The 42,157-nt window shown below is 65.7% G+C and carries 42 protein-coding genes and 1 tRNA gene; 11 read left to right on the top strand and 32 right to left on the bottom strand.

From position 1 onward, the window contains the following. Positions 1 to 350 precede the first annotated feature (350 nt). Together HAV18_RS32085 and HAV18_RS32080 are read right to left on the bottom strand one after the other, a co-directional pair. Positions 351 to 884: a cytochrome b gene (locus HAV18_RS32085; protein ID WP_166964037.1), complete on the bottom strand. Its 534-nt coding sequence runs from the start codon at positions 882 to 884 to the stop codon at positions 351 to 353. Continuing rightward, positions 881 to 1,975 (bottom strand): catalase family peroxidase, encoded by a 1,095-nt coding sequence (locus tag HAV18_RS32080; RefSeq protein ID WP_166964035.1) that lies wholly within the window; start codon positions 1,973 to 1,975, stop codon positions 881 to 883. The genes HAV18_RS32085 and HAV18_RS32080 overlap by 4 nt, the downstream gene beginning before the upstream one ends. A gap of 157 nt (positions 1,976 to 2,132) precedes the next feature. Here HAV18_RS32080 and HAV18_RS32075 point away from each other — a divergent pair, with 157 nt between their 5' ends. Beyond that, positions 2,133 to 2,654 (top strand): sigma-70 family RNA polymerase sigma factor, encoded by a 522-nt coding sequence (locus HAV18_RS32075; protein WP_059667759.1) that lies wholly within the window; start codon positions 2,133 to 2,135, stop codon positions 2,652 to 2,654. Then, positions 2,651 to 3,409 (top strand): anti-sigma factor, encoded by a 759-nt coding sequence (locus tag HAV18_RS32070; RefSeq protein ID WP_166964033.1) that lies wholly within the window; start codon positions 2,651 to 2,653, stop codon positions 3,407 to 3,409. Before HAV18_RS32075 ends, HAV18_RS32070 begins: the two co-directional genes overlap by 4 nt. 811 nt (positions 3,410 to 4,220) lie before the next feature. Here the strand turns inward: HAV18_RS32070 and HAV18_RS32065 are convergent. The 7 genes from HAV18_RS32065 to HAV18_RS32035 all read right to left on the bottom strand — a co-directional run bounded on the left by HAV18_RS32065 (position 4,221) and on the right by HAV18_RS32035 (position 12,322). Next, positions 4,221 to 4,538 carry a hypothetical protein gene (locus HAV18_RS32065; protein ID WP_166964031.1) on the bottom strand — a complete coding sequence of 106 codons (318 nt, stop codon included), beginning with the start codon at positions 4,536 to 4,538 and terminating at the stop codon, positions 4,221 to 4,223. 15 nt (positions 4,539 to 4,553) lie between these two features. Beyond that, positions 4,554 to 5,453, bottom strand: coding sequence for an Imm72 family immunity protein (locus tag HAV18_RS32060; protein WP_166964029.1), 900 nt, complete (start codon positions 5,451 to 5,453; stop codon positions 4,554 to 4,556). An 89-nt stretch (positions 5,454 to 5,542) separates the two neighbouring features. Further along, on the bottom strand, positions 5,543 to 6,616 hold the full coding sequence (locus tag HAV18_RS32055; RefSeq protein ID WP_166964027.1) for an Imm72 family immunity protein: 1,074 nt from the start codon (positions 6,614 to 6,616) through the stop codon (positions 5,543 to 5,545). Then, positions 6,613 to 8,190 carry a hypothetical protein gene (locus HAV18_RS32050; protein ID WP_166964025.1) on the bottom strand — a complete coding sequence of 526 codons (1,578 nt, stop codon included), beginning with the start codon at positions 8,188 to 8,190 and terminating at the stop codon, positions 6,613 to 6,615. Before HAV18_RS32050 ends, HAV18_RS32055 begins: the two co-directional genes overlap by 4 nt. A gap of 2 nt (positions 8,191 to 8,192) precedes the next feature. Next, positions 8,193 to 10,967 carry a type VI secretion system Vgr family protein gene (locus tag HAV18_RS32045; protein WP_166964023.1) on the bottom strand — a complete coding sequence of 925 codons (2,775 nt, stop codon included), beginning with the start codon at positions 10,965 to 10,967 and terminating at the stop codon, positions 8,193 to 8,195. Between the two features lie 179 nt (positions 10,968 to 11,146). Next, positions 11,147 to 11,755 (bottom strand): hypothetical protein, encoded by a 609-nt coding sequence (locus HAV18_RS32040; protein WP_166964021.1) that lies wholly within the window; start codon positions 11,753 to 11,755, stop codon positions 11,147 to 11,149. Between the two features lie 312 nt (positions 11,756 to 12,067). Further along, positions 12,068 to 12,322, bottom strand: a complete 255-nt coding sequence (locus tag HAV18_RS32035; protein WP_166964019.1) for a hypothetical protein — start codon at positions 12,320 to 12,322, stop codon at positions 12,068 to 12,070. A gap of 596 nt (positions 12,323 to 12,918) precedes the next feature. Between HAV18_RS32035 and HAV18_RS32030 the strand changes: the two genes are divergently transcribed. After that, positions 12,919 to 12,995: transfer RNA gene (locus tag HAV18_RS32030), tRNA-Val, on the top strand. 309 nt (positions 12,996 to 13,304) lie between these two features. After that, positions 13,305 to 13,820, top strand: coding sequence for a DUF2628 domain-containing protein (locus HAV18_RS32025; protein ID WP_166964017.1), 516 nt, complete (start codon positions 13,305 to 13,307; stop codon positions 13,818 to 13,820). 93 nt (positions 13,821 to 13,913) lie between these two features. On the opposite strand, the gene HAV18_RS32020 is transcribed toward HAV18_RS32025, so the two are convergent. Further along, positions 13,914 to 14,795: a sigma-70 family RNA polymerase sigma factor gene (locus HAV18_RS32020; protein ID WP_166964015.1), complete on the bottom strand. Its 882-nt coding sequence runs from the start codon at positions 14,793 to 14,795 to the stop codon at positions 13,914 to 13,916. Further along, positions 14,795 to 15,271, bottom strand: a complete 477-nt coding sequence (locus HAV18_RS32015; RefSeq protein WP_166964013.1) for a carboxymuconolactone decarboxylase family protein — start codon at positions 15,269 to 15,271, stop codon at positions 14,795 to 14,797. Before HAV18_RS32015 ends, HAV18_RS32020 begins: the two co-directional genes overlap by 1 nt. Positions 15,272 to 15,832: 561 nt before the next feature. Between HAV18_RS32015 and egtB the strand changes: the two genes are divergently transcribed. The 5 genes from egtB to HAV18_RS31990 all read left to right on the top strand — a co-directional run bounded on the left by egtB (position 15,833) and on the right by HAV18_RS31990 (position 19,513). Then, a complete protein-coding gene (egtB, locus tag HAV18_RS32010) occupies positions 15,833 to 17,056 on the top strand; it encodes an ergothioneine biosynthesis protein EgtB (protein ID WP_166964011.1) in 1,224 nt (407 codons plus the stop codon). Beyond that, entirely contained in the window at positions 17,040 to 18,053 is a 1,014-nt protein-coding gene (egtD, locus tag HAV18_RS32005; protein WP_166964009.1) for an L-histidine N(alpha)-methyltransferase, read from the top strand. The genes egtB and egtD overlap by 17 nt, the downstream gene beginning before the upstream one ends. Before the next feature lie 302 nt (positions 18,054 to 18,355). Beyond that, positions 18,356 to 18,643: a hypothetical protein gene (locus HAV18_RS32000; protein ID WP_166964007.1), complete on the top strand. Its 288-nt coding sequence runs from the start codon at positions 18,356 to 18,358 to the stop codon at positions 18,641 to 18,643. A 37-nt stretch (positions 18,644 to 18,680) separates the two neighbouring features. Continuing rightward, the gene (locus tag HAV18_RS31995) at positions 18,681 to 18,935 is read left to right on the top strand and encodes a hypothetical protein (RefSeq protein WP_166964006.1); all 255 of its coding nucleotides are present in this window, start codon (positions 18,681 to 18,683) and stop codon (positions 18,933 to 18,935) included. A 188-nt stretch (positions 18,936 to 19,123) separates the two neighbouring features. Next, positions 19,124 to 19,513 (top strand): hypothetical protein, encoded by a 390-nt coding sequence (locus tag HAV18_RS31990; protein WP_166964004.1) that lies wholly within the window; start codon positions 19,124 to 19,126, stop codon positions 19,511 to 19,513. A 255-nt stretch (positions 19,514 to 19,768) separates the two neighbouring features. Here the strand turns inward: HAV18_RS31990 and HAV18_RS31985 are convergent, their stop codons facing one another. The 17 genes from HAV18_RS31985 to HAV18_RS31905 all read right to left on the bottom strand — a co-directional run bounded on the left by HAV18_RS31985 (position 19,769) and on the right by HAV18_RS31905 (position 37,596). Then, positions 19,769 to 22,795 (bottom strand): type III restriction-modification system endonuclease, encoded by a 3,027-nt coding sequence (locus HAV18_RS31985; protein WP_166964002.1) that lies wholly within the window; start codon positions 22,793 to 22,795, stop codon positions 19,769 to 19,771. Then, positions 22,795 to 24,813 (bottom strand): site-specific DNA-methyltransferase, encoded by a 2,019-nt coding sequence (locus HAV18_RS31980; protein ID WP_166964000.1) that lies wholly within the window; start codon positions 24,811 to 24,813, stop codon positions 22,795 to 22,797. Before HAV18_RS31980 ends, HAV18_RS31985 begins: the two co-directional genes overlap by 1 nt. A 335-nt stretch (positions 24,814 to 25,148) precedes the next feature. After that, positions 25,149 to 26,279 (bottom strand): porin, encoded by a 1,131-nt coding sequence (locus tag HAV18_RS31975; protein ID WP_166963999.1) that lies wholly within the window; start codon positions 26,277 to 26,279, stop codon positions 25,149 to 25,151. Between the two features lie 286 nt (positions 26,280 to 26,565). Beyond that, the gene (locus tag HAV18_RS31970) at positions 26,566 to 27,243 is read right to left on the bottom strand and encodes a response regulator (protein WP_166963997.1); all 678 of its coding nucleotides are present in this window, start codon (positions 27,241 to 27,243) and stop codon (positions 26,566 to 26,568) included. A 12-nt stretch (positions 27,244 to 27,255) separates the two neighbouring features. Continuing rightward, positions 27,256 to 28,623 carry a sensor histidine kinase gene (locus tag HAV18_RS31965; RefSeq protein WP_166964049.1) on the bottom strand — a complete coding sequence of 456 codons (1,368 nt, stop codon included), beginning with the start codon at positions 28,621 to 28,623 and terminating at the stop codon, positions 27,256 to 27,258. An 88-nt stretch (positions 28,624 to 28,711) separates the two neighbouring features. After that, a complete protein-coding gene (locus HAV18_RS31960; RefSeq protein ID WP_166963995.1) occupies positions 28,712 to 29,569 on the bottom strand; it encodes an ABC transporter permease in 858 nt (285 codons plus the stop codon). Between the two features lie 29 nt (positions 29,570 to 29,598). Then, complete coding sequence (locus tag HAV18_RS31955; RefSeq protein WP_040142661.1) at positions 29,599 to 30,396, bottom strand: ABC transporter ATP-binding protein; 798 nt, start codon at positions 30,394 to 30,396, stop codon at positions 29,599 to 29,601. Between the two features lie 115 nt (positions 30,397 to 30,511). After that, a complete protein-coding gene (locus HAV18_RS31950) occupies positions 30,512 to 31,516 on the bottom strand; it encodes an ABC transporter substrate-binding protein (RefSeq protein ID WP_166963994.1) in 1,005 nt (334 codons plus the stop codon). A 164-nt stretch (positions 31,517 to 31,680) separates the two neighbouring features. After that, positions 31,681 to 32,463, bottom strand: a complete 783-nt coding sequence (gene fliR, locus HAV18_RS31945) for a flagellar biosynthetic protein FliR (protein ID WP_166963992.1) — start codon at positions 32,461 to 32,463, stop codon at positions 31,681 to 31,683. 29 nt (positions 32,464 to 32,492) lie between these two features. Then, complete coding sequence (fliQ, locus tag HAV18_RS31940) at positions 32,493 to 32,765, bottom strand: flagellar biosynthesis protein FliQ (RefSeq protein ID WP_166963991.1); 273 nt, start codon at positions 32,763 to 32,765, stop codon at positions 32,493 to 32,495. A 20-nt stretch (positions 32,766 to 32,785) separates the two neighbouring features. Continuing rightward, positions 32,786 to 33,547 carry a flagellar type III secretion system pore protein FliP gene (gene fliP / locus HAV18_RS31935; protein ID WP_166963989.1) on the bottom strand — a complete coding sequence of 254 codons (762 nt, stop codon included), beginning with the start codon at positions 33,545 to 33,547 and terminating at the stop codon, positions 32,786 to 32,788. A gap of 36 nt (positions 33,548 to 33,583) precedes the next feature. Then, complete coding sequence (gene fliO, locus HAV18_RS31930) at positions 33,584 to 34,141, bottom strand: flagellar biosynthetic protein FliO (RefSeq protein ID WP_166963987.1); 558 nt, start codon at positions 34,139 to 34,141, stop codon at positions 33,584 to 33,586. Then, the gene (gene fliN, locus HAV18_RS31925) at positions 34,138 to 34,629 is read right to left on the bottom strand and encodes a flagellar motor switch protein FliN (protein ID WP_166963986.1); all 492 of its coding nucleotides are present in this window, start codon (positions 34,627 to 34,629) and stop codon (positions 34,138 to 34,140) included. Before fliN ends, fliO begins: the two co-directional genes overlap by 4 nt. Then, positions 34,622 to 35,620: a flagellar motor switch protein FliM gene (gene fliM / locus HAV18_RS31920; RefSeq protein WP_166963984.1), complete on the bottom strand. Its 999-nt coding sequence runs from the start codon at positions 35,618 to 35,620 to the stop codon at positions 34,622 to 34,624. Before fliM ends, fliN begins: the two co-directional genes overlap by 8 nt. A gap of 22 nt (positions 35,621 to 35,642) precedes the next feature. After that, the gene (gene fliL, locus HAV18_RS31915; protein WP_208102196.1) at positions 35,643 to 36,143 is read right to left on the bottom strand and encodes a flagellar basal body-associated protein FliL; all 501 of its coding nucleotides are present in this window, start codon (positions 36,141 to 36,143) and stop codon (positions 35,643 to 35,645) included. A 240-nt stretch (positions 36,144 to 36,383) separates the two neighbouring features. Further along, positions 36,384 to 37,106, bottom strand: a complete 723-nt coding sequence (locus HAV18_RS31910) for an LrgB family protein (RefSeq protein WP_166963981.1) — start codon at positions 37,104 to 37,106, stop codon at positions 36,384 to 36,386. 13 nt (positions 37,107 to 37,119) lie between these two features. Then, positions 37,120 to 37,596, bottom strand: a complete 477-nt coding sequence (locus tag HAV18_RS31905) for a CidA/LrgA family protein (protein WP_166963980.1) — start codon at positions 37,594 to 37,596, stop codon at positions 37,120 to 37,122. Positions 37,597 to 37,734: 138 nt separating this feature from the next. Here HAV18_RS31905 and HAV18_RS31900 point away from each other — a divergent pair, with 138 nt between their 5' ends. Beyond that, complete coding sequence (locus tag HAV18_RS31900) at positions 37,735 to 38,661, top strand: LysR family transcriptional regulator (RefSeq protein ID WP_166963978.1); 927 nt, start codon at positions 37,735 to 37,737, stop codon at positions 38,659 to 38,661. Positions 38,662 to 38,684: 23 nt separating this feature from the next. Here HAV18_RS31900 and HAV18_RS31895 read toward each other — a convergent pair whose 3' ends face one another. From HAV18_RS31895 to HAV18_RS31880, 4 genes are all read right to left on the bottom strand, one after another. Next, positions 38,685 to 39,071, bottom strand: coding sequence for a type II toxin-antitoxin system VapC family toxin (locus HAV18_RS31895; RefSeq protein ID WP_122944031.1), 387 nt, complete (start codon positions 39,069 to 39,071; stop codon positions 38,685 to 38,687). Next, positions 39,068 to 39,316, bottom strand: a complete 249-nt coding sequence (locus HAV18_RS31890; protein ID WP_027788747.1) for a type II toxin-antitoxin system Phd/YefM family antitoxin — start codon at positions 39,314 to 39,316, stop codon at positions 39,068 to 39,070. The genes HAV18_RS31895 and HAV18_RS31890 overlap by 4 nt, the downstream gene beginning before the upstream one ends. Before the next feature lie 111 nt (positions 39,317 to 39,427). Then, positions 39,428 to 40,990 carry a DHA2 family efflux MFS transporter permease subunit gene (locus HAV18_RS31885; protein WP_166963976.1) on the bottom strand — a complete coding sequence of 521 codons (1,563 nt, stop codon included), beginning with the start codon at positions 40,988 to 40,990 and terminating at the stop codon, positions 39,428 to 39,430. 177 nt (positions 40,991 to 41,167) lie between these two features. Beyond that, entirely contained in the window at positions 41,168 to 41,659 is a 492-nt protein-coding gene (locus HAV18_RS31880; RefSeq protein ID WP_166963974.1) for a MarR family winged helix-turn-helix transcriptional regulator, read from the bottom strand. 174 nt (positions 41,660 to 41,833) lie between these two features. Between HAV18_RS31880 and HAV18_RS31875 the strand changes: the two genes are divergently transcribed. After that, entirely contained in the window at positions 41,834 to 42,118 is a 285-nt protein-coding gene (locus HAV18_RS31875) for a multidrug ABC transporter ATPase (protein WP_166963973.1), read from the top strand. The last annotated feature ends 39 nt before the right edge of the window (positions 42,119 to 42,157 follow it).

The following is a 42,157-nucleotide window of genomic DNA, read 5'->3' as shown; positions in this document are numbered from 1 at the left end:
TTTTCAGCAGCAGAGAAGTGAGATTATCAACCGTTTTTTAAAACTCGTCAACAACTTTTTTAACTACTTCGTTGCGACGACTGCGGTTTAATTTCGTGTGCACTGGAATCGATAAAACCGACTTCAACAGCACCGCTTCCCTTCTTTCTCCCGCGCCGCGTTTCCGTTAGCGCGAAAGAGGCGTGATTCTAAGCACCCGCCCTCATCTACGCAAGCCCCTTTGTGAAATATTTTTGACATGCTAAGCCGGGAGCCGCTGAGCCGACCCGGTGGTCATATATAAGCGGCACGGCAAGAGCAGCCTCGGTCGCACGTGAACAGCCCCGCCGCCGCGAACGCAACCTTCCCGGTTACCGCCCCACCATCGCCCTCACCACGCCGTCCCGCCGAATCAGTCCGTGATACAGCGCCGCGGCAAAGTGCGCGAGGAACGTCGCAAAGAACAGATAGGCCAGCACGCGATGCGCGACCCTGAGCCAGGCGAACGTCACCGGATCAGCCGAAACCAGCGCCGGCAACTGCACGCCACCGCCCAGCGTCACCGGGTACCCACCCGCCGACAACATCGCCCACCCGATCAGCGGCATCGCCACCATCAGCGCATACAGCACGAGATGCGACCCGTGCGCGGCCACCTTCTGCCACCACGGCAGGTCCTCGGGCAACGCCGGCGACTTCGACAGCACCCGCACCACGATCCGCACGCACACCAGCACCAGGACGGCCACACCCAGTGGCTTGTGAATCGCCACCAGGATCTCGTGCCGCTCGGAAACCGACGCCACCATCCCCACCCCGATGAACAGCATCGTGAGGATCATCGCCGCCATTACCCAGTGCAGCACCCGCGCCGGCAAGCTAAACGTCGTCGAAGCCTTCATCATCGTCCCTCCCCACTCAATCGCGCCACGCCAGCCACCCCGGCCTCTTCGCTCGTGCGCCGCAGATACGAATCCGCATACGCCGCCGAACGCGCCGCCAGCAACGGATCACCCGACACCTGAATCCCCTGCGGCAACACCGTCGGGTCGTAATTCACGTCGCGGCACGGCCCGCTGTCCTGCGCCTCCACGCGGTCGAGCACCAGCGTGCCCGCGTCGATCGTCGTGCGCTGCGCGGGCCAGACCTTGGTCGCGTCGTCCACCGGATCGCCGGGCTCCGCCAAGGTGACCAGCAGCTTCCACTTCTGCGCACCGGCCGCGATGCGCTGCGTCACGTCCTGCTGTAATACGTTTGGATCCGCCGCCGTCGCGACGCCGCCGGCGCCTGCCGTCTGCTCCGGCACGACGCGCCACCGCACCGCCTGGCGCTTGCCGGCCGTATCGACGAAGTAGAACGCGTTCAATCCGTAATAGCTTTCGGTGACGTAGCTCGCGCTCGGCTTCGCACCCTTCACCCATTCGCGGAACGCGGCCGTCTCCGGGTGCGCGCCGAAAAACGCCTTCACCTTCGCAGGGTCGGGCTTGCCCGTCTGCGGATCGGGCCGGGTCGCCAGCAATTGCGCGTAGAACGCCTGCGGCGTCGCCACCGGAAACACGGGCATCGCGTTCATCCCGGTTCGCCATTGCTCGCCATCGGGCGCCGTGAGCTTCAGCGCGAGGCTGCGGATCGGCACGCTGCTGTCGGGCGCGTACGGATTCCCGCCCGGCAACGCGAAGCGCCCGACCACCGGCGTGCGCACCGCCTTGAAGAACGGCGCGACCGAATACGCGCTCGCGGCGCCGTTGCCTTCGAAGTAACCGGTCACGCACACGCCCTTCGCGTGATTGCGCCGGAAGCCCGGGTGAATGCCGCCGCCGGCCGTCTGCAATGCGTCGACGATCCGGTGCGGGGTCAGACGCGCCGGCGCGAACCACCCGCCGACATACCCGAACGCCACGGCCACGCCGGCCACCGCGCCGCCGATCGCGGCCCAGCGCCACCACCCGCGCCCGGGCTCGCGCTGCGGTGAAGAAGAGGAAGAAGATCGCTCCATGAATGTGCTCCCGACCGTCAGGTCATTGTCGAACCCGCGTAGGACGCCACCCGCGCCGCTTTATTCCACGAAAATTTTTTTCGTATGCTGGAGGGAATAATCGATGCCGGCCGGCGTCCTACGCGGCATCTCGACCCTTTCGGCAACCGGCCCGGCCATGCCCTCCACCGCCCTCGACGACGACGCATTGCGCGAACTCATCCCCAGGCTGCGACGCTTCGCACTCTGGCTGGCGCGCGACGTCCATGCGGCCGACGATCTCGTCCAGTCGACGCTCGAGCGCGCGCTGTCGCGCTGGACGAGCCGTCGCGACGACGCGTCGCTGCGCAGTTGGCTCTTCACGATCCTGTACCGGCAGTTTCTCGACGGGAAACGCAGTGCGAAGCGCTACAACTGGCTGCTTGGCCGGATCCGCGACGACGACGAAGCACACTGGCCATCCGCCGAACGCGAATTCGCAGCGCGCGCGACGCTCGAAGCGTTCGGCCGGCTGTCGGACGAGCAGCGCAGCCTGCTGCTGCTCGTCGCGGTCGAGGGCTTCACCTATCAGGAAGTCGCCGACCTGCTCGAGGTGCCGATCGGCACCGTGATGTCGCGGCTCTCCCGCGCGCGCCAGGCGCTGCGCCAGCTCAGCGACGGCGAGCTCCCCGCTCCTTCTTTGCGATTGATGAAAAAATGAACACCCCTCCGAACGAACACGACCTTCAGGCCTACGTCGACGGCCAGCTCGACGACGATGCGCGCGCCGCGGTCGAGCGCTATCTCGCGCTGCATCCGGAGCGCGCTGAACAGGTGAAGCAATGGCAGCAGGATGCGCAGCGGTTGCGGGCCGCGCTCGAGAGCGTGCGGATGCCGGCGAATAACCCCGCACTGGATCCCGCGGCCATTCGCGGTCGGCGGGCGGAGCGCACACGGATGCGGTTCGCGATCGCGGCTTCGTTCGTGTTCTGCGTCGGGCTGGGGACGTTCGGCGGATGGCAGGCGCGCGGATGGAACGCGGCGCCGCCCATCGCGCCGATGAGCGATGCGGTCAAGGCATACCGGATGATGGTGGTCGATCAGACGGCCAAGGTCGATTACCGGCCGACCGGTGCGGGCGATTTGCAGGGGTGGCTCACCCGGCGCGTCGGGGCATCGGCAAGGCTGCCGGATTTGAGCGCGGCGGGGTTCAGGCCGGTCGGTGGGCGGTTGTTTACGACGGACAGCGGCGCAACGGCTGCGATGGTGCTCTATGAAGACGAGGCCGGGCGGACGCTGAGCTTCTATCTGCGGCCGGCGGAATCGAAACATCGGCTGCTGCCGGCCGGGCAACGCGTGGATGGCGCGTTGCTCGCGCGGTATGGGTCGGTGAACGGACTCAACTATGCGGTGGTCGGGCCGGCCGGCAGCCTCGCGGAGAAAGCGGTCGCGCAGGCGCTCGATCAGCAAACTTGAGTGGTACGATGCGCGCGCTGTCGGTGGGCGGTGGTGGTTGTCGGCGCCCCGAATGATGCGGCTTTGCTGGTTGGGTGCGCTCACGCTCACCACTCGCCTGCACAGCGTTTCGACTGATTTTCCCGGTTGGTTGTCCACATCGGGGCAATGTCGGCACGTTCACCCTTTGAAATCACAGGGTTTTGAGTCATCGCGGAACAGGATATCCACATCGATCATGACGACGCCGCGCGCGGTCATAGTCGATTCGCTCACTCTCAGTCTGCACAGTGTTTCGGGTTGTCTTGGAGCGCGATATCCACAACCCGTGAGATAACGCGAACACCTGCCCGAATTCGATTACCCTTCCTCGCTGGATGCACAGGCCTTCGAGTGCTTTGACATCGCGATATCCACAAGGCATTCAATCACGGCGGATCGCGCGAAAACTAGCCGCATCATCTGCTCTATTCCGGCAAGGCGATGCCAGGCAAGGCATTCGAGCTGATTCGTGTGCTCCAGTGCAAAGCGCTCACCTATTCGATGCACAGGAGTTCGACTGGTTGGGGCGCGGGTTGTCCACATGCGGACCGCCGACAAGCGCACGAAACGCGAGGCGCATTCCACGCGAGCCCACGTCGTAGAGCAGGCGGCCCTCCGTCCAGTCGTGTGCTTACGCAGCCGGGTCGGCGTGTCGCGGCCCGAATTCGCCAGGATCTACGCCGAGATTGCGATCCGCGTGCATGCTCACCTTTTGCCGGCACAGCGTTTCGCGTCGTTTTGTGAGCGGTTATCCACATACGAAGGCTGACCACCTTCACCGCCACCGAAGTCACTTGGTCAGATAAACCTTGAGAATCTCGCCGGTCTCAGGGGAGATGACGTATTCCATCGATGTTCCGAGCGGACTTGCATTGCCGAGCCCGCGCATGCCGGGAGGCATCTTCGCCAGAAACGTCACGCCGATGACGTGGTCGTCCGGTTTCGGATCAACCCTGGCGGCACTTTCGTCCGTGATCCAGATCTCGAAGTTGTGCAGATCCTGCCCGGTCTTTGCAAAATCCTCATAGGCGGCCTTCAGGCCGAGCAGCGTCGCGGTATTGAGCCGGACGGAACATCGATCGACCTTGCCGAAATTCAGCTTGCTCATGGCGTTCTCCGGATATCACGGGTTCAGGCTCGTCTGCGGTACCTGCAGTGGCTCGAGGAAATACTGCGATTCGTCGGGAATGATGCCGTTCACGTAACGCCGGTCTTCCCACAGCAATCGCCAGCACGTCGGGATGAGCAATCCCGGGAGATCATCCGTGAGGTTCGGCGCACGAGCGCCCCGAATGAAATAATTGAAGCAACCTCCGTTACGCAAACTGGGCATGACGAGCGGCACGATGCCCGGCCGCCTCGACCACTTGACGACGACAGGCTCCCAGATGCCGTCGCAAGGCACTTTCCGGCCGGTCCAGATGACCGGGCCCACCGCTTGTGGAACCGCAGGCAGCTCCTCCGGAAACACCGGGTACGGAAGCGTGTGGAAGTTGCGCTTATAGGCATTCGGGGAGAGCAGCAGCCTTGCCGTGTGCAGTTTTGCAACGTCGCCGAATCTTTCCCCCGGATCGAACGGTGCATACTCCAACTGGTACTCCGACGCGTGCAGCAGTTGGGCCAGCGCTTCAATCTTCGGCGGGTACGGCGCAGCCTGCGCGCCGCGATCCCAGTAATCGGGATGAGGGTAGAAATACGCTTCCAGAAAGTCATAGCGCCTGGACGCTTGCTGCAGCGGCCCACCGCGCTGCCAGACTTGCCGGTTCCCTCGGGCCAGCTCGGTCAGCCCTTGATCGTAAGCAGCGAGAATCTCTGCGATGAGTGGAAAGTGCTTGTCATGAATTCCATCAGGATCGTCATCGGGCCAAGTGTTCACCGCATGCTCGTACGCGTTTGCGAATCGTGCAAACGCATCGCGCTTGCGTTTCCAGAGCGAATAACTGGTCAGGCGTTGAAGCAGCCAGAAAATCCTGCGCCGCGTCACATCATCCATCATGTCGTACAGCGTGATCGCATCCGTCATCGCTGACCTCCGCCATTCCTCGCCGATCGAACCCGCTGGAGCCGTTTTGCTGTTGCTCGCCCCGGTCTCGATTTCGTCGCTCGCCCGCACTACGAACGCTTCACCAGGCGCCACGTCACCCAGTGCACCTTGAGCTCGCCGAGATTGTCCCTGACGAGCATGTCGGGCATCGCAGCCCCGGCTTCGACGTGCAGCGTCTTGCCGCCGTATTCGTCCGTCTGCCATTCGCCGGAAACCGGGCAGCGATCGCCGGTCCGGACCTCAGTGACGGTTTCCCGAGCCGGCTGCGGCGCCGGTGGCTCAAGGAAATACTGCGACTCGTCGGGAATGACGCCGTCCGCGTATCGCTTGTCTTCCCACAACAATCGCCAGTGTGTCTTGACGACCGCACCCGTGTCGTCATCGCTGAGGTTCGGCGCGCGGATGTCCCGAATGAAATAATTGAAGCAGCCGTTACTACGCAAACTGCGATTGCCGACCGGCACGATGCCCAACAATTTCGATTGCTCGACCGCAACGGGTTCCCAGATGCCGTCGCAAGGCACCTTCTCGCCTGACTTGATCACCGGGCCGACTGGCTCCGGAACCTCAGGCAAATCCACCGGAAACACCGGATACGGAAGTGTGTAGAAGCTGTGCTCGTACGCATCCGGAGACAGCAGCAAGTCTATCGAGCACAGTTGTGCGAGGTAGTCTTCCAAAGGTGGCGGCTCGAACGGCGCATACTCCACCTGGTATTCCGATGCATGCAGCAGCTGGGCCAGCGCGTCGACCTTCGGCGGATAGGGAGCAAACTGCGCGCCACGGTCCCAGTAATCGTAATGCGGGAAAAAATACGCGTTCAAATGGTTGTACCGATCGATCGCGTATTGCAGCGGCTCACCGCGCTGCCAGACGAACCGGTACCCTCGGGCCAACTCGGTCAGCCCTCGATCATAAGCGGCGAGAATCTCGAAGACCGTCGACAAATTGTCTGCCGGCACCCTCTCCGGATCATCTTCAGGCCAGGTCTTCACCGCGTGCTCGTATTCGTTCGCGAAGAGTGCAAACGCATCGCGCTTGCGCTTCCAGAGCGAATAACTGGTCAGGCGTTGAAGCAGCCAGAAAATCCTGCGCCGCGTCGCGTCATCCGTCATGTCGTCCTGCTTGATCGTATCCGTCATCTCTGACCTTCGTTGTTCGCTGCCGATCGAGTCGCTGCGGTCACTTTGCTGTTGGTCGCCTTGGTCTGGATTTCGTCACCCGCCAGCCGGCGTGTCTCCGTCGCATAGTGGATGTCGTCCTCGTACTTGCTGTAGCCGTACACCTTCTCGACATTCTCCCAGTTCGTCTTGTGGAACTCGATCTTGACGCCGTTGTACTCCCGCTTGACATGCAGATCCGCGTGCCCGGTGAAATTCTCGAAATCCTTCTTGATCTTGTTTCCCTCTGCATGCACAAACGCAGACAGTTCGCCGAAGTCGACGACCAATTGATCTCCGCCGCCTTCGAGATACTGCACGGGCTTATCCGTGCCGTACTGTTCGGCAATCTTTCCAGCCCACGCATTGGCCTTCGGCATCCGCTCGCCGAAATCGTGCGGCAACTGCATGACGACGATGAACCCGTTGCCGTTCCAGGAATCCAGCACGGCGGAGAGCCTGCGCCACTCCTCCGCATTCTTCGGCGGCTCGCCGACACCCCAGAACGCGGGACTTCTGCCGCCCGCCGAGCTGCCACCCTCCCACTTCGCCAGTTCGGACGGGTTACCGAACACGCGGTACACCTTCTTGCCGGCGAGTTCCTTCGCAGTCAGCGCCTTGATCGGGCCGCTGAACGACGCGATGTCGAGAAACACATCCTTATCGCCGAACAGAGGCATCTTGCCTTTCCTGTCGACGATGTTCGGCCAACCGCGGGCAATTTTCTCGCCGTATTTCGCCTTGAGCCGCGCCTCGCCACGCTTGTCAGCCAGGCACTCCTCCGACGGAAACCGCCCCCGACGAATCTCGCGAGCAAACTTGCGCTCCTGCAGATACGCCTCGGCCTCGCGCTTGATCTTCGGTGCCCCGCCCGTCGCGATTTCATGCATCTCGCCGCGATAGACCATGTTCTGCAGCACCTTGAGCTTCGCGTTCAGCTCCTTGATCGCGTCCGGCACGATCTTGTCGGCCATATCCTGAAGCGCGTGAAAACCGCTGCTGACACGCTCGAGCGCGGCGCGATACTTGTCCGGGAGCAACCGGCCGACGCGTGACGAAAGCACTTGGCCAATGGTCACGCGCATACCCGCGCAAAAATCCTTCAGCTTCCCCAGGACCTGCGCCTGGTACTTGCCCAGGTCCAGCGCCTTCAACCACTTCGGCGCGTCGCCGTGCCCCATCCGGTTCAGGAATTGCACGACCGCCTTGAGCAGTTCGGCATCCTTCGCGACATCACCGGTGACCTTCAGCAGCAATCGCCCGAGCCCCTTGATGACCCCGCCCACGACCGGGATCAGCGCGAAGATGAGCACGACCAGCAGCACGCGCTGCATCTTGTCGTCGCGCTTGACCGGATCCTGGCTCATGCCGATGCTGACGGCCAGCAGATCGCGAACGGCGGTTGCGTCACCCACGAGCGGAATCATCCCGATCGCGGCATCGACGATGATCTGGCTGATGGTCTGTTTCTCGTTGAACGCGCCTTCCATCGTTCCCCAGCACCATTGCCCGACTTCCAGCGACGTTGCCTTGAAATCCTCGATCGTCCAGCTCACGCTCACGCTCCCCCGTGCTTGTTGATGATTGCGTCGATGTCGGCTTCGGTGAGGCTTTCTCCCTTGTAGTCGGGATTGGCGGTCTTGTCCTTGCGCGCATACGGCCGCGCGTCCGGCCCGAGTTCGACCTTGATCGCGCCGGCCGGCACGTTCTCCAGATGCATCCGTCCCTGCGAATCCAGCACGCCTTCGCGCGTGGCGCCATCGGACAGCGTCGCGACGTACTTCGCGCCCTGCACCGGCTCGTTGTCGTGATACTGGTATTGCAGCGCGGCCGCGTGTACGGAAGTCGGCAACGCCGGCAGCGGATAAGCCATGCTCGCCGGCCCGGCGAACGTATGCGAAGCGCCCTTGATATCGACCTTGCCCGGCGCATGAACCTCGACGTTTCCACCCTGGATCCGGATGTACGCGCCGCCGCTCGTCAGCAGGATCCCCTGGTCGGCCGCGATCTCGATCCGGTCCGTCGACGACACCACCTTCACCGCCTTCTGCGCGGTCACCTCGATGTTGTCCGCTTGTGCCTGGATCTCCACCTTGCCCTTGCCCGCGAACAGCTTCATCCCCGCGTTCTGCGCGAACAGGCTCAGCTTCTGCCCGATACTCGCCACCAGCGACTTGCCGGTTGCGATATGCACGCTCTGCCCGCTCGCGACGTTCACGTGGTCCTGCGCGGCCACATGCACCGACTGCTGCGTCGCCATCCCGATCCCTGACGGGCTGCCGAACAGCATCACCGGTTCCTTGAATGCGTTCGCGCTACCCGTACCACCGCCGGCCGTGCGTCCGCCTGACGCGCTGCCCGACGCGCTGTCCTGCGTTGCGTCGGCAAACGCGCGCATCGTGTCCTGCGCGTCCTTCAGGCTTTCCGCCTGGTGCTGTTCGCTCACGCTCGACATCGCCTCGACGAGGCTCTCGCCCGTCACGAGCTGCTGCTGCGCTTCCTTCACGTCGAGCGGCTGGCTGTTCGCCGCTTTCGGGTACGTCGTCACGTACAGGCCGCGGCCCGCCCGCACCGCACCGTACGCATCCGAGCGCAGGTCGAAGCCGCTGCCGAGATACGCCCCGCGTGAATTGGCGTTGTGGTCGATGATGTAGCCGAGATGCAGCAGGCTGTTCGCGCTGCTGCTCATCAGCTGCACGCGGTTCTGCCCGGTTGCGTCGTCCATCACGAGCTGGTTGTAGCCGCTGCCCGAATACTCTTTCGACCGATAGCCCGACAGGATCCCGTCGGTATGCCACTGCGGCTGGTTCGCGCCGTTGTACACGCGCCCGACCGCCAGCGGCCGGTCGCAGTCGCCACCGACGTAGTCGATCAGCACTTCCTCGCCAATGCGCGGCACATGCACGCCGCCGTAACCGCCACCGCTATCCGACTGCACGACGCGCACCCAGCACGATGCATTCTCGTTGCCCGGATTCGTCCGGTCCCACACGAACTGCACGCGAATCCGGTTCAGCGCGTCGGTATAGACCTCTTCGCCCTGCGGCCCGACGACGATCGCCGTCTCGAGATGCATCTCGGGCTTGCTGTGTTCGAACGGGCTGCGATACGGCACGCTCACGCGTTGCGCGTCGACCTCAACGAGATAGAAGCCGACCGACCCGTCTCCGTGCGATACCTGAAGGCCGGGGGTGTTTTCGTAACGCGCGCGCACCTGACTGAGCGCACGACCCAGGCTATGCGGGAAATCCGAGTCGGTGCCCGATACGGGCAAGTTGTTCTCGATCCACCAGGAAACACCGATCGCGGCGAACTCGCGCTGATCGGCGGAATCGCGTTCGTGCGCAGGGTGATCGGCCAGCGTGAAGCGCCGGCCCGCATCGATCGCACGCACGCCGCCCGCGCCATGAAAGCGCTTCGCCTGCGACTCCCACTCCTCCATCCGCACCTTGGTCAGATGGTCGCCGCGCGTCTGGTCGAGATACGTATAGGCGCCCGTGTACTCGTAGACCTCGAGCTGATCCGGCAACTCGCCCTGGCCACCCATCGTCGGCAGCGACGTGCCCTTCGGGTTCGCCGACTGCGAAGGATTCTTGTAGTCGAACGTGCGCGTCGTACGCGTCACGCTCTGCAGCGTGCGCGTGCCCGACCATTGCGTGAACGCGTCGGCCTCGCTGCCCACGCCGCCGCTATAGAAGCGCACGGTTTCCGGCGACAGCGGCGCAAACGCCTGCAGGTTGTCGGTGATGACGAGCGTATGCGACTTGCCGTCGTCAGCCTGCTGCCACGCGCCGTACAGCCCCTCGTCCTCCATCAGCCGGTGCACGAAGTTCCAGTCCGTCTCGCTTTGCCGCGTATACGACCGGTTCTCCAAAGGCTGCGACAACGCAAACCGGAACCGGCCGCGCGCCTCCGGATGCACGTCGAGCACATCGGAAATAATGTCCTCTGCGTTCTTGTCGATCCAGATTTTCTCGTCGCGGCGGAACCGCAGGACATGCATCCACGCGTGCAGTTCGAGCTGATAGGTCGTCACCCCGCCATTCGCGCCAAGCCGGCGCGCGGTGTAGATGTAGCCGCTGACGGGCCGGTACGCATTGTTCGCCTGCTGAATCCATAGCGTGGCCGGTTGCGCGATCAGCTTCTTGAGTTCGAGATCGTCATTGCCCGCGACGACATCGAGCGTGAACGAATAGTCTCGTCCGATCCGCGATCGGCCGATCGCGCGCTGTACCGCGAGTACGTTAGCTCCCAGCGGCGTATCCAACTTGAGCAAACGGTCCTGCTGAAGCAATCCACCGCGAAGCGCGGCGCCGACGTCCGGCACGTTCATGATGCAGCCCTTTTTTATTTCAGCACCCTCGGATGGTGTCTGTGACTCAGTCGCGCGAGATTCTACCGTTTAATCAGGGCATTAACGCTAATCGTCGGACCAGGAACAGGGGCATGACCGCAACACGCGCGGCACGATTCGTCATGCGGATTGCGCCGGCCGCCGTCGCATCGTTCGGGTCAGGCTGGCGCGTTGCCATCGCCCAGGCCGCTACGTTTCAACACCTCCCGCAGGCACACCGGACACACGTACTCACCGGCGTCCCACAGCCGCACGAACATGGCCCGATCGTCGATCCGGAACGTTGAATCGACGATGTCGATATCCGGCCCGAGCACCTTGCGCAAAAACGCTTCGTCGAACCAATACGCGGATTCATGCTTCACGCTGCCATTGGTTACTCGCACGACGTGACAATCACGGATCACGTCGATCGTCAGGATCGCCGTTTCGATATCCGGCGATGCCCGCGTCGGCCGGATCAGCCCATGAAGCTCGCATCGCGCGTGATTGCTAGGCCATTTGGCATTCGCCGCGACGATGGACGTGTCGAACGCCTGCTCTTTCGTCGTCGGTTTATACGGCGCTTCGCCGGAGCGCACGAGCAGTTCGTCAAGGCACGCCAAACAGACATACGCGCGCAAGCGCTCCAGCGCCGCGATCTTCGGAAATGCCTTCACGTGCGCGACCTGATCGACCAAGGTCGCGTCGACCTCGTGCTCGTCGAGCTCGGCGCGCATCATCCACATCTCCCAGCTGTATCTCGGCCGGTCGAGCGAGACCTTCACGAGTTCGCCGGGCTCACACTGCCCGCGCAGCCTGATGCGTGCGGCAACGCCTGTCGACGTTGTCGCCGTGGAAGCGTGTCCGTGCCGATGGCAAACGCTCGGTCCCATTACTTGCTCCAGTTGCGAGCACGGCTCGCGTCGCTCTGCTCTTTATTCGGGTTCATCGCGCCGTAGGAGACATCGATCAATCACGCACCGCATCAATGCCCTTCGATGACGTACTGTCCCGGCCCGCGCCATGCAATCGAACCGTACGAGCGCTGCAGCGCAGTCAATGAATCGATCATCTGCCTGTGCTTCTCATCATCCGGTTCACACCGTGACGAGCCATCTGACGATCTCTTCGATGTCTTTGCGGGACAGCTTCCCGACGTGATCGACAAACACCCCGTAGTCGAGATCGAACTTCACGTTGAATCGTTCGCCCTTGTAGCGGCAACACAGGACTTCGGCTTCCGGGATCGACACGCGTTGCTCGAGCAGGATGTCGCCCGCATGTTGCTGCAACCGGTGTACGACGGCATCGATATCGAGTGCGTCGAGCCGGGTCAACGAAGAATCGGTCATGTGCCGTGAGCCTGTGCGCCAGGCCTTCGCATCCTGAATGCCGGCGATTCTACAGATCTACAGATGCGGCGGCTTGCGCATCACCCGATGCGCGTCACAGCTTGCCGTTTCGTTTGTCCGACGGGTGCACGCAGTACATATCCTGCGCGGACCACAGTCGGCGGACTGTGCTTATCCAAAGGTGTTAACAGGGTTCGTATACATACGTAGTGATAGTTAACAAGCCCTGTGCCCCACAGTGGATAACGTCCCTAACGTCCTGAATTTTCTACAGGATGCAGGATGCATAACCATGGGTGTGTCGCGTGAACAGTTCCGCGCAGCACAGAACAACTTTTCGTCGATTCACAGCCGCGGCGACATATCCTCAATCGTTCCACTGTGAATCCAGAGGCTTGCCGGAGGGTTATCCAGAGGGCAATGTGGATAACATCACAGCGCATCGACACGTTTTGCTGTGATGCGAAGCGGTGAAGCCAGCGTCCCTGGCATCGCCATCCAACATCGATCGTCACCCTCCGCGCACCACGATTCAAAAAATTTTCACGAAGGGGCTTGTGCTCCTCAAAAACCCTCTCTATAATTCGCGGCTTCTTAGGCTCGTAGCTCAGTTGGTTAGAGCACCACCTTGACATGGTGGGGGTCGTTGGTTCGAATCCAATCGAGCCTACCAACGAACAAAATGAAGGGGTCTGGCAGCACAACTTGCCTACAGGCAATGCGGCTCGCCAACATACAAACGCCACGCGGCAACTTCGCGTGGCGTTTTTCTTTTTCCGGCCGAAACAACGCGTGTCGCCCCGATGCGTTGTGTGATCCACGGCATCGCATCCTTCCTCACCGACACCTCGATTCGCCATACAACGGCCGCTACGCCGCGCGTAGAATCGTGTGCGCATCGAAGCGGCTGTTCCGGCCGTCGCCCGATTTCCAACGTATCAAAACAACGACGCGCGACCCGCGCGACTGAGAGCACACGACCATGTCCGACGTCACAACCGCCACATCGTCCGCAAGCAACGACGAAATCGCCGCTTACGTCGGCAAGAAAGCCCCCTGGTTCGAGAAGAAATGGACGCTCGCCGCGTCGCGAAAGAACCGGCAGTCGTGGAACTGGGCAGCCTGTTTCCTGGGCCCGGTCTGGATGGCGTATCGATGCATGTACTGGCAGGCGGCGGCCGTCCTTGGCGTGTCGCTCGCGATCACGCTGGTCGAGCTGCTGTTCTTCCCGAAGTACTTCGAATCGAGCACGCTCGACCCGGTCACGATCGGGATCGCGGTGTCGCTCGGCTGGTACGGGAACGGCATCTACAAGGCGCACGTCGAGCGCAAGATCGACAAGCTGCGCCCGAACGCGACGTCCCGCGAATCGTTTCTCGCGCTGCTGGAAGCGCAAGGCGGCACGAACTGGCTCGCGGCGACCGGTTTCGCGGTCGCGACGCCGTTGCTCGGCTTCCTGATGATCGTGATCCGCAACCTGGTGACCGGGACGTATTGATCGCACGAGCACGAACCGGCGGCCGGTAAAGCAGGGCGGCAGGACGGAGCGCAGCGCGGCCGTGCATGCGCACGGCGCGCGATTCCGCCGCCCTCAGTGCAGATGCTTCAACTTGTCGGGATTACGCACGACATAGATCGCGACGATCTTTCCGTCCTCGATCTCGAGCGCCGTGGTCTGCAGCTCGCCGTCGGATTCCAGCGTGACGAAACCCGGCAGCCCGTTGATGAACCCGGCACGCACGAGCTTCGACGCATGCGTCGCGAACAGCTCGGCCAGGTACTCGTGCACCTTCATCACGCGTTCGAAGCCGAACACCGGCTTGCCCGCAGCCGTGCGCTTGCCGCCGCCGTCCGAATGCAGGCTCACGTCCTCGGCGAGCATCGCGCCGAGCGCGCGCATGTCGCCGCTGCGTGACGCCGCAAAGAACGCTTCCGCCAATTCGATCCCGCGCTGTTTCTCGACATGGAAACGCGGCCGCGCCTCGCGCACGTGCGTGCGTGCCCGCGCGGCGAGCTGCCGGCACGCGGCTGCATCGCGCTGGATCGTCGTGGCCACTTCGTCGAACTCGAGGCCGAACACGTCGTGCAGCAGGAACGCCGCGCGTTCGAGCGGCGAGAGCCGTTCGAGCGCGAGCAGCAGCGGCAGCGTGACGTCTTCCTGTTCGTCTTCCTCGACGACCGGCTCGGGCAGCCACGGGCCGATATAGGTCTCGCGCTGGTGCCGCGCGGACTTCAGCTGGTCGAGGCACATGCGCATCACCATGCGGCGCAGGAACGCCTCGGGCACGCGCACCTCGGTGCGCTCGACGTCCATCCAGCGGATGAACGCCTCCTGCACCATGTCCTCGGCATCCGCGACGGAACCGAGCATCCGGTACGCGACGCGGATCAGCGTGCGGCGCAGCGGGTCGAAACTCGCGGCCGCATCGGCCCGTTCTTCCGCGCTGCCCTTGGCCGGGTCGAGGGTCGGCATCAGGCCACCATCTTCGCGGCGGCGGCCTTCGCATCGGCCGGGTCGATCCACAGCCCGAAGCCGACCGCGAGCCGGTTCCAGCCGTTGATCACGTTGATCATCAGCGTGAGTTTCACCTGTTCCTCCTGGCTGAAGTGGTCGTTCAGCGCCGCGTAGGCCGCTTCGTGCGCGGCGTGGCCCTCCGACAGCCGCGTGAGCGCGTCGGTCCAGCCGAGCGCCGCGCGTTCGCGGTCGGTGTAGCAGGGCGCTTCGCGCCACGCGGAAAGCAGGTAGATGCGCTGCTCGGTCTCGCCTTGCGCGCGTGCTTCGGCCGTGTGCATGTTAATGCAGTTCGCGCACGCGTTGATTTGCGATGCGCGGATCTTCACGAGCTCGATTAGCGTCGGTTCGAGGCTCTGCGCGGCGGCGACCGATACGGTCATCCAGTTCTTCATCAGTGCCGGCGCGGCGGCAAACGGATTGAGTTTCGCAGTCATGGTCCTTCTCCTTTCGTGTGGGTTCCGGTGATATGACGAGCGAGCCCCCCGCGTGTGTGACATCGGCGCAAAAAATTTTTCGAAGCGTGTGTAGCTGCGGATCCCGGACGAAGGGCGGGGTGGTTCATCGCCGTGCCGATGGGGGCGCACGCACGCGTTCGTCAGACAAACCCGTGCATCACCAGGCCTTCACTCACGATCGCTGCGCGGATGTCATGGGGCGTCAGTAGCCCGCATGCGCCGACAAGCGCGTCGCACAAGGCGCTCTCGCCCGAACGGGGCAAGCATGGCCCGTATGTCACGCATCCGACATGCGCGCAGCCAACACTTTCATTTCTCTTTCGTTCGCGTTTCGCCGGCATCCCGATTCGCAGCATTCACATTTCTGGACCATACTGTTCTGCACGGGCAGATGAAGTGACGCCGCATTCGCGGCCCGGCGCGCGCGCCGGCTGCCCGACGACGCAGCAGCAGGTCGCACGTCAGCCGCGCGCATCACGCGCAAGGCTTTCCTTTTTCCGGCAACGCAACGCAGCGAATCGCGACGTGAACGGTAAACCGATGAGCCTCCTTGCATCACACCTTCAGCGCCGTTACCAGGACGTGCGCGCGCATAGCGTCGCGTTGACCGCGACGCTGTCCGCCGAAGACCAGGCCGTGCAGTCGATGCCCGACGCCAGCCCGACGAAATGGCATCTCGCGCATACGACCTGGTTCTTCGAAACCGTCGTGCTGATGCGCCGCGTGCCCGGCTACACGCCGTTCGACGCCGCCTTCCAGTTCCTCTTCAATTCCTATTACGAAGCACTCGGCCCGCGTCACCCGCGGCCGCAACGCGGGCTGCTCACGCGCCCGTCGCTCGACGAGGTGCATGCGTACCGGCAATACGTCGACGACGCGATGCTGCGCGCGCTGGCCGGCGCCGATGCCGCGCTGCTCGATACGATTGCACCCGAGATCGTGCTCGGCCTGCATCACGAGCAGCAGCACCAGGAACTGATCGTCACCGACATGCTGCACGCGTTCTCGTGCAACCCGCTGAAGCCGGCGTTCCGGCCGCGCAACGGGACGGACGCGGGCGCGATGGCCGCGGGCGATGCCGGGGCGCAGCACTGGCTGCACCAGCCGGGTGGGCTCGTCGAGATCGGCCACGACGGCGATGCGTTCTCGTTCGACAACGAACGGCCGCGTCATACGGCGCTCGTGCGGCCGTACGAGATCGCGAGCCGCCTCGTGACGAATGCGGAATTCGCGGCGTTCATCGCCGACGGCGGCTACACGCGCCCCGAGTTCTGGCTGTCCGACGGCTGGGCCACGGTGCAGCGGGAAGGGTGGCAAGGGCCCGCGTACTGGATGCCCGACGACGACGATGCGGCCGCCACGCGCGTACGGCGCAGGTTCGGCCTGCACGGCGTCGAACCGCTCGCACCCGACGCACCGGTGTGCCACGTGAGCTTCTACGAAGCGGCCGCGTACGCGGAATGGGCCGGCGCGCGCCTGCCGACCGAATTCGAATGGGAAGCCGCGTTCCCCGCCGAAGGCATCCGGCAGATGCTCGGGCACGTGTGGCAATGGACGCGCTCGTCCTACGAGCCGTACCCGGGCTTTCGGCCGCTCGCAGGCGTCGCGGCCGAATACAACGGCAAGTTCATGGTCGGCCAGCAGGTCCTGCGCGGCAGCAGCATCGCGACGCCGCCCGGGCACGAACGGCCGACGTACCGCAATTTCTTTCCGCCGGCCGCGCGCTGGCAATTCACGGGAGTGCGACTTGCGCGAGACGTCTGACCAGACGGCCACGAGCGGTGGCCAGCAACCCGCCCGCGATTCGCGGCCGAGCGCGTTCGAGCGCGACCTGATCGACGGACTGTCGCGTACGCCGCGCAGCATTCCGCCGAAATACTTCTACGATGCGGCCGGCTCCGCGCTGTTCGATCGCATCTGCGAACTGCCCGAGTATTACCCGACCCGCACCGAGCTCGGCATCCTGCGCGATCGCGCGGCCGAGATCGTGCGGCGCGTCGGCCCGCATGCGGACATCGTCGAATTCGGCGCGGGCTCGCTCGAGAAGATCCGCGTGCTGCTCGACGCGTTCGCGGGCAACTATGCGAATGCGCCGGCGCGCTACGTGCCGGTGGACATCTCCGCCGACTACCTGCACGACGCCGCCGCGCGGCTGCGTGCCGAGTATCCGTGGCTCGACGTCGAGCCGATCGCAGCCGACTACACGAAGGCCGAGCAACTGGCCGGGCTGACCGAAACGCCGCGGCGGCGCATCGGCTTCTTTCCCGGCTCGACGATCGGCAACTTCTCGCCGGAAGAAGCCGATGCGTTCCTGCGCGATGCGGCGCGGCTGCTGCGAGGCGGCGGCTTGCTGGTCGGCGCCGATCTCGTGAAGGACACGCGCACGCTGCACGACGCGTACAACGATGCGCAGGGCGTGACCGCGCAGTTCAACCTGAACCTGCTGGTGCGCGCGAACACTGAGCTCGGCGCGGATTTCGACGTCGACGCGTTCTCGCATTGCGCGTTCTACGACAGCGCGCGGCAGCGCATCGAGATGCATCTCGTCAGCGACATCGCGCAGACCGTGCACGTACGTGGCCATGCGTTCCGCTTCGACGCCGGCGAGCGCATCCACACGGAGAATTCGCACAAGTTCACGATCGACGGCTTCCATGCGATCGCGCGCCGCGCAGGATTCGAGCCCGATACCGTGTGGACCGACGCGGACAACCTGTTCAGCGTGCACTGGCTGCGCAGCGTCGACGATATCCGCGCGTAACGCCCATGCTTGCGAATCGCCCGCGTACGGTGCGGGCGGTTCGCTCTCGGCGCATGCCCGTTCCAGTGCACGCCGGCGCGTACCGATCGCCCGGCTTCGTGCTGAAAATCCCTCCTTTACCGGCCCGATGCACCGTTGCAACGGTATCTGGAGTGCCGCCTCTTCCTTGTCCGGCAAGGCTTTGCGGGCAGCCGTAAACGTCCGTTACCGGTCTCGCATACCCGTTTCACCTGTGTCAGTGCCCGGTGCCTAGACTCCGAACCGTATTCACATGACGCACGACACGTGCAGGGAGTCGCGAGATGAACAAGAAACTCATTCTCGGTGCAGTTCTCGGTGTAGCGGCGCTGGCAGCTTCGGGCGTCGCATCGGCCCACGTCGACCTGTCGGTCGGCATCGGTGTACCTGCCTATGCGGCGCCGGCACCCGTCTACGTGGCGCCGCCTCCGCCCGTCATGTACGCTCCGGTCGGCTATCGCGATGACGGCTGGCGTGCGCGCGAATGGCGCGAACACGAGTGGCGCCGCCGTGAATGGCGCGAGCACGAATGGCATGATCGCGGCGACTGGCGCGGCCGCCGCTGGGATTAAGCGGCTCGACTGACTACGACAAGAGGAGAATGAAAACATGATGCCCATTCGACACATCAGGCTGTGCGCCGGCGCCGCGATCGTTGCGCTGGCCACGATCGGCAGCGCGCACGCGGCGGGCTGCATGAAGGGCGCAGTGGTCGGCGGTGTGGCCGGCCACTATGCGGGGCACCACGCGGTCGTCGGCGCGGTCGGCGGCTGTATCGTCGGCCACCACATGGCGAAGAAGCATGCTGAAGAGCAGGCCGCGCAGCACAAGGCCGCCACGCAGGGCATGCAGCCGGCTCAGTAAGCGTCATCGTCACCGGGGCGGCGCTGCGGCGCCGCACCCGCCTGCTTCGTTTCCCGTTCACACACGATCCTGATTGATCCGACGAATGCGCGTCGCGCGCATCGTTACGATCATTTACAACGTCGGGTGGCGCGAATGGCGCGCATTCCTAGAATGCAGTCACACAAACGCACAACAGGGAGCACAAGATGAAACATCGACGATATCTGTCCGTACTGACGGCCGCGCTGCTCGCGCTCGGCACGGTTTCCGCGTATGCGGCAGCCGGCGGTAACGGTGGTGGAAATGGCGGTGGAAACGGTGGCGGCGGTCACGGCGCAGGCGGTTTGGGCGGCAATGCCGGCGGCATGTCGGGCGGCCATATGAGCGGCGAGGCGCTGAGCAACTCGAACGGCATGCACGCGGGCGACCGCGACAAGGGCCTGTCGCGCGCGGCTGACCGCTCCGACACGATCGCCGATCGCGCCGGCGTGCAGCCGGGCCATGGTCACACGCACGGACATGCACACGGCCACACCACGCACGCGTCGACGTCCACCCATCATTCGCGTCACCACGCATTCGGCCGCACGCTCTAAGCGCGGCACGCAAACGTGAAGGAAGGGCGCTTCGGTGCCCTTTTTTCATCGTGGCAATGCAACGCGGCTGTCGCGCGAAAACATCGTGCCGACCCGATTTGCAACCAGCCGTAACCGCGCCGCGAAGGCGCGCGAATACGGATCGCTTACGGGCAGTTAACAGACAGGAAACCGGCGCGAGGCGCGCGCATCGCAAGCACGCGCGGCCGCGTCGAAAAGCCGACAAAAAAGGGCGGCTCATCGCCGCCCTTCGTCTTACCGCCCGGTGCCCGCCAGCGGCACCGCAGGTTCGAACAGCGCGTCCGCCTGCCTGACGCGCACGAAGCGCGCCGCGCCGTCGCCGTCCACCAGCGCCCGGAAATGCGCTTCGCCGCACGCGAGCTTCGCACGCTCGTGTTCGCTCGGCACGTGGCCGTCCGCATTCGGCGTATCGACGACGAAGTACAGCCGTTCGCCGCCGTCCTGTTCCGCGAGCACGGCCCAGTCCGGGTGATAGCTGCCGAGCGGCGTCTGCACGCGGAACCATGCGGGCAGCTTCGCGTACAGCTTCACGCCGTCGTGCGCCTCGAGCGCATCGGCGAACGCGCGCTCCGCGTCCGTCTCGCACACGACCGCCTCGTGGATCGACTTTTGCGCATCGGGCCGCAGGTTGCGCAGATAACCGGTCAAGGCCTCGCTTTCGAACGATTCGAGCGCATGCACATGGCGCTCGCCGAGCTTGCGGTACGCGATGCCCGCGACGAGCGCGAGCCGCTTGCAGCGGTTGATCGCATCGGCCGCGACCGAGATGAACTGCTGCGGATTCACGCGAAAATCCTCGAGCCGGCCGCTGTCGGCCAGGATCGTCGCCAGCGACCGGCGCGTGAGCTGCGTGCGGTCCTGCAGCTCGGTGAGCAGGTCGGGCAGCGGCAGCTCGCCTTCGTCGAGCAGCACCGTGCCGGCGCCGGCCACCTCGATCGCCTCGATGCCGGCCTTGCCGATATCGATCTCGGCCTTGCGCCACTGCAGCCGTGCGCGCGCGATGTCCGGCGCGTCGTGCAGCGCGGCCGCGCAGTCGCGCACGAGCTTCGCGTTGTCGAACTCGACGCGATACACGGTGCGATGACGGATGCGATCCCACAACGCGCGGAATTCCTCGCCGAACACGACGGCCTTGCCCGACGCATCGCGCCGCAGTGCAATCGCGCGGCGCTCGTCCGCATTGCGCACGGCAAAGCGGCCCGACAGCTTGCGCAGCGTCGCGACGATCGGCGCGCGCAGCACCTCGAACGCCTCGGGCAGCACCAGCGCGCTCTGGCGCAGCGCATCCTTCAGCCGGTCGAGCACCTTGCCCTGCGCGTCGACGTAGCCCTGCTCGTGCAGGTGATTCCACAGCACGCGCGACAGCTCGACGCCGAGCGCATGCGCGGGCGCATCGCCTTCCTGCACAGGCAGCGCCGCGAACTGGTGTTCCTCGACGATCCCGAAACGGATGCCCGTATCGGCCTCGATTTCCTTCTGCAGGTTCTCCGCGAACGACTCGTAGCGCTCGGTCGCGATCACGGTCAGCGTGTTCACGCCCGCGTCGCGCACCCGTTCGCCGTCCTGGTCGACGGCGAGGCGCAGCCCGCGGCCGAGCGTCTGGCGGCGCTCGCGCTCGGTCTGGATGTCGCGCAGCGTGCAGATCTGGAACACGTTCGGGTTGTCCCAGCCTTCCTTCAGCGCCGAGTGCGAGAAGATGAACTTCAGCGGCGTGTCGAACGACAGCAGCGCTTCCTTCTCGCGCATGATGAGGCCGTACGCGCGCTCCGCGTTCTCGCGGGCCGCCGCGCTGCTCTCGCTCGTGTCGGTCCAGCCGCCCTTGCGGTCGATCGAGAAGTAGCCGTTGTGCGCGCGCCCGACTTCGAGCGCCACGTCGACGCCGTCGAACAGCGCACGATAGGCCGGCACGCGCGCCGCGCGCGCATATTCCTCTTCGAAGATCAGCGCGTAGTCGCCCTTCGCGGGCATGCCGTTCTCGTCGTAGCGGCGATAGCGCTCGACCGAATCGACGAAGAACAGCGACAGCACCTTCACGCCACGCTCCGCGAGCCGCAGCTCCTTGTCGAGATGCTCGCGGATCGTGCGGCGAATCATCTCGCGCTGCACGGCGAGCGTGTCGATGTCACCGAATGCCTCGCCGAGCGACAGGAACGCCTCGCCTTCCGGATGGCGCAGCTCGACGTATTCGGCGCCCTTCACCGCATGCACTTCGCCGATCCGCAGCCCCGCGTACAGCGCGCGCTTGGTCAGGCGTTCGAGATCGTCGCCGTCGGTGGCCGTCACGATCTGGCGCTTCACGCCGGCCGCCGTCGCGACGTCGAGCTCGACGCGCGCGCTGATCGTGCCGCGCCGGTTCGACACGCCCACGAGCCGCACGTACGGCTTGTTGTGCGCATCCTCGACGATCGCCGACGCGATCTCGATCTGCTTGACGAGCTTGCGCTCGTACGCGTCGACCGCGTCGAGCCGGTACACCATGTGGTGACGGTCGACGTGGGTGGCCGAATAGCGCAGCGTGCAGAGCGGCGCCATCGCGGCGAGCGCTTCGCGGCCACGGCCTTCGAGCCCGCCGTCGACGCTTTGCGGCTCGTCGACGATCACGATCGGCCGCGTCGCGCGGATCAGGTCGATCGGCTTCTCGCCGCCGGTCTTCTCGCTGTCCTTGTAGAGGTTGTTGATTTCCTTCTTGTTGATCGCGGCCACCGTCATCACCATGACCTGGATCGCCGCGCTCGCCGCGAAGTGGCGCACCTGGCCGAGCTTCGCGGAGTCGTACAGGAAGTAGTCGTACGGCACGCCCGCGTACAGCGCGCGGAAGTGATCCTCGGTGATGGACAGCGTCTTGTGCACGCCTTCCTTGATCGCGATCGACGGCACGACGATCACGAACTTCGTGAAGCCGTAGCGGCGGTTCAGCTCGAAGATCGTACGCAGGTATACGTAGGTCTTGCCGGTGCCGGTCTCCATCTCGACGGTGAAGTCGCGCGAGCCGGGCAGGCCGGACGGCGGCAGCCCGCCGCGCAGCTGCACGTCGGCGAGATTGCGCGCGAGCGCGTCGTCGGTCAGCGAGAGCCGGTTGCCGACGCCCTGTTCCGACACCGCGAAGCCGAGCGAGCCTTGGGCCGCGGCCGTCGTGCCGGGCGCGGCGTTCGCGAGCACGCTGAAGTCGCCGCGATACGATTCCTGGCCGCGAAACAGGTCGCAGACGGCGTCGATCGCGTCGCGCTGGTAGTCGAGATCCGCTTCGAAATGCAGCCGCATCACAGGCTCCGCACGCGCTTCACGCCGTGCTGTTCGAGCAGCGCGGCGAGATTGAGCTTCGCGACGTCGTCGACGAAGCCGCTGTCGCGGAACAGGCACGTGACGTCGTGCGTCGTGCCGGTCGCATCGAGCAGGTCGACGATGCCGTCGGCGAGCGGGCCCGCGTCGTCGCGCGCGATGCGTGCATCGAAGCACGCGACGATCGAGCGGCCGATCAGGTGCACGGCCTTGCCTGCCACCTGGTGATGCTCGACCGGCGTGCACAGGTCGAGGCCGAGCTTCAGCGTCAGTTCGGCGAGCAGGTCGTCTTCGGTGCGGCCGGTCTTCACGTGCTCGACGGACGCGAAGAGCGCATGGTCGAAATCGTCGCGGCGCGGGTCCCACTCGATCACGTTGGTCGTGTCGAGCCGGTACACGCGGAAGCCGAGGTCGCCATAGCTTTCCGGGTAATCGCGCGCGACCTGCTGCGCGGCGCGGCGCAGGCGTTCCTTGGTGACTTCGGCGAGCGTCAGCGGCTTTTTCAGCTTCGCGCAGAAATCGGCGGCCGCCAGTTGCGTCTTGTCGCGGCGGTCGAGCGCTTCGGGCAATTGCACGAGCACGTAGCGGCGAGCGCCGCCGTCGGTCGCGTTCACCTGCATCACCGCGTGGCCGGTCGAGCCGGAGCCCGCGAAGCAGTCGAGCACGATGTCGTCGCCGCGCGTGCACCAGCCGATCACGGCCGCCGCGAAATCGACCGGCTTCGGCAGGTCGAACGGGATCCCGAGCGTCTTGAGCAGCGCGTCGTCGGAGCCGGCGAACGGCAGGACCGACGGCACGTTCTCGTACATGTTCTCGTCGAGGTAGTAGATCCGCTGCGGCTGCGTGCTTTCATCCGCGCCGAATTCGATCTGGCCGCGCTCGATCAGCGCCTGCATCGTCGCGGGCGGGTTGCGCCAGCCGCGCGCCGGCATCGCGCACGGCTTGCCGGTGACCGGGTGGATCAGCGGCGTGAAATACTCTTCCGGCGCCTTCTTCTTGTTCGGCCAGGCCATCGACACGAGACGGTACACGCGGCCTTCTTCCGATAGCCGGTCGTACATCACCTCGCCGCCGGACAGATTGGTCTGCGCCTTCATCCACGCGCGATACGCCTTCTGCGCGTCCTTCGGGTTGCCGCTGCGGTACACGGCGTCGTGCGCGGCGTCGAGCATGCGCTGCGCGTTGCGCTTCGGGCGCTTGAGCGGCGCCTGTTCGAGCAGCGTCTCGGCGTTGCGCGCGAACAGCACCAGCGATTCGTGCTGGTACGCGACGCCGCGTGCGTCACCCTTCGGGTTGCGTTTGTCCCACACGGCCACGCCGAGCTCGTTCTCCTCGCCGAAGATCTCGCGCAGCATCAGCACCAGCGCATGCACTTCGTGCTCGTCGATGTGCACGGCGATCAGCCCTTCGTCGGACAGCAGCGCGTGCGCAAGCTTCAGGCGCGGATACATCATGTTCAGCCAGTCGGTGTGGAACCGGCCGTTCGCCTCGGTATTGGTGCTGCGCTTCACGCCGCCCTGGGTCTGCCCGGTCATCGCCAGGTAGTGACGGATGCTGTCGCTGAAGTCGTCCGGATAGACGAAATCGCTGCCCGTGTTGTACGGCGGGTCGATGTAGACGAGCTTCACCTTGCCCGCGTAGCTCTTGTGCAGCAGCTTCATCACGTCGAGGTTGTCGCCCTCGATCACGAGATGGCGCGTGTCGTCCCATGCGACGCTGTCGTCGGGGCAGGGCCGCAACGTGCCCGTCGACGGCGTGAGCGCAGCCTGGCGCGCGCTGCGCTTGCCATGCCAGTGGAAGCCGTAGCGTTCTTCGGCGTCGCCGACCGTGCGTTCGCCGATCAGCGCCTTCAGCACGTCGACGTCGACCGACGCGCCGCCGGGGCCTTCGGTCACGAGTTCGGGGAACAGCGCCTTCAGGCGCGCGACGTTGTCGGCGGTGAAATCCGTCGACATCGCCTGCGGGCTGGCCGCATCGAGTTTCTGCATCGTCTTTTCCATCGGAGCCCGGCCGCGCGCGCCACGACGTCGGGCGTGCTCACGGCACCGGCGGCAATGGCCGCCCGGGCAAACCCGAAACGCTATCGAGTCGGTCGGCGCAGGTCAAGCGCCGATGTGGGCCGATCGTGCGGGCATCGGCCGCGATCGCCCGCCCCACGGGCCGCAAGCGGTTTCGGGCCGGTTGTCGCATGGCCGGCCGGCGGCCGCCCGCCGGGCATCCCCGGGGCGCTCCGGAAAGGACGAAAAAAGGGCACGGTCGGCGCCAAGCGCCGGCGTGCCCGCATGGAGAATCCCGGATGGAGGGTACGGCGGGGCCCGACGGGCCCCGCTCGGGGTCAGAAACGCGTACGGATGCCCGACGTCAGTTCGAGCTGGTTCTTCGCGCCGAACGTCGACGACACCGTGTAGCCGCCATGCAGCTTCATGTAGTCGCCGGCCAGGTACACCTCGGTGCGCTTGCTCAGGTGATAGAACACCGACCCGTAGATCGTCTCCTTGAAGCCGTTGCTGACGCCGTTGGTCAGGCTGAACGCACCGAGGTTCGCGTTCGGCGTGAAGCCGTCGGAGTTGTTCGCGGCGTTCTTGATGCGCATCTGCTGGTAGCCGAGCTCGTAGTCGAGCGCGCCCTTCGGCGCGATCTTCATCGACACCGTCCACGAATCGTCGTGACGCTGGCCGAGCGGGCCCTGGTCGCCGTTGTAGCGGAAATAGCCGGCATTCAGGCGCACGATGTCGAACGTGTAGTTGCCGCCGACCGAGAACGTCTGGTTCGTGAAGCCGCCGTTGTTCACGTGGTTGTAGAAGCCCGACACGTTGAACGGCCCGCCGTTGTAGCCGAGCGCGACCTGATACGCGGAGCCGGTCGCGAACTGCGTCGAGTTGCTGAACTGGTAGCCGGCGCTCGCGAAGATGCCGTTGCTGAACAGCTTCTTCCACGCGATGCCGTTGTTGTAGCGCGTGCCGGTCGGGCCGGCCGCGTAGAAGATCATCTGCTTGAAGTTGTTCGAGTTGGTCCAGCCGCCTTCCTCGGTCGAGAGCTTCGCGGTGCCGTACGGGTCGCCGTAGATCGCCGCCGCGTCGCGCGCGATGGTGTTCTGGAAGCCGGCCGTCAGCTTGCCGAAGCGATCGTCCTCGACACCGACCCACGCATCGCGGTCGAAGATCTGGCCGCTGTCTTCCATCTGGCCGTTCGCGACCACGAATTCGCTTTCGAGGCGGAAGATGATCTTCGTGCCGCCGCCGATGTCTTCGGCGCCGCGCAGGCCCCAGCGGCTGCCGCTGAACCATGGCTCGCCTTCGTTGCCCATGCCGATCACGTGATTGCCGTTCGCGTCGGCGTGGGTCCGGTAGGTCGGAAAGCTCAGGTCCATCAGGCCGTAGAGCTGCACGCTCGACTGCGCATGCGCCTGGGTGCCGGCGCACAGGCCAGCCGCCGCGATGGAAAGGGCAAGGGTTTTTCGTTTCAAGATCGTCTCCTCCGAGCTGCCGCATTGAAATCTGGTCGTTGGCAGTACGTAATGTATGCCGACTCTTGCCGGCCACAGCGAGAGGGCCGACGCATAGCATCGTAGAGGGTGCAATCCTTCACGACGCTTTCCCGGGCGCAAGAATCGGATCGGTGAAAACACCGAACGCGCAACAATCACGAATCGGGCAGGCGCGCGAAGGCGGGCCCGCCGGGCATCCGGCTGGCGTCACATACGTTTCGTGCTACGAATCGACTGGCTGTACCTGGAGCCGGGTGAGCGAGCGTCAGTCCTGCGCGCTCTTCATGCGCAGGATGTAACCCAGCCCGCGCAGCGTGATGATCTCGGCCGTGCTGCCCGCGAGATGCTTGCGCAGCCGGTGGATGTAGATGTCGATCGCGTCGGCGCTCGGCTCGTCGTCGAGCGCGAACACGCTGTCCATCAGCCGTGCCTTCGATACCGTCTTGTTCTGCTGCAGCATCAGCGTTTCGAGGATCGCGTGCTCGCGGCGGCGCAGCGCGAGCATCGTTTCGCCGCAGCGGAATTCGCGCGTGCCGAACGCATAGACGAGATCGCCGCACACGAGCTGCGTCGTGCCGACCCCGGCCTGCCGGCGGATCAGCGCGCGAATCCGGGCGACCAGCTCGCGCGATTCGAACGGCTTCACGACGTAATCGTCGGCGCCCGCGCCGAAGCAGTCGACCTTGTCGTCGACCGAGCCGTGCGCGGTCAGCATCAGCACCGGCACGTTGTCGTTGCGGCGCCGCAGCCGCGCGAGCACTTCCTTGCCGCTGATGCCGGGCAGGCGCATGTCGAGCAGTACCGCGTCGTAGCGTTCGGTCTTCAGCACCGTGTCGGCGCGCTCGCCGTCGCCGACGGAGTCAACCGCGAAATCCTCGCCGCGCAGCAGGTTCACGATCCAGTGCGCGAGTTCGGCGTTGTCTTCGACCAGCAGGAGTTTCATGGCGACTTCTCTTCAATCGTATGCGGGCAGCCGCACGGTCACGACGATACCGCGATTGCCGGCCCCCGGCGCGAGCGACGCGCTGCCGCCGTGCGCCTGCGCGATCTCGCGGACGATCGCGAGCCCGAGGCCCGAGCCTTCGGTGTCGGCCGCCACGCGGTAGAACCGCTTGAACACGTGCGGCCGCGCTTCGGCCGGGATGCCGGGGCCGTTGTCGACCACGTCGAGCACGATCGCGTCGCCGTCACGGCGTGCGACCACCGTCACGCAGCCGCCCGGCTGCGTGTAGCGCACCGCGTTGTCGACGAGGTTCATCACCAGCGCGGTCAGCAGGCTGTCGCTGCCCGCGACGTCGAGCCGCTCGCCGAGATCGGCGCCGAGGTCGATATTGCGCCGCTGCGCGAGCACGATCGTTTCCTCGAGCACGCTCGACACCACGGCCGCGAGATCGACGCGCTGGGTCAGCAGCGTCGACGGCGTCGCCTCCGCATGCGCGAGCAGCAGCAGCTTGTCGGTCACGTCGGCCATCTTGCGGCTGCTGCGCTGCATGCTGTCGAGCACCGACGCCAGCTCCGGATCGTCGTGCCCGCGCCGCTGCGCGTACTGGATCTGCGTGTCGAGCACCGCGATCGGCGTGCGCAACTGGTGCGCGGCATCCGCGATGAAACGGCGCTGCGTGGCCGTGTGCATGTTCAGGCGCGCGATGCACTGGTTGATCGCATCGACGATCGGCCGCAGTTCGTTCTGCAGCCGCTCGGGGCGGATCGGCTCCAGCTCCATCGGCCCGCGGTCGGCCACGTCGTCCTTCAGCTTCAGCAGCGGACGCATCTCGAAGGTGAGGCCGAGGTACACGAGTCCCATCGCGAGCATCAGCATCAGCGACAGGCGCACGAGCTGCGGCCGCCAGATCGTCGCGACCATCGCGCGGTGCGAGCGCGTCGTCTTCGCGACGACCACCGTGACCGTCTCGACCCGTCCCTCGTCGTAAAGCTGGCGATCGTAGGCCACCGCGCGCAGCGGCACGCCATCGAGCGACGCGTCGTACAGCGTCGGCTCGACGCCGTGCCGCGCGGGCACGTCGAGCGCCGGCGTGCCCGCGAGCAGGCGGTCGTGCCCGTCGATCACCTTGTAGAACACCGAATCGCCCGACGGCGATTCGAAGATCTCCAGCGCGGCCGGCGGCACGTCGGCGACCGGCAGCCCGTTGCGCCATTCGATGTCCTCACCGATCGTGCGCGCGGACGCGACGAGCGCGCTGTCCTGCACGAGCGCGGCCGTGGTCCGCGCGGTGTCGTACGACATCGCGCCGGCGATCAGCATGAACACCGCGAGCGGCAGCAGCAGCCACCACAGCAATCGCCCGCGCAGGCTGTGCGCCATCCTGTTGCGCTCCTTCTCCGAAATGCCGAACCGCGCCGGGAGCGCCGGCGCGGTCGGAAGTGTCATGTCAGGCGTCCGTCTGCGGCGTTCAGAACGCCGCGGGGCGCCACTTCAGCAGTCGCTTCTCGAGCCAGGTCAGCAGGTAGTCGGCGGCCAGCGCGACCACCGCCAGCACGATCATCGCCGCGAACACGCCGCTCGCGTTGAACGCGCCCTGGGCGGTGGAGATTAGCAAACCGATGCCCTGCTTGGAACCCAGGAATTCGCCGACGACCGCGCCGACCAGCGCGAAACCGAAGCTCACGTGCAGGCTCGCGAGAATCCACGAGAGCGCGGACGGGATCACGACCGACGTGGTGATCTGCCGGCGCGATGCGCCGAGGATCTGCGCGTTCGCGATCAGGTAGCGGTCGGCTTCGCGCACGCCCTGGAACGCGTTGCCGAACACGACGAAGAACACCATCACGACGGCCAGCGCGATCTTCGACGCCATCCCGAGGCCGAGCGCGATCACGAAGATCGAGCCGAGCACGACGCGCGGAATCGAGTTCGCGATCTGGATGTACAGGCCGAACACGTCGGACATCAGCTTGTTGCGGCCGAGCACGATCCCGCAGATCACGCCGGCCACCGAGCCGATCAGGAAGCCGATCGTGGTTTCCTCGAGCGTCACCCACACCTGCGTGAGCAGCGGCCCTTGCGACGTGCCGTTGACGATCCAGTCCTGGATCTGCGCGAAGATCAGCGTCGGCTGCGAGAAGAAGAACGGGTCGATCCACTTGAGCCGCGCGGCGAGTTCCCAGCCGCCGAGCACGACGACGAGCACGGCGATCCGCAGGCCGATGATCAGTTGCCGGCGGCGGCGCAGCCGGGTTTGCGCGGCGCGCGACTCATCGTCGAGCGACTTCGCCGGAATGGCGGTGGGGGGAAGCGTCATGTCGGTCATGCTCCTGTCCTATCCTGTCCTTGCTGCCGTCAGCCGATCTGCACTTCTTCGCGCAGGTCGTGCCAGATGTCCTTGGAAATTTCGATGAAGCGCGCGTCGTAGCGGATCTCCGACGTGACGCGCGGGCGCGGCAGGTCGATCTCGTACACGCGCTTGAGCGTCGCGGGGCGCGCGGTCAGCACGAACACGCGGTCGGCGAGTGCGATCGCCTCCTCGAGATCGTGCGTGACGAACACGACCGAGCCCTTGTTCGCGGACCAGAGCTGCAGCAACTCGTCCTGCATCAGCGTGCGCGTCTGCATGTCGAGCGCGGAGAACGGCTCGTCCATCAGCAGGATTTCCGGCTGGTTGATGAAGGTCTGCGCAAGCGCGACGCGCTTCCGCATCCCGCCGGAGAGCTGATGCGGGTAGTGCTTCGTGAACTTGTCGAGGCCGACCTTGCGGATCCACTCCTCGGCCTGCGCATACGCGACGTCCTTCGAGCGGCCGCGAAACAGCGGGCCCGCCGCGACGTTGTCGATCACGTTGCGCCACGGGAACACGGCGTCGGCCTGGAACACGAAGCCGATGCGCGGATCGATCCCGTCGACCGGGCGTCCCATCACGCGCACTTCGCCCGACACGGGCTTGAGCAGCCCGGTGATCAGGTTCAGCGTCGTCGACTTGCCGCAACCGGTCGGCCCGACGATCGCGATGAACTCGCCGCGCGCGACGCTCATGCTGAAGTCGCGCAGCGCGACGGTGGCCTTGCCTTCCGGCGAAATGAAGCGGCACGACACGTTGCGAAACTCGATCGCCGGTGTGCTCGGGGAGACTGCCTGGTTCATCGCATTCGTCCTGCGGGTGAGGAGGGCGTCGCATCGTGGCGACGCCGGGCCGGTCAACCGGGCCGGAACGGGGAACGCACGGCGGCGGGATCGCCGCGGCCGGCGCCGCAACTCGTTACTTCGCGTTCACGAAATCGTTCGTGAAGGTGCGCGCCAGGTCGATATGCTTGCCCTTCACCGACGGGTTGAACGCCGACAACACCTTCAGCACGGTGGCCGGGCCGTCGGCCGGCATCTTGCCGTCGGCCGTGTACATCGGCAGCGATGCCTTCAGCGCGGTCAAGTACAGCGCCTTGTCCTTCTGGTAGTCGGCCGGCATCTTCGCGGCGATGTCCTCGGCGCTGTGCGTATGGATGAACTGCATCGTCTTCGCGAACGCGTGCGCGAGCTTGGTCGCTTCCGCCTTGTGCGAATCGGCCCAGGCCGACTGCACGTACAGGCTCGCGGCCGGGTAGGTGCCGCCGAGCGCCGCGCGCGTGCCGTCGACGGTACGCATGTCGACCAGCACCTTCGCGTCGCCCATCTTCTCGAGCGCGGAGACCGTCGGCTCGGTCGTCATCCCGGCATCGATGCGGCCCTGCTTGATCGCGGCGATGAAGCTCGCGTCGGCGCCGACCGGCAGCATCGTGTACTGCGTCGACGGCACGCCGTGCGCCAGCGCGAGGTATTGCGTGAGGAAGCTGGTGGACGAACCGAGGCCCGTCACGCCGAGCGTCTTGCCCTTCGCGTCGGCCATCGACTTGAAGGTCGGCGCGGCCTTGGTCGACACCATCTCGACTTCGCCCGGCACCTGGCCGAACACGGCGATCGCCTTCACGTCCTTGCCCTTGCTCTGCAGGTCGATCGTGTGGTCGTAGAAGCCGACGACGCCCTGCACGGCGCCCGCGAGCAGCTCGTTCTCCGCGTCGACGCCGGCCGGCTGCGACAGCAGTTCGACGTCGAGCCCTTCGGCCTTGAAGTAACCGAGTTCCTGCGTGAGCCGCGCGGGCAGGTAGATCAGCTTCGCGATCCCGCCGACCATGATCGTGATCTTGCCGCCGTCGTCGGCGAACGCGGGGTGAGCGGCGAGCGCGCAGCTCAGGCTGGCTGCCACGGCGAGGGTGCGCAGGATGGGTCGCATCGGGTCGTCTCCGTTCGTTGTATTCGTCTGGCGCGATGCTTGCTGCATCGTCACGACGAGTATAGGGAGGCGAAACCTTCCGCTACCTTTCGCGGGCGGGCGATTCCTTTAGGGGTTTTCCAGCAACGGGGGGCGGAACGGACGGGCAAAGGGGCGGGATGCGCTCACCGCCAGCCGATCAACACCCGCCCCATCGCATCGACCCCCATGTCGAACAGGTGCGACACGAACGGCACGAGGTTCGGGATCATCAGTTGCACGAGCAACAGCCCGACGAGCATCGTGACGGGAAAGCCGACCTGGAACACGCCGATCTGCGGTGCCGCGCGGTTCAGGATGCCGAGCGCGAGGTTCGCGATCAGCAGCGCCGCGACCACCGGCAGCGCGAGCAGCAGCCCCATCTCGAACACCGTCGCGCCGAATGCCGCGAGCGTACGCCAGCCGGGCGCGTGCAGCAGGTCGGCCGACACCGGCAGCGACTGGAACGATGCAGCGAGCGCGGCGAACACCTGCAGGTGGCCGTCCATCGCGAGGAACGCGAGCATCGCGACCGCGTTCAGGAAGCGGCCCATCACGGGCGTCGCGCCGCTCGTGTGCGGATCGAAGAAGGTGGCGAAGCCGAGCCCCATCGACAGCCCGATGAAGTCGCCGGCCGCCTCGACGGCCGCGAACACGATCTGCATCGTGAAGCCCATCGCGACGCCGATCAGGAACTGCGTGACGAGGATCCAGATGCCCTGCGCGGAGAACATGGTGACGTCCGGCATCGCGCCGAGCGTCGGCGCGACGACCAGCGCCATGAACGCGGCGAGGCCGATCTTCACGCGCATGGGCACCGACGCGTGACCCACGACGGGCGCGGTCGCGACGAGCGCGAGCATCCGCACGAACGGCCACAGGAACGCCGTGAGCCAGCCGTTGAGCTGCGCGTAGGTAACCGAGAACATCGCGGCCGGATCGTGCGCGTGCGCGCGGTTCAGCCGACGCCGAGCGTCGCGACGTGCAGCAGCGTCTGCCGCAGGTAGTCGAGCATCGTCGTCATCATCCACGGGCCGGCGATCACGAGCGTCGCGGCGACCGCGAGCAGCTTCGGGATGAACGACAGCGTCGCCTCGTTGATCTGCGTCGCGGCCTGGAACAGGCTCACGACGAGGCCGACCACGAGCGCGACCAGCAGCAGCGGGGCCGACAGCAGCAGGCCGACCATCATGGCCTGGTGCGCGAGGGTCATCACCTGTTCGGGCGTCATCGTGCGTTGTCCTCCGCGGCTTACGTGAAGCTCTGCGCGAGCGAGCCGATCAGCAGCTGCCAGCCGTCGACCAGCACGAACAGCATCAGCTTGAACGGCAGCGACACGGTGGACGGCGACACCATCATCATCCCCATCGACATCAGCACGCTCGCGACGACCATGTCGATGATCAGGAACGGGATGAAGACCGTGAAGCCGATCTGGAAGCCGGTCTTCAGCTCGCTCGTGACGAACGCAGGCACCAGCAGCGACAGCGGCACGTCCTCGGGGCCCTGCATCGGCGCGGCCTTCGAGATCTTCGCGAACAGCGCGAGATCGGTTTCGCGGGTCTGCTTCAGCATGAAGGTCTTGAACGGCGCGATGCCGCGCTGCACGGCCTGCTCCATCGGCATCGTGCCGTCGGAGAACGGCTTGTAGCCGTCGTTGTAGGCCCGGTCGAGCACCGGCGACATCACGAAGAAGGTGAGGAACATCGCGAGGCCGACGAGCACCTGGTTCGGCGGCGTCGTCGAGGTGCCGAGCGCCTGGCGCAGCAGCGACAGCACGATGATGATGCGCGTGAAGCTCGTCATCATCAGCATCATCGCCGGCAGGAACGACAGCATCGTGAGCAGCAGCATCGTCTGCACGCTCAGCGAATAGGTGGTGCCGCCGTGCGGGCCCGGGCTCGCGTTGAACGCGGGCAGGCCGTTCGCCTGCGCGCACGCGAGCGCGGGGGCGAGGCAGAGGATCAGCACGGGCGCGAAGCGCGCCGCGCGATGCAGGAATGCGTGTTTCATCGGAATGCGGGGTCGGAAAGAGGGCGCGGCGCCATGTCAGCGGTCCTTGCCGCGACCGAGGCGCTTCGCGGCTTCGCCCGCGAGCGCGTCGCGAAACCGCGAGCCGAACGTGCCGGGCAGGCCGCCTTCGGACGGCGCGGCGCCGGCGGGTGCACCGGCCGAGGCTGTCGTCGCGGTAGCCGCTGCCGAACCGGCCGGCAGCGTATGCAGCAATCGCACGTTGCCCGGCGCGACGCCGAGCACGAGCCAGGTGTCGCCGATCTCGACGATCGTCGCGCTTTCCTTGGCGCCGACCGCGACGCTCGACACGACCGTCAGCGGGCCGCCGCGGCGCACGTGCTGGAAGCCGAAGCGGCGCGCGAGCCACGCGCACGCGAACACGAGACCGATCACGACCGCGAGCCCGACGAGTGTCTGCAGCACCGCGCCGATGCCGAGCGACGGCGCGGCCGAGCCGACCGTCACGCTCGACGCGATCGCCCCGGCGTTGTTCACCGCGTTCATGTCGGCGGCGAAGGCCGGCGCGCATGCGAGCGACGCGGCGACGGCAAGCGCCGCCGCGATCGCACGGCGGCCGGGCGTCGCGAAACTCATCGATTCAGCTTCCGGATGCGTTCGGCCGGTGTGATGATGTCGGTCAGGCGGATGCCGAACTTGTCGTTGACGACCACGACCTCGCCCTGCGCGATCAGGCAGCCGTTCACGAGCACGTCCATCGGCTCGCCGGCCATGCCGTCCAGCTCGACCACCGAACCCTGCGCGAGCTGCAGCAGGTTGCGGATCGCGATCTTCGTGCGGCCGAGCTCCACGGTCATCTTGACCGGGATGTCGAGAATCATCTCGATGTCGTTGTGCGTCGAGCTCGCCGCGGCCTTCGACAGCGGCTGGAACACGCCGGCGCCCGTCGCGCCCGGCTGCACCGGCTGCTCGTTCTGCTCGGCGAGCGCGGCCGCCCAGTCGTCCATGCCCGGATCTTCTTCCGCCGCGGCCGGTGCCGCCTGCGCGGCGGCAGCCGATGCCGCGAGGGCCGCGTCGGCCATCGCTTGTGCGTCGTCCTCGGGCGTCTGGTTCAGCTCACTCATATCCACCTTCCTTCATCGAATCGCCCGCGCTGATCATCTTCTGCACGCGCAACGCATATTGACCATTGAAAATTCCGTAGCCGCATTCCATCACCGGCACGCCGTCGACCTTCGCGGTGATCGTGTCGTCAATCTCCAGCGGCAGCACGTCGCCCGCGCGCAGGTTCAGGATCTTCTCGAAGTTCGACGAGATCTCGGCGAGATTCGCGGTCAGCTCGACCTCGGCGGCCTGCACCTGCTGCGACAGCACGCGCACCCAGCGGCGGTCGACTTCGAGCGCCTCGCCCTGGATCGGCGACGCGAGCACGTCGCGGATCGGCTCGACCATCGAATACGGCATGCAGATGTGCAGCGTGCCGCCCGTCGGCCCGAACTCGATCGAGAACTGCGTGACGATGACGATCTCGTTCGGCGTCGCGACGTTCGCGAACTGCGTGTGCATTTCCGAGCGCACGAATTCGAACTGCAGCGGCCGCACGCTTTTCCACGCGGTCGTGTAGTGCTCGAACACGAGGTTCAGCAGCTTGCCGATGATCCGCTGCTCGGTGGCCGTGAAGTCGCGGCCCTCGACGCGCGTGTGAAAGCGCCCGTCGCCGCCGAACAGGTTGTCGACGACGAAGAACACGAGGTTCGGGTCGAACACGAACAGCGACGTGCCGCGCAGCGGCTTCACGTGCACCAGGTTCAGGTTCGTCGGGATCGGCAGGTTGCGGGTGAACTCGCTGTACTTCTGCACCTTCACCTGGCTGACGGAGATTTCCGCCGTGCGCCGCATGAAGTTGAAGATGCCGATCCGCAAGAGGCGCGCAAAGCGGTCGTTGATGATCTCGAGGCCGGGCATCCGGCCGCGGACGATCCGCTCCTGCGTCGCGATGTTGTAGGGACGGACGCCCGATGTGTCGCGCTGCTCGTCGACTGCATCGGTTTCGCCGGTGACGCCCTTGAGGAGGGCATCGACCTCCTCCTGGGACATGAACTCCTGGTGGCCCATACGCGCTCCTTTCGCGGCCGCGTTACTGGACGACGAACTCGGTGAACAACACGTCGTCGACCTTCGCGCGCTGGTTGCCCGGCTGCGTCGGCTGCTCGATCAGCTCCCGCAGTTCCTTCGCGAGCGAACGTTTGCCGTCCGGCGTCGCGAGATCCTCGGGATGCTTGTTCGACAGCGCGAGCAGGATCCGGCTGCGGATCTCCGGCATCCGCGCGGTCAGTTGCTCCTGCGCCTTCGCGTCGGTGAGCTTCAGCGACAGGCCGACGCGCAGGTAGTGCTGCGCGCCGTCGTCGGACTGCAGGTTCACGGTCAGCGGGTCGAGCGGGAAGAACACCGGCGCGGCGAGCGGCGCCGGCTCGGCGGGCGCGCTCGCATGGCCGACGCCTTCCTTGCTCAGGAACACGTACATGCCGCCGGCGGCGGCGGCGGCCGCACCCAGCGCGATGACGGCGATGAGTGCGATGCGCTTGAACTTGCCGGACGAAGCCGGCTTGTCGGCGGTCGGGTTTGCGGTCGTGGCCATGTGAATGCGTGCGTGATGTCTCGTAGCATGCATTGTTCGGCATCCGGGCCGGGCCCGATGGGCGGAAAAGAGGGGGGATTTGCGGCTATCTCAGCCGATTGTCGGCCGGGCGTCGGCTCGATGCAGGGTAGGAACGGCGGGGGAAAGCAACCGGGGCCGGGGCGGCAAGCCGGCGCTCCGTCAGGCGGGAAAGGCGAGGCGCGGTGGGGAGGGCGGGCCGTGGCGCCCGCCCGAACATCGTCAGATCGGCAACAACGACAGCAGCGGTGCGATCAGCACCATCGCGACACCCGCGATCATCATCGTCAGGCTCGACACGACGCCTTCCTCGCTGCCGATCTCGCGCGCCTTCGCGGTGCCCACGCCGTGGGCGGCCGCGCCGAACAATGCGCCGCGCGCGAGCCGCGTGCGCATCGGCACCAGCGCGAGCACGATCTCGCCGAGCAGCATCCCGCAGATGCCGGTCGCGATCACGAAGAGCGCGGTGAGGTCCTTCGGCGCATGGATCTTGTCGGATACGGCGAGCGCGAACGGGGTTGATACCGAGCGTGTCATCAGCGAGCGCTGCAGCTCGGGCGACAGGTGCAGCAGCTTCGCGAGCAGCAGCGAGCCGCACACGCCCGCGCCGATCCCGACCGCGACGCCGACCGACAGCGACAGCCAGTGGCGGCGGATCAGGTCGCGATAGTCGTAGATCGGCACCGCGAACGCGATCGTCGCCGGGCCGAGCAGCCACATCAGCCAGCGCGTGTCGCGGAAGTAGACCGAATACGGGGTGCCGGTCAGCAGCACGAGCAGCACCAGTACGCCCGGCACGAACACGAGCGGCGAGAACAGCAGCGTCTTCTTGTACGCGTAGAGCCGCTTCGACGCGAAATAAAGCGCGACCGTCAGCACGAAGCAGCCGACGGAGATCGCGGTATTCACCTGGTCGGCGGACAGGCTCGACAGCAACGGAAACATCGCAGGCTCCGGCTCAGTGGGCGGACACGGTGGCAAGGCGCGCGCGGCGGCGTTCGGCGAACACGCGCTGCGCGGCGAGCCGGCGCTCGAGCTTCGCGGCGAGGTCGACCGCGACGGCCACCGCGACCATCACGAACGCGGTGCCGGCGAGCATCACCAGCGCGATGCGCCAGCCGTCCTCGCGGAACAGCCCGCCGTACTGCACGGCCGCGACGGCGGCCGGCACGAAGAACAGCAGCATGTCGGACAGCAGCCAGTTCGCGCCGTCCTTCACCCACGCGGGCGCGACGCGGCCGGAGAACAACAGCACGAGGAGCACCGCGAGGCCGATCACGCCGGACGGAATCGGCAGCCCGACCTTGCGCACGACCCAGTCGACCGCCATCCACAGTACGCCGAGCGCGGCGGCCTGCAGCACGATCCGGCCCGTGTGCGCGAGGCTGCCCGAAGCGGCGGGGCGGTCGGCGAGTGCGGCGGTCGGCTTGGTCATGGCGGGCTCCATACGGATATTGCGTCGATGGTGTGAGTATAGGGTTTCCCCTAACCATAAATAAAATGACTTGTCTCTATCCTTGTCATTCCAATTCGGAATTCGTTTTGATTGCTGCACCAACTTGGGGAGTCATCGATGGAATTGCGCGCGTTGCGGTACTTCGTCGAGGTGGTTCGCCAGCAGAGCTTCACGGCGGCCGCCGACAAGCTGTTCGTGACCCAGCCGACCATCAGCAAGATGGTGAAGGCGCTCGAGGACGAGATCGGTTCGCCGCTGCTGTTGCGCGACGGCCGGCAGATGGTGCTGACCGACGCGGGGCGGATCGTGTTCCAGCGCGGCCAGGACGTGCTCGCCGCGCAGGCGCAGCTGCAGTCGGAGCTGAACGATCTCGGCACGCTCGGGCGCGGCGAGCTGACGATCGGCATCCCGCCGCTCGGCGGCTCGCTGTTCACGCCGATCATCGCCGCGTACAAGCAGCGCTACCCGAACATCGAGCTGAAGCTGTTCGAGCAGGGCGCACGGATGATCGAGGCCGCGCTGACCTCGGGTGAGCTGGAGCTCGGCGGGCTGCTGGAGCCGGTCGATCCCGGCACCTTCGAGCGGCTGCCGATGGTGCGCGCGCCGTTGTGGCTCGTCGCGCCGCGCGAGTCGCGCTGGGAGGATCACGCGGCCGTGCCGCTCGCGGATCTCGCGCGCGAGTCGTTCGTGTTCTACGCGGAAAGCCTCGCGCTGCACGACGCGGTGCTGGACGCGTGCCGGCAGGTCGGCTTCACGCCGTCGATCGTGAGCCGCAGCGGCCACTGGGATTTCATGGCCGCGCTCGTGCATGCGGGGGTCGGCATCGCGCTGCTGCCGGAGCCGTATTGCCGGCGGCTCGACGCGGGCCAGTTCACGTGCCGGCCGATCGTCGAGCCGGAAATCACGTGGGCGATCGCGCTCGGCTGGCTGAAGAAGGGGTATCTGTCGCACGCGGCGCGCGCGTGGCTCGACGTCGCGCGGGCGACGCTGCCGATCGCGCCCGGCGACGATCTGGCGTTCGGCGGGTTGCGGGCGAGGGAGTGACGGCCGGGCGATGCCCGGCGCAATCAGACGTGCTTGATCGGCCCCGGATAGCGGGCGACGGTATGGTCGTGCGTGAGCAGCGTAATGCCTTCCGAGATCGCCTGCGCGACCAGGAGACGGTCAAACGGATCGCGATGGATCGACGGCAGTTGTTCGACCGCAAGTGCGTGCGCGCTCGTGATCGGCAATTCCACATAGCCGACATCGAGGAGATTGCGGCGAAGCACGTTTGGGTCCACCTGGAAATCGTCGCGATCCAGTCCGCGCTTGATGACGATCTCCCACAGGCTCGCAACGCTGAAAAGCGGGGTGCAGGCGGGATCCTCGATGAGCGCACTGGCGCGGGCGGGCAGCTCGGCCGCACCGGCTGCCGCCCAAAGAAGCAGGTGTGTGTCGAGCAGCAACTTCATGCGTCACCCTCGAACAGCTTGCCGATTTCGTCGCTCCCCATCGTGTCGAAATCGTCCGGAACACGGATCTGCCCCTTCATGAAGCCGATCCGGCTCGGCCGGACAGGATCCGGCGTATCGATCGGAACCACCTTGACGAGCGGCTTGCCCGCTTTCGCGATCACGAACGGTTCGCCGGCATGAACGGCTTCATCGATCAAACGCGACAGGTTCGTCTTTGCGTCGTGCATGTTGTAGGTATGCATCGCATTCTCCAATTGAACTAAGTTCAAATATTTTGTTAGCTTAGTTCAATTGAGAAAAGCAAGCAAGGCCAGCCCCTCCACCGAGTGTGCCAGCCCACAGTCCTGCCGATTTCAGTGCCCCATCGCCGGCCCCGCCCCCTTCCTCGGCTTCGTGATCCACACGAGCGCCGCGAGCGCGCCGAACATGAACGCCGACAGCAGGAAGAAGTCGTTGGTCGCCATCATGAAGCCCTGCTGCGTGACGAGCTGGTTGAGCTGCGCGTTGGCCGTCTGGCCGACGATGCCGAGCTGCGAGAGCGCGCCCTGGTAGTCGGTCGTGCTCTGCGCATACACGCTCACCGATTCCGACAGCCGCGCGTGGTGGTAGATCGCGTCGTTCTCCCAGAAGGTCGAGCTGGCCGCGGTGCCGATCGCGCCCGACAGCGTGCGCAGGAAGTTCGACAGCCCCGACGCGCTCGCGAGCCGCTCGTCGGGGATGCTCGACAGCGTGATCGTCGTCATCGGCACGAAGAAGCACGCCACGCCGATCCCCTGCACGAGACGCGGCAGGATCACATGGTTGAACGGCACGTCGAGCGTAAACGTCGAGTTCCAGATCGACACGCCGGCGAACACGATGAACGCGAAGCTCGCGACCATCCGCAGGTCGAGCCGGTGCATGTTGCGGCCGATCAGCGGTGACAGCACGAGCGCGAGCAGCCCGACCGGCGCGGTCGCGAGGCCGGCCTTGCCCGCCGTGTAGCCCATCACCGTCTGCAGCCATAGCGGGAAGATCACGACCGAGCCGAAGAACGCCATGAAGCCGAACGAGATGATCATCGCGCCGAGCGCGAAGTTGCGGTCCTTGAAGAGCGACAGGTCGACCACCGGCTCCTTCTCGGTCGCCTCCCACACGAGCATGAACGCGAGCGACACGACCGCGATCAGCGCGAGCGCGGCGATGAACGACGAATTGAACCAGTCGCGGTCCTTGCCGAGGTCGAGCATCATCTGCAGGCACGACACGCCGATCACGAGCAGCGCGAGGCCGATCGCGTCGATCCGCTGCTTCGACGTCTTCGTTTCGCGGCCGCGCAGCAGGAAATACGCGCAGACTGCCGAAAATATCCCGATCGGCAGGTTGATGTAGAAGATCCACGGCCACGTGTAGTTGTCGCTGATCCAGCCGCCCAGCAGCGGGCCGAAGATAGGCGCGACGATCACCGTCATCGCCCATAGCCCGAGCGCGAGCCCGCGCTTCGCGGGCGGGTAGCTGCGCATCAGGATCGTCTGCGACAGCGGCACCATCGGCCCCGACACGAGGCCCTGCAGCAGCCGGAATGCGATCAGCGTCTCGAAGTTGGTCGCGAGGCCGCACAGCGCCGACGCGACCGTGAACGCAAGCACCGACAGCGTGAACAGGCGCACCTCGCCGACCCGCCGCGCGAGCCAGCCGGTGAGCGGCACCGCGATCGCGGACGCGACCGAGTAGGACGAGATCACCCAGGTGCCTTCGCTCGTCGCGACGCCGAGGCTGCCCGAGATGGTCGGCACCGCGACGTTCGCGATCGACGTGTCGAGCACTTCCATGAAGGTGCCGAGCGCAAGCCCGACAGTGAGCAGCGCGAGTGCGCCGCCGGTGAGCGGCGCGGGTTGAGCGGCGGGGGAGGCGGCGGATGCCGTGGTGGCGGACATCGGAATCTCCTAGACGCGGCGCGCGAGACGCGCCGGCACAACGCACGGGTGTGCGCCGCAGCGCAGCCCGGCCGGGTGGAATGGATAAAGGGAAAAGGGGAGCGCGTGCCCTGTCATCTTCTGCCCAGACAGATAAATAAGCGAATGCTTAACCTAGACATGGGGCCTCCGCGCATATCAGCAGTCCGCTTCGTCGTCGGGTTTCGGGCAACCGGTCGTGCCGGGCCCGTTGGCGATGAAGCGCTGCAGCAGGCCGATGAGCGTCGCAAGCTCGTCGGCCGAGAAACCGTCGAGCTGCGCGTTGAGCGCGGTCGCGATCAGCGACGGCAGCGCGCGGGCGGCTTCGGCGCCGCGCTCGGTCAGCGTCAGCTCGATCATCCGGCGGTCCTGCTCGCTGCGCGAGCGGGCAATCAGCCCTTTGCGTTCGAGCCGGTCCAGCATCCGGGTCATCGACCCGCTGTCGTACGACATCTTGCGGGACAGCTCGAACGGCGTACGCGCATAACCGCGCGACAGCAGCAGGATCACGCCGACCTGCTGTGCCGTGAGGTCGAGCGGCTCGAGCGCACGGTCCATCCGCTCGACGAGCGCCTGCTTCGCCTTCGACAGGTAATAGCCGAGGCTCGTTTCCAGCGCGATGTTCTCGGGATCGTAGAGGCCGCCGGTCATGCGATTGCGCACACAGCAATAGTGCGTTTCGGATTTAAACGCGCCCAGTATCTTGAAAATTGATTGCTTAGTCAATATTATTTGAGACTACCAGTTACGACGTGCATATTGCACTGCCGGAGACGATGTTCTGACCGATTCGCCCGCGCTGCCGGGCACCCGAGGATGTTCGCGATGCTGTTCCTGAAAAATGCCGCCGGCGCGCTGCGCCGCAACCTGACCGATACCGCTCACCATGTGTTTTCCGGGCCGCACCGCGGCTGGAAGATCGCGCTGTACGTGACGATGCTGGTGGTGCCCGGTGGCTCGCTCGCGGCACTCGGGCTCGCCTGGTTCGATCATCGCCGGCAGCGCAACGCGAAAGACGGTGCGCGCCGCACGGGCCAGCCGGCCGCGACGGAGCCGTCGACATGGCGGTCCGCCGCCGAACCGCTCCCGCTGCCCGCGCGCTGCCACTGACGGCGCGCCTTCCCCGCCTTCCTGACTGTTCCGACCAAG

Origin of the sequence: Burkholderia sp. D-99 (genome assembly GCF_011605345.1) — a bacterium.
Taxonomy (GTDB): domain Bacteria; phylum Pseudomonadota; class Gammaproteobacteria; order Burkholderiales; family Burkholderiaceae; genus Burkholderia.
The sequence above is the reverse complement of the archived record's forward strand: the minus strand, read 5'-3'. Positions and strand labels throughout refer to the sequence as shown.

What these genes read in the sequence shown, in the direction of transcription:
- HAV18_RS31895 (WP_122944031.1), bottom strand. Translation starts at nt 39,071, where the DNA reads ATGAAGTTGCTGCTCGACACACACCTGCTTCTTTGGGCGGCAGCCGGT.
- fliR (WP_166963992.1), bottom strand. Translation starts at nt 32,463, where the DNA reads ATGTTCTCGGTTACCTACGCGCAGCTCAACGGCTGGCTCACGGCGTTC.
- HAV18_RS31890 (WP_027788747.1), bottom strand. Translation starts at nt 39,316, where the DNA reads ATGCATACCTACAACATGCACGACGCAAAGACGAACCTGTCGCGTTTG.
- HAV18_RS31960 (WP_166963995.1), bottom strand. Translation starts at nt 29,569, where the DNA reads ATGACCGACATGACGCTTCCCCCCACCGCCATTCCGGCGAAGTCGCTC.
- fliN (WP_166963986.1), bottom strand. Translation starts at nt 34,629, where the DNA reads ATGAGTGAGCTGAACCAGACGCCCGAGGACGACGCACAAGCGATGGCC.
- HAV18_RS31885 (WP_166963976.1), bottom strand. Translation starts at nt 40,990, where the DNA reads ATGTCCGCCACCACGGCATCCGCCGCCTCCCCCGCCGCTCAACCCGCG.
- HAV18_RS31880 (WP_166963974.1), bottom strand. Translation starts at nt 41,659, where the DNA reads ATGACCGGCGGCCTCTACGATCCCGAGAACATCGCGCTGGAAACGAGC.
- HAV18_RS31985 (WP_166964002.1), bottom strand. Translation starts at nt 22,795, where the DNA reads ATGCGGCTGCATTTCGAAGCGGATCTCGACTACCAGCGCGACGCGATC.
- egtB (WP_166964011.1), top strand. Translation starts at nt 15,833, where the DNA reads ATGAGCCTCCTTGCATCACACCTTCAGCGCCGTTACCAGGACGTGCGC.
- HAV18_RS32025 (WP_166964017.1), top strand. Translation starts at nt 13,305, where the DNA reads ATGTCCGACGTCACAACCGCCACATCGTCCGCAAGCAACGACGAAATC.
- HAV18_RS32075 (WP_059667759.1), top strand. Translation starts at nt 2,133, where the DNA reads ATGCCCTCCACCGCCCTCGACGACGACGCATTGCGCGAACTCATCCCC.
- HAV18_RS31995 (WP_166964006.1), top strand. Translation starts at nt 18,681, where the DNA reads ATGATGCCCATTCGACACATCAGGCTGTGCGCCGGCGCCGCGATCGTT.
- HAV18_RS32000 (WP_166964007.1), top strand. Translation starts at nt 18,356, where the DNA reads ATGAACAAGAAACTCATTCTCGGTGCAGTTCTCGGTGTAGCGGCGCTG.
- HAV18_RS32045 (WP_166964023.1), bottom strand. Translation starts at nt 10,967, where the DNA reads ATGAACGTGCCGGACGTCGGCGCCGCGCTTCGCGGTGGATTGCTTCAG.
- fliM (WP_166963984.1), bottom strand. Translation starts at nt 35,620, where the DNA reads ATGGGCCACCAGGAGTTCATGTCCCAGGAGGAGGTCGATGCCCTCCTC.
- HAV18_RS32080 (WP_166964035.1), bottom strand. Translation starts at nt 1,975, where the DNA reads ATGGAGCGATCTTCTTCCTCTTCTTCACCGCAGCGCGAGCCCGGGCGC.
- fliO (WP_166963987.1), bottom strand. Translation starts at nt 34,141, where the DNA reads ATGAGTTTCGCGACGCCCGGCCGCCGTGCGATCGCGGCGGCGCTTGCC.
- HAV18_RS31910 (WP_166963981.1), bottom strand. Translation starts at nt 37,106, where the DNA reads ATGTTTCCGTTGCTGTCGAGCCTGTCCGCCGACCAGGTGAATACCGCG.
- fliQ (WP_166963991.1), bottom strand. Translation starts at nt 32,765, where the DNA reads ATGACGCCCGAACAGGTGATGACCCTCGCGCACCAGGCCATGATGGTC.
- HAV18_RS32085 (WP_166964037.1), bottom strand. Translation starts at nt 884, where the DNA reads ATGATGAAGGCTTCGACGACGTTTAGCTTGCCGGCGCGGGTGCTGCAC.
- HAV18_RS32015 (WP_166964013.1), bottom strand. Translation starts at nt 15,271, where the DNA reads ATGACTGCGAAACTCAATCCGTTTGCCGCCGCGCCGGCACTGATGAAG.
- HAV18_RS32020 (WP_166964015.1), bottom strand. Translation starts at nt 14,795, where the DNA reads ATGCCGACCCTCGACCCGGCCAAGGGCAGCGCGGAAGAACGGGCCGAT.
- HAV18_RS32065 (WP_166964031.1), bottom strand. Translation starts at nt 4,538, where the DNA reads ATGAGCAAGCTGAATTTCGGCAAGGTCGATCGATGTTCCGTCCGGCTC.
- HAV18_RS31875 (WP_166963973.1), top strand. Translation starts at nt 41,834, where the DNA reads ATGCTGTTCCTGAAAAATGCCGCCGGCGCGCTGCGCCGCAACCTGACC.
- HAV18_RS31950 (WP_166963994.1), bottom strand. Translation starts at nt 31,516, where the DNA reads ATGCGACCCATCCTGCGCACCCTCGCCGTGGCAGCCAGCCTGAGCTGC.
- HAV18_RS31955 (WP_040142661.1), bottom strand. Translation starts at nt 30,396, where the DNA reads ATGAACCAGGCAGTCTCCCCGAGCACACCGGCGATCGAGTTTCGCAAC.
- HAV18_RS31970 (WP_166963997.1), bottom strand. Translation starts at nt 27,243, where the DNA reads ATGAAACTCCTGCTGGTCGAAGACAACGCCGAACTCGCGCACTGGATC.
- HAV18_RS32055 (WP_166964027.1), bottom strand. Translation starts at nt 6,616, where the DNA reads ATGACGGATACGATCAAGCAGGACGACATGACGGATGACGCGACGCGG.
- HAV18_RS31980 (WP_166964000.1), bottom strand. Translation starts at nt 24,813, where the DNA reads ATGGAAAAGACGATGCAGAAACTCGATGCGGCCAGCCCGCAGGCGATG.
- HAV18_RS32035 (WP_166964019.1), bottom strand. Translation starts at nt 12,322, where the DNA reads ATGACCGATTCTTCGTTGACCCGGCTCGACGCACTCGATATCGATGCC.
- HAV18_RS32060 (WP_166964029.1), bottom strand. Translation starts at nt 5,453, where the DNA reads ATGACGGATGCGATCACGCTGTACGACATGATGGATGATGTGACGCGG.
- HAV18_RS31990 (WP_166964004.1), top strand. Translation starts at nt 19,124, where the DNA reads ATGAAACATCGACGATATCTGTCCGTACTGACGGCCGCGCTGCTCGCG.
- HAV18_RS31905 (WP_166963980.1), bottom strand. Translation starts at nt 37,596, where the DNA reads ATGACCAAGCCGACCGCCGCACTCGCCGACCGCCCCGCCGCTTCGGGC.
- HAV18_RS31965 (WP_166964049.1), bottom strand. Translation starts at nt 28,623, where the DNA reads ATGGCGCACAGCCTGCGCGGGCGATTGCTGTGGTGGCTGCTGCTGCCG.
- HAV18_RS32070 (WP_166964033.1), top strand. Translation starts at nt 2,651, where the DNA reads ATGAACACCCCTCCGAACGAACACGACCTTCAGGCCTACGTCGACGGC.
- HAV18_RS31900 (WP_166963978.1), top strand. Translation starts at nt 37,735, where the DNA reads ATGGAATTGCGCGCGTTGCGGTACTTCGTCGAGGTGGTTCGCCAGCAG.
- fliL (WP_208102196.1), bottom strand. Translation starts at nt 36,143, where the DNA reads ATGGCCACGACCGCAAACCCGACCGCCGACAAGCCGGCTTCGTCCGGC.
- fliP (WP_166963989.1), bottom strand. Translation starts at nt 33,547, where the DNA reads ATGAAACACGCATTCCTGCATCGCGCGGCGCGCTTCGCGCCCGTGCTG.